We start from the raw sequence: 54,938 nt of genomic DNA, 5'->3' as shown, positions 1-54,938 counted from the left end.
CCGCCTGATCTTTAGCGGCGGCACCGGCTCGCTCACCCGCCAGGACATCAAGGAGGCCGACATCATCGCGCCGCTCTGGGAACAGATCGGCCTGGACGGCCGGCGCATCGTCTACGAGAACCAGTCGCGCAATACCTATGAAAACGCCGTCCTGTCGTTCCCCTTGGCCCGGCCCCGGCCAGGGGAAACCTGGATCATGGTGACGTCGGCGTTTCACATGCCGCGCGCCGTCGGCTGTTTCCGCAAGGCGGGCTGGACGATCCTGCCTTATCCGGTCGACTACAAGACCGGCAGATCCTTCCTGTCCGACTTTTCGCTCAACCCGGCGAGCCGGCTCATGTCCCTCAACGCGGCCGCCCACGAGTGGCTGGGCCTGGTCTTTTACCGACTGACGGGAAAAACGGATTCTCTTTTCCCAGGCCCCGCGAGTTCATAAATCATTAAGGCTTAACTCCTTATAGAAAAGCGTGACGGAATCTCTCTGGCTGGAAGGAATGGAGAGTATGGTGCGGGTCGCTCGCCGCGGCATGACCATGGGTCTTGCCGCGGCAATCAGTGTTGTCGTCATCGCCATCGGAGGAGGGGAAGTTCGCGCGGAGTCCCAGCCGTTTTCGCAATGGCTGGACGATTTCCGCCGCGACGCCTTGGGACAAGGCATCCGCCAGGTGACACTCGACGCCGCCTTCGAGGGCGTGCAGCCGATTCCCCGGGTCATCGAATTGGACCGCCGGCAACCCGAATTCACCCTGACCTTCCAGCAGTATATGGAGCGGGTGGTGCCGGTGACGCGCGTCGAAAAGGGCCGCCGCATGCTGGCCGAAAACCGCGCCCTGCTCGATGAGGTCGGCCGCAAGTACGGTATCGAGCCGCGCTTCCTGGTGGCCTTCTGGGGCGTCGAAACCGACTTCGGGCGGGTAAAGGGCGGCTTTCAGGTCGTTCCCGCGCTGGCCACCCTCGCTTATGACGGCCGGCGAAGCAGCTATTTCCGGACCGAATTGGTCAACGCCCTGAAGATTCTCGATCAGGGCCACGTCAAGCCCGTCGACATGATGGGGTCCTGGGCCGGCGCCATGGGCCAGTGCCAGTTCATGCCGTCGTCGTTCCTCAACTTCGCCGTCGATCACGACGGCGACGGCCGCAAGGACCTTTGGGACAACAAGGCCGACGTCTTCGCCTCGGCCGCCAACTATCTGACGCGGTCCGGCTGGAAAAACGATCAGACATGGGGCCGCCCCGTACAGCTTCCGGACGGCTTCGACCCAGCGCTGGCCAGCCTCAAGATCCGCAAGAGCCTTGGCGAATGGAGCAAGCTTGGGGTCCGCCGGGCGGACGGCGGCACCTTGCCGGCCCGTGACCTTACGGCGGCCGTCGTCTTCACCGAAGGCGCGGGAAGCGCAGCCTTCCTGGTCTATGACAATTTCGAAACCATCCTGAAATGGAACCGGTCGACTTTTTTCGCGGTCGCCGTCGGCTCGCTTGCCGACCGCATCAAAGGCGGGTAAGTTTTCAAGATCTTAGGGCCGCTATCGACGATAACCACAAGATATCGATGACGAGGGGATGAAAAAGGTTCGCAATTTACCGCTGGCGTGGCGGCTGATCATGGTCGTCGCCGGGGGGGCGTTTCTGCCCTCCTGCGCCGAAACCGAATTCATCGCCCATACCGCCAAACGGATCGGCGTCAGCCAGGAGGAGGCTGCGGCGGGCCCAGGTCTCTATAAGGTCGGCAATCCCTACCAGATCGCAGGGACCTGGTATTATCCCGCCGTCGACTACAACTACGAGGAAACCGGCATCGCCTCGTGGTACGGATCGGATTTTCACGGCAAGTCGACCGCCAACGGTGAAAAATACGACATGAATGCGCTGTCGGCCGCCCACCGCACGCTGCCGCTGCCCAGCTTCGTGCGCGTCACCAACCTGGAAAACGGCCGCAGCGTCATCCTCAGGGTCAACGACCGCGGACCGTTCGCCCGCGGGCGGATCATCGACGTGTCCCGGCGCAGCGCCCAGCTTCTGGGCTTCGACGGCAAGGGCACGGCCCGCGTCAACGTCAGCATCCTGGCCGACGAAAGCCGCGCCATCGCCACCCAGATGCAGCGTGGCACCGTCCAGGTCGCCTCCGCGGACAGCCCCTTGGCGGTCGACCGCATTCCGAAACCGTCGGTCAACAGCGAATCGCTGCCGCCGCCGCCCGGCGCCAAGGTGGCGGCGGGGCGGCCGGCACCAAAGCTGCCGTCGGCGCAGCCGGCGCCGCCCCGCGACGACACGCCGCTCGACACCGGGGCTCTGGCCAATCCCGTTGTCGACGCCGTCGCCACCGTCGCCGTCGCGCCGACCCAGATTTTCATTCAGGCCGGGGCCTATTCCGTTTACGATAATGCCAACCGGGCGGCGGCCCGGCTGACCAATGTCGGCAACGTCGGCATCGCCTCGGCCTTGGTCAACAACCGCGACGTCTACCGGGTGCGCGTCGGTCCGCTTGCCAGCGTGGAAGAGGCCGATACGGCACTGGAACAGGTCATGCGGGCGGGGTACAACGACGCACGAATCGTCGTCGTGCAGTAGTCAGCCGCAGCCGTCACGGGCAAGACCCCCGGCGTTAGGATGGCGGGTACCGCGCGGAGCACTTCCGACCCTCGAACGGGGATCATGATTTCACTAGAGACGGAATCGACTGTCATGCCTTGTGTTGTGAGGAAGCAGGACCTCTCCCGCCACGCCGCCGGCCCCCTGGGAATCGCGCTTGCCGCCCTTCTCATGGCAATGCAGTCGGCCCATGGCGCAACCCTCGAGACCATCGCCCGCGAAGCCTTCCTCATGGACGCGGCCACGGGGGCCGTCCTGTTCGAGAAGAACGGCGATCAACCGATGCCGCCGGCCTCGATGAGCAAGATGATGACCGTCCATATGCTCTTCGAGCGCCTCAAGGAGGGGTCGATCTCCCTTGACGACACCTTCAGCGTCAGCGAGCGCGCCTGGCGGGACGGCGGCGCCAAGAGCGGCGGGTCGACCATGTTCCTCTCGCCTGGCGAGCGCGTCCGCGTCGAGGACCTTATCCGCGGCATCGTCATCCAGTCCGGCAACGACGCCAGCATTGTCGTCGCCGAAGGGCTGGCCAGCAGCGAGGAAACCTTCGCCCAGGCGATGACGGACCGGGCCCACAAACTGGGGCTCATCCACAGCACCTTCCGCAACGCCACCGGCCTGCCGGACCCCGAGCACATGACGACGGCGCGCGATCTGGCGCTTCTCGCCATCGAGACCATCCAGGAGTTCCCCGAGTATTACCGCTACTACGCGGAAAAGCAGTTCACCTACAACGGCATCCGGCAGGGCAATCGCAACCCCTTGCTCTATCGTGACACCGGCGTCGACGGCCTCAAGACCGGGCACACCGAAGCCTCCGGCTACGGCCTGACCGCGTCGGCCAAGCGGGGCGACCGGCGGCTTGTCCTGGTGGTCAACGGACTGCCCAGCATGAAGGTGCGCTCGCACGAATCCGAACGGCTACTGGAATGGGGCTTCCGCGAGTTCGAGAACTACAAGCTGTATGCCGCCGGCGACACCGTGGCGGACGCCGACGTCTGGCTCGGTCAGGAGCGCAGCGTGCCGTTGCGCATCGGCAAAGACTTGGTCGTCACACTGCCGCGCAAGGCCCGCGGCGAGATGAAGGTGGCGGCGACCTTCGAAAGCCCGCTGCCGGCCCCCATCACCAAAGGAGACAGGCTGGCCAAGCTGGTCATCACCGCCCCCGGCGTCGATCCCATCGAGGTTCCGCTGGTGGCCGGCACCGACGTCCAGCGGCTGGGAATTTTCGGCCGCCTCGGCGCCGCCCTGAAGTATCTCCTGTGGGGCAACACCGGTTGAGCGGCAAGCCGTGCGGGAGAAATGCCTATGACGCGCGGCGTTTTCATTACCTTTGAAGGCGGCGAGGGCAGCGGCAAGTCGACCCAGGTCCAACTGCTGGTCCGCGCCCTGGCGGCGCGGGGCATCGAGGTCATGGTCACGCGGGAACCCGGAGGCGCCCCCGGCGCCGAGCAGATCCGCGCCCTGCTGGTCAACGGCGAGACCGGGCGCTGGGACCCCTTGAGCGAGGCCCTGCTTCATTACGCGGCCCGCCGCGAGCATTTGCGCCATACCATCCTGCCGGCGCTGGCCGGCGGCCGGTGGGTCGTCTGTGATCGTTTCGCCGACTCCACCATGGCCTATCAGGGATACGGCCACGGGGTGGGCCGCAAGGTGATCTCGGCCCTCCATGCGGCGGTGGTCGGCGACCTGGCGCCCGATCTCACCCTCATCCTCGACATCCCGGTCGCCGACGGCCTGAGCCGCGCCGCCTCGCGCGGCGGCGAGGACCGCTACGAGCGCATGGACAGGAAGTTTCACGATCGCCTTCGCAAGGGATTCCTCGACATCGCCCGGCTCGAACCCCGGCGCTGCGTCGTGATCGACGCCACCGGCACCATCGAACAGGTCCAGGCGACGATCCTCGGCGCCGTGCACGACCGCCTCGGCGTGGCCGTCCCGTGACCGGCGTCGATAAAGCCGACGCCCCCGATGGGCCGGCCGGCATTCTGCCGCCGCGGCAGAACCCCAATCTTGTCGGCCACGAGGCGGCGGAGCGGGCGCTTCTCGACGCCTTCCGCTCGGAACGCCTGTCGCACGCCTGGCTGATCTCGGGCCCGCGCGGCATCGGCAAGGCCACCCTGGCCTATCGCTTCGCCCGCTTTCTGCTGGGGCAGGGCGGTCCGGCCTCCGGCGGCCTGTTCGGAAGCTTGCCGGCGGCCGATCCCGATAGCCTCTACGTCGATCCCGACAGCCCGCTGTTCCGGCGCATCGCCGCAGGCGGCCACGCCGATCTGATGGTCGTCGAACGCGGCTTCACCGACGACAGCCGCCAGAAGCTCCGCACCGAGATCGTCGTCGCCGACGTCCGGCGCATCGGCGGCTTCCTGGCCATGACGCCGGCCGAAGGCGGCTGGCGGGTGGTCATCGTCGACGCCGCCGACGAAATGAACCCCAACGCCATGAACGCCGTCCTCAAGGTCCTGGAGGAGCCGCCGCCGCGCTCGGTGCTGCTGCTGGTCTGCCACAATCCCGGCCGCCTGCTGCCGACCGTCCGTTCGCGCTGCCGCCGGCTGGTCCTCAACCCGCTTTGCGAGGATGCCGTGGCCGGCCTGTTGACCCACTTCGATCCCGGCATGGCCCCCGTCGACGCGCTGGCGCTGGCCCGCCTCGCCGAGGGCAGCGTGGGACGCGCCCTGACACTCGCCGGGGAGGGGGGGCTGGCCCTTTATCGCGACCTCATCGCACTGCTTTCCACGCTTCCCACCCTCGACATCCCGGCGCTGCACGAGTTCGCCGACCGCCTGAGCCGGCCGACCGCCGACAGCGCGTTCCGCACCGTCACCGAACTGCTGCGGAACTGGCTGGGGCGCCTGATCCGCTCCGGCGCCACCGCGGGCGCGGGCGGCGGGACGCAAAACGACGCCGAATCGGCCCTGACGGCACGCCTGTTGGCCGCGGGCGGCCTTGAACGTTGGCTGGAGGTGTGGGAAAAGATCACCACCCTGCTGGCGCGGACGGACGGGGCCAACCTCGACCGCAAGAGTGTCATCCTCAACGCCGTCCTGACGATCGACAAGGCCACGCGCGGGTAAGGCGGCATCCGCCGCCAGCAATAACGTCTTCGTCGTGCGAAGGGAGAGACCAGGAATGGCCGGGGCCAAGCGCTACTACGTCACAACGCCCATCTATTACGTCAACGACGCGCCGCATATCGGCCATGCCTACACCACGCTGGCGTGCGATGTCCTGGCCCGCTTCAAGCGGCTCGACGGCTACGACGTCAAGTTCCTGACCGGCACCGACGAACACGGCCAGAAGGTGGAAAAGTCGGCCGCCGCCGCCGGCATCGACCCCAAGACCTTCACCGACCGCGTTTCCAAGAACTTCCGCGACTTGGCCGCCTTCATGAAGTTTTCCAACGACGACTTCATCCGCACCACGGAGGAACGCCACCGTCGTTCGTGCCAGGCCCTGTGGGCACGGCTCATCGAACGCGACCAGATCTATCTCGGCAACTACGCCGGCTGGTACGCGGTGCGCGACGAGGCCTTCTACGGCGAAGGCGAGCTGACGGTCGGCCCCAATGGCAAGAAGGTGGCGCCTTCGGGCGCCGAGGTGGAGTGGGTCGAGGAGCCCAGCTACTTCTTCCGCCTCTCGGCCTGGCAGGAGCCGCTGCTTAAGTTCTACGACGAGAACCCGGGCTTCATCCTGCCCAAGACGCGGCGCAACGAGGTGGTCAGCTTCGTCAAGGGTGGGCTGCAGGACCTCTCGGTGTCGCGCACCGGTTTCGGCTGGGGCATCCCGGTACCGAACGACGAGGCCCACGTCATGTACGTGTGGCTGGACGCGCTCACCAACTACGTCACGGCGGTCGGTTATCCCGACACCGAAGGGGCCGAGTACGGCCGCTACTGGCCGGCCGACCTGCACATGGTGGGCAAGGACATCCTGCGCTTCCATACCGTCTATTGGCCGGCCTTCCTGATGGCGGCCGGGCTGGAGCCGCCGAGGCGCGTCTTCGCCCACGGCTGGTGGACCAACGAGGGGCAGAAGATCTCGAAATCGGTCGGCAACGTCATCGACCCGATCAAGCTGGTCGAAACCTACGGCCTCGATCAGGTCCGCTATTTCCTGCTGCGCGAGGTGCCATTCGGCAACGACGGCGACTATTCGCACCGCGCCATGGTCAACCGCATGAACGGTGAACTGGCCAACGATCTGGGCAATCTCGCCCAGCGCGTCCTCTCGATGATCGGCAAGAACTGCGAGGCCGCCGTGCCCCAGCCGGGGGCGCTCGGCGCCGAAGATGAAGCCCTGCTCGGTGAAGCCCACGCCCTCTATGGGCGGGTCGGCGCCAGCATCGACGAGCAGATGTTCCACGAGGCCCTGGAAGCCATCTGGGCGACGGTCCGCTCGGCCAATGGCTATGTCGACCGCCAGGCGCCGTGGGCTCTGCGCAAGACCGATCCGGCCCGCATGAATACCGTTCTCTACTGCCTGGCCGAAACCGTCCGCCATCTGGCCCTGATCCTGCAGCCGTTCATGCCGGATTCGACGGCCCGCATGCTCGATCAGCTGGCCGTCCCCGCCGAGTGCCGCACCTTCGCCTTTCTCGGTGCCGCGCACGCCCTGACGCCGGGGATCGCGCTGCCGAAGCCGCAAGGCATCTTCCCCCGCTTCGTCGAACCGGAGGGGCAGGGGGACGCCGCCTGATGCTGGTGGACAGCCACTGCCACCTCGATTTTCCCGACTTCGCCGACGATCTCGACGGGGTGATCGAACGCGCGCGGACGGCCGGCATCGGCTGCATGCTGACCATCGGCACCCATGTCGACCGTTTCGACGGCGTGCTGGCGATCGCCGAGCGCTTCGGGGCGGTGTTCTGTTCGGTGGGCGTTCATCCGCACGAGGCGGCCAAGGCCGCCGATTTGACGGCCGAACACCTGGTCCGCATGGCGGCCCGGCATCCCAAGATCGTCGCCTTCGGAGAAAGCGGGCTCGATTTCCACTACGACTACAGTCCGCGCGACGTGCAGGAGCGCGTTTTCCGCGCCCACATCGCGGCCGCCCGCCAAAGCGGCCTGCCGCTCATCGTCCATACCCGGGAAGCCGACATCGAAACGCTGGCCATATTGCGCGAGGAGCAGGCGAAGGGACCCTTTCCCGGCCTCATCCATTGCTTCAGCACCGGCCGCGACCTGGCCGAGGGGGCCATCGCGCTTGGCATGTACGTGTCGATCTCGGGGATCGTCACCTTCAAGCGGGCCGACGCCTTGCGCGACATCGTGCGCGACCTTCCCCTCGATCGTCTACTAGTAGAAACGGACGCCCCCTATCTGGCGCCGATCCCGATGCGCGGCAAGCGTAACGAACCGGCCTTCACCGCCCACACGGCGGCCTGCGTCGCCGGCGTCAAGGGCGTGTCGGCCGACGAATTGGCCCAAAGCACCACCGAGAACTTCTTCCGCCTGTTTTCCAAGGCGGCGAAATCGTGGCCGCCGGCCGCCCATCCATGAACCACCACCAGGAGATGCCGGCATGCGCGTAACCATTCTCGGGTGCGGCGGGTCCAGCGGAACGCCATCCGTTGACCACGGATGGGGCTCCTGCGACCCGGCCAACCCGCGCAACCGCCGCAGCCGGCCGTCCATCCTGGTGGAGGAAGGCGACAGCCGCGTCCTGGTCGACACCTCGCCGGACCTGCGCGAGCAGCTTCTGCGGACCGGCGTCAACCAGCTCGACGCCGTGCTGTTCACCCATTCCCATGCCGACCACCTGCACGGCATCGACGACCTGAGGCCGGTCAACCGGGTTCTCGGCACACCGCTCGACGCCTTCGCCAACGCCGAAACGCTGGAGGCCATCGATCGGCGCTTCGGCTATGTCCTGGAACCGTGGCCGGCCGGCCAGACGGCCTTCTATCGACCGGCCCTGGTGGCACACACCATCGACCACGGCGGGCGTTTCTCCATCGGCTCCGTTCCCGTCGTCGTCTTCAGGCAGGATCACGGCTATTGCGACACCCTGGGCTTCCGCTTCGGCCCGATCGCCTATTCGAGCGACGCCGTGGCGCTGCCGGAAGACGCCTTCGGCCTGCTCGAGGGAATCCAGGTGTGGATCATCGGCACGCTGATGGACACGCCGCACCCGACCCACGCCGATGTGGACAAGGCCCTGGGCTGGCTCAAGCGGGTGGGGGCCAAGCGCGGCATCCTCACGCACCTGAGCAGCCGGCTCGACTACGCCGCGCTGGCGGCGCGCCTGCCGGCGGGCGTCGAGCCCGCCTATGACGGCCTGGTCATCGACGTTCCTTCCTGACGAAAACGCCGCCGGAGCGGGAAAGAAACCTTCCGCGAAGGGAGGGTGCCCCGCCATGCCCAACGCTCGCCCAGAGCCCGAAAATCGCGTCATCTCCACCTAGATCATTGTCATCGAGAACAGCGCTAACATTTTGTTTCAAAAACATATATCATTATTTTTCATAATATACATTATGCGAATTACGGTAGTGGCGCTTTTTACCCTGATGTCTCACATGAAGCGCTCTTGCCGCTTCCCTTGATCGTCGCCTCCTCCCCGACACACGACCGCCTCTGAATGCTTCCGAAATTTCTGAAGGCCCATAGTGAAGCCACTCGCCATCCAAAAGTCGTCATTCCCGCGCACGCGGGAATCCAGGGCAACCGCTCCGTCACTCGCCCTGGCCCCCCGCGTTCGCGGAGGTGACGATGAAGAATGATCCCGTCTGAGCTGAAAACTGCTTTAGCCTCGCCATCCCCGTCCGCCGTTCGCTCGGCGAAGCGCGAGCGAGCCTCCCTCGCGCGGCCGAGTCGAAACGAGGGCCTCATCGCTTCGCTTCGGGAAGTTTGGCCTGTTCGCGCGCCAAGTACGTCCGAGTGACCTCCGGCACATGATCGGCCAGCCACACCGCCATCGCCTCTTCTTCCCGGCAGATCTCCGTACGCACCTGAGCGGTGGTCGGGTCGCCCGCGACCTCGGCGGCGGCGGCCAGCGTTTCGATCGTCACCGCCTTCCCCTCCCGGTCCAAGGCCGCCATCAATACGGCCGCTCTGGATACGTCCGCGCCGCAAGCCCCACCGGTGACGCCGCCGGCCGAGAAAGCGCCCGGCAGCCTGGTCGTCGACTGGCGGGCCGTCCAAGCCGCGAGGAAGGCGAAATGATCGCCGCCTTTCCCGTGCGCCCCTCCCTCCATTGGACTCCCGGCGCCGTCGAGGGTCCCATTGACGTCCGAGTCAAGGGCCAACCCAGTCCCGAGCGTAGCGAGGCAGTGGTACGAGCGGCCCTTGACGCGGCGGCGGTCAAAGCTCCCCGTAGGGGATGCGGGGACACTTGTAAACCTGCACCCCTGCCCGCCGGCGAGGCGGGGAAGCGCGAGAGGGAACACCCTCGCCTATCCCATCAACGCGGTTTGATCCCCGAAAATTTCGAGCGGCAGCTTAAAACGTATCCTATTGGAGGAAGAACTGTTTCTTCGATCTTCAAGTCCACCTCCCGCATTCAACACAGAGACTTTAATTCCCCCCTCGCCTTTCTTGGTCCGTGTTTCCTCGACAGCCAATGCAACGTCGAACTCTATAACAGTCGCGTAGATAGCCTGCTTCCCATTGAAACGACAAAACAGGAGCCCGTTCTCCGACCAATTTTCGGTCTTAACCGTTTCGACTTGAGGGTTGGTCGTGCCTCCCACCGATCCTCTGTCCGACGAAAATTCCCCCGCAGCATCAACGATCTGCGTCAGGGTGTCCTTCACGAATTCCTTAAGCGTGATCATCGGTCCACTCCCCCTCGTCTGACTACCCTTCCGGAAGGTTCAGTATGAGCCGCCCAGCCCTTGATAGACACGCAAACAATGTTTCCGCCTCACCAAGCGGCGTCTACAGGAGTCCCGTGGCCGGTCTCAAGCCCCTTCTTCCCACGGGTTGACGACGGGCACGCCGGCGGCGATGAACGGCTGGACATCCCGCGTCGCCACGGTGAAGCCCCGCACGGCCGCGATGGCGGCGATCTGGCCGTCCGCCACCGAGATGATGCGGCCGTTGGCGCGAGCGCGTCCGACCAAGGGCGCATAAGCCTTCGCCGCCTGCTGATCGAAAGGCAGGATACGCGGTCCGAACAGTTTCACCAGCAGGTCGTGCAAGGCGCCATCAAGTCCGTCCTTGCGCCTGCCGTCCGGCAAGGCCGCGATACCAACCAACAGTTCCGCCAAGCTCGTCGCCGTCAAAAACAGCGTCTCGGCCGCCTGCCGATCAAGCCACGCCAGCACGCCGGGGGCGCCGTTGGGCCTCATCGGCTCCGAGACGACGTTGGTATCGAGGACGATCATTCAAATACCGCCGGCTCGGTCGGCGTTTGATCACGAGCGACGTCCAGATCAAGACCCCCGAAACGTTGTCCAAAGGTGGCGAGCGCCGATCCAATCTTGAGTCGCGTCTTCGGGCGGACCGCCTCTTCCAGAATCTCCCGGATCTCGGCTTCGGTACTGCGTCCATGCCGGGCGGCGCGCAGCTTGAGCGCGCGATGGGTTTCCTCGGGAAGATTGCGAACCGTGACAACGGACATTTGACTTCACTCCTGAAAAAGTGAAAGCAATGATAGCATATATTTTAGAATGACATCAATCCTTTCAGCGGCCTCGCCCGCCGCGGCCGGTCGTGGTATGCCTGCCGGCCTCCCGAACCCGCGAGTGATCCATGCGCCCGACCGATCATCCCGATCCCCTTCGCCGTCTGCTCGCCATCATGGCCCGCCTGCGCGATCCCCAAGCGGGATGCATCTGGGACATCGAGCAGAGCTTCGCCACCATCGCGCCCCACACCATCGAGGAGGCCTACGAGGTGGCCGACGCCATCGCGCAGTCCGACATGGCGGCCCTGCGCGAGGAACTGGGCGACCTGCTGCTGCAGGTCGTCTTCCACGCCCAGATGGCGTCCGAGGCCGGTCACTTCGCCTTCGACGACGTGGCGGCGACCATCTGCGACAAGATGATCGAACGCCATCCCCACGTCTTCGGCGATGCCGAGGTGGCCTCGTCCGCCGCCCAGACCCGCCAATGGGAGGCCCAGAAGGCCGAGGAGCGCCGTCGCAAGGCCTCGGCCAACGGCCAGGCGGCGCCGAGCGCGCTCGATGGCGTCATCCTCGCCCTGCCCGCCCTGACCCGCGCCATCAAGATTCAAAACCGGGCCGCGCGCGTCGGTTTCGACTGGAACGCCGCCGATCAGGTCTTGGGCAAGATCCGGGAGGAAGCCGCCGAGATCGCCCACGAGATGGCCACCGACGCGCCGTCCGAACGTCTCGACGACGAGGTCGGCGACCTGCTGTTCGCCTGCGTCAACCTGGCCCGCAAGCTTGGCATCGAGCCGGAAGGCGCGCTTCGGCGCGGCACCGCCAAGTTCGAGCGCCGCTTCCGGCGCGTCGAGGCCCTGCTGGCGGCCGCCGGCCGCACCCCCGAGATGTCCGATCTCGACGAGATGGAGGCCTTGTGGGGCCGGGCCAAGGCCGAGGAACGCGGCGGCGACTGAGGCCGGTTTTCGCGGCCCGCGCCGTCGTCTATGATGGTGGCCGTCCGCGCCCTTTTCAGCGGCCGCGGTCCCGGAAGAGAAGACACAGCATGACCATGATTTCCGCGCGCCGTCTTGCTGCCGCCGCCGGTTTTTTGGCGGCGGCCGCCCTGCTCGCCGCCTGCTACCTGCCGGTCCGCTTCGATGCCGAGATCGAGGTCGACCGCAGCGGCTTCTACTCGATGATCTTCGACGGCTACATCGTCTCGGTGCCGCTCCGCCAGGATCTGGCCCAAAAGAAGATCAGCCCGGCCGAAGAGAAGGAAAAAGTGGCGGTATTGACCCGCGACCTCGCACGGGACAAGGCGTTCACCGAAGTCGCCTACCAGAAACAGGGGATCTTCAAGGTCCACTGGGCCCGCAAGGACGACCTGATGCGCGTCGGCATGGTCACCTTTTTTCGGCGCAACGAGGCCATCCTCACCCTCAAGTATTTGAAAGACAACAAATATTTAAAGAACCAGGGGGTCATCATCATGGCTGCCGGGGACATGAGCAGGACCGTCCGCCAGCAGATTGCCGACGCCGGCCTCAACATGACCGGCGAGGTCCGCCTGATCACCGACGCCAAGGTCCTGGAACACAACGCCACCGAGGTCAAGGACGCCGCCGGCAGGCCGGGCAGGAAGCTCTATGTCTGGCGTCTGGCCGACCTCAATGCGCCGACGCCCCACCTCGTCCTGGTGCCGGGCTGAGCAGGCGCCGATCTAGCGGCCGGCCAGCAGCTTGATCAGGGCCGAGGAATCCCAGCGGCCGCCGCCCTGGGCCTGAAGACGCGCGTAGAACTGCTCGATCATGGCGGTCGCCGGCAGGCTGGCGCCGTTGCGCCTCGCCTCGTCGACGACGATGCCCAGGTCCTTGCGCATCCAATCGACCGCGAAGCCGAAATCGAATTCGTCCTTGGCCATGGTCAGGGCGCGGTTTTCCATCTGCCAGGACTGCGCCGCCCCCTTCGAGATGACGTCGATGACGCGCCCAACGTCGAGGCCAGCCGCCTTGGCGAAATGCACCGCCTCGGCCAATCCCTGGATGACCCCGACGACGGCGATCTGGTTGACCATCTTGGTGAGCTGGCCGGCCCCGGCCGGCCCCATCAGGGTGACGGCGCGGCCATAGGCCCGCATCGCCGGCTCGGCCTTGGCAAACGCCACCTCCTCGCCGCCCACCATGATGGTCAGCGCCCCCTTCTCGGCTCCCGCCTGGCCCCCCGAGATCGGGGCATCGAGGAAGGCGATGCCGCGCCGAGCCCGTGCCGCCGCGTCGAGCGTGCGCGCGACGTCGGCCGATACCGTGCTGTGATCGGCGTAAACGGCCCCCTCGCCCAGGCCCGCCAGCACCCCCGCCTCGCCCAGGGCGACGCCGCACAGATCGTCGTCGTTGCCGACGCAGGTGAAGACGAAATCGGCGCCGGTGGCAGCCGCCTTCGGCGTCGCGGCAATGTCTCCGCCGTACTCGGCGACCCAACGCTTGGCCTTGGTTGCCGTGCGATTGTAGACCGTCACTCGGTATCCCGCCTTCACCAGGTGCCCGGCCATTGGATAGCCCATATTGCCGAGGCCGATGAATGCCGCCCTGCCCTTGTCCGTCGTCACCGTCATTTCCGCTTGCCTTCCTTCCTCGTTCCGAATTCCCTGTCCCGACCGCGCCTAGGCCGATGGGATCAGCAGGCCGGCCAGGACCTCCCACATCGCCGCGTCGGCCGCCACCAGCAGCGATCCCTCGACGATGCCGTCCCGCGGGCTGTAGGGCCGCCCCGCCTCGTCGACGGCGCTAAAGCCGCCGGCCTCGCGGTGCAGCAATACGCCAGCAGCATGATCCCAGGGCTTGAGGCGTCGGCCGTAGCGGGCAAAATCCAGGCCGCCCTGTGCCATGTCCATGTATTCGCGCCCCGCGCAGCGATACTGCAACAGATGGCCGGGCACCTCGATGCCCTCGGCGGCGCCCCGCTCAGCCACCCGCTTGCGCACCCGGCTGGGCGCCGAGCCAATGGTTTCGGCCAGCGGCTTGGCCGGGGCCACCGCCAGGCGGACGCCGTCGCACCACGCCCCCTCGCCCACCGCGCCGTGGATGGTGACGTCGTGGACCGGGTCGTAAATCCAGCCGGCCACCGTTTCGCCGCCCTCGACGTAGGCGACGATCATGGCAAAGCACTCGCGCCCGGCCGCAAAATTGCCGGTGCCGTCGACGGGGTCGACCACCCACACCGGCGCCGGCCCGGCCAGCAAATCGAGGACGGACGGATCGGCGTCCACCCCCTCCTCGCCGACCACCACGCTCTCGGGCACCAGCGCCATGAGCGCGGCAGTGAGCCGGCGTTCGGAGGCGACATCGGCGACCGTCACCAAGTCGCCCGGCCCCTTCTCGCGCACGTCGCCGGCGGCGAGACGGCGGAACCGCGGCATGACCTCGATGGCGGCGGTTTCGCGCAGGATGGCGGTGACGGCGGCGAAATCGGGATGGCGGCTCGCCGGTCGGTTTCCGGACGATCCGGGAGAATAGGCACTGACTGATCGATTCAACTTATTGGATTCCTGTCCGTTCCAGCGGCGCGTCGGCCGACCCCGCCGCCGCCCAAATGTAGGACGTCGCGGCGGGCTTGCCAATGAAAGCCGCCCAAACGGAAGGGCGCGAAACGAAAAAGGGGCCGGGATCGAGTGATCCCGGCCCCTCTTCCCGCGTAAGCGGTCAAACGAAAATGACGCTGTAGAGGATCACGGCGATCAACCCGCCGCCGACCGGGATGACCGTGCGCCGGACGATCTCGAAGGGCGAGCACTGCCCGGCATCGCTGACGGCGATGATGACGCCGGCCACCGGCGACATCGAACGCGCCAAGCCGGCGACAAGCTGCATGGGCAGCAGCATGGCGACCGCCCCCACTCCGAACTTCGCCGCGATGGTCGGCGTCAGGCTGGCGAAGGAGAAAAACGCGGCGACACCCGAGCCGGTGATGATGGCGGTGGCCGACACCATGGCACACATCAGAAGGGTCATCACGGTAATACCCAACCCACCCTCGTGGACTGCCGAAATCATGAAGTCGACCGCACCGATGACCTTGAGGCCGGCCGCGAAAGTTTCGGCGCAGATGATCAGGGTCACGATCCGCCCGAACATCCGCCCCATCCCATCGAAGAAGGCCATCATGCCCTTAAGCACCTCGCGCATATCGCGGGTCCGAACGGCTTCGCACAACAAAGCCAACAGCATGCCGATGATCATTGCGGTCACCACGTCCATCTTGATGCTGTCCACCAGCAGCTTGCTGAAGACCAGGATCAGGGTGAGCGGTACCATCGGCAGGATCGAGTAGATGGCGGGCACCTTCTTGAGTTGACCGCTGGCCCCCGTTTTACCGGTGGCCTCCATGGTTACGATGTGGCCATCCTTGCGGTCGAAATAGCGGGCGGTCACATAGGTCAGGATGGAAATGACGATCACGGTCACGACCGCCACCGGGATCTGGTACTGGACGAAATAGATGGCGGGATCGAGGCCGGCTGTCTTGGCCGCCAGGTTGGCGGTGCCGGATGCCGGGCCAAGGTCGAGCACGGAGGTCGTGCCGATCATCGCCGCCGCCGCCGCCCGGCTGACACCAAGCCGAACGAGAGTCGGATAGAACGTGACCAGCAGCAGCATGGCGAGACCGGCCGCGCTGGGAATGAAGATGTTGAGAACTTGCCCCACCGCATAGCCCAGCGCCAGCACCACATACGGTGCCTTGAGAAGCTTGAGGGGGCCGATGCACACCTCGACCATGGCGTCGGTGGCCCCGATGTGGTCCATGTATTTGGCGAAGCCGCCGGCCGCCATGATGATCATGCCGAGGCCGGCCGCCTGCACGCCCATCGATTCCTTGACGTAATTGAAGACGTCGAAGCCCACCCAGCCGGTCGACTTGGTCTTGCCATAAAGGATGGATGTTTCGGGAAACAGAACGGCTGTTGCGGCCAATAGAAACAGCCCGGCGATCAGCAGGACCGCATGGGGCTGGTACTTCTTGACGATCAGCCATGCGACGATGGCCGTGACGGCCACGCCGATCAGGAACCCTGTCATGTCTACCTCCTGCTGGAATTGTTGTTCTTGTTTTTGTTGGCGTTTGCGAATCTTCGGAAATCGTTGGCCGGCCGTCGACCGTCCGATCAGCCTGGGCTCAGGAATTCGTCGAGGATGGCGTTGTAGGCGGCGGGATATTCCAGGTAAGGCGCATGTCCGGCGCCCGGCATCTCGATGTGCCGGGCCTGCGGCGTCAGAGCGCGAAGCTCGTCGCGCAGGTGGGGCTTGACGACCGGATCGCGCTCGCCGGTGATCACCAGAACCGGCATTTCCAGGCGGGGCAGAACGGAGCGGTTATCCGCCAACTGCAACATTCGTGTGGAGGAGCGGATGCCCTCGGGCCGGGCCTCGGCGGCAACGCCGGCGGCCACACCCATCGCCTCCTTGTCGGCGAAACCGGCCGGGAACAGCCCGCGGGCCCGGATGAGCCCGTATTCGGCGGCGCCGACGCTCGCCAGTTCCCGCACCCGCTGCTCGACGCGCGGCTGCATCGGGCTGTCGGCGGATTCCCCATACCCGGCGTGGGAACACGACAGGACAAGCCGCGCCACCTTGTCGGGATGCCCGGCCGCCAGTCGCGCCGCCACCACGCCGCCCATCGAATGACCGGCCACGGCCGCCGGGCCGCAACCCAGGTGGTCCAACAGTTCGCGCAGGACGTCGGCGAAAACCTCGACGTCCGGCTCCACAGCGTCGGAAAGACCGAAGCCGGGCGCGTCCCAGGCGACGATACGATAGCGCGCCGCGAGCGCCGGAAACTGGCGTGCCCAACTCAGCGAATTACCCGCCAGCCCGTGCAGAAACACCACGGCTGGCCCCTGCCCGGCGGTTCGGTAGGAAAGCGCCCCGCGCGAGAGCGCGGTAACCCGCTGCCGGGGACAAGCCTTCAGGATTTCTTCCACGGTCACCGGTATCGCTCCCAGCCAATAGGCCCACATGGCGTATTCCGATCTTTCTATCCCGCGACAAAGAATGCATAAATTGCATTGTCGTTATGAGTTGATAGAATTTTCATATCGATTGACGCGGGACACGGAGCGATGAACATCAAGGCCCTGCGCGCCTTCCGGGCGGTCGTCACCGAGGGATCGGTGGTCGGCGCCTCGCGTGCCATGAACCTCAGCCAGCCGGCGGTCAGCCGCCTGCTGGCCTTGCTTGAGGCGGAGCTTCGGCTGACGCTTTTTCACCGGCTGCGGCGGCGCATGATCCTGACCGAGGAAGGCCGCGCCTTCGTGCGCGAGGCTGGGCGCATTCTCGCCAATCTCGACGAGATTCCGCGCATCGCCGACGAGATCCGCTCCAGCCGAGTCAAGCGCCTGCGTGTGGTAACCATGCCGCGCGCCGCGCTGGGCGTTGTCTGCCCGGCGGTCGCCAATCTGGCCCGCGAGCATCCCGACGTGGAGATTTCCCTCGACCTGCGGACCCGGCGGGACCTCGAACTGTGGATCGGCGGCAAGGAATACGACGTCGGCTTCGGCAACGTGCCGGTGCTTCATTCCTCGGTGCGCTCGATCCCCCTGGTACGGGTCCGTCTGGAGCTGCTGCTGCCGGTCGGCCATCCCCTGTGCAACCGCGAGCGGCTGACGGTCGAGGACTTGGCCGGCGAGGCGGTGATCGCGCAGTTCCCCGGCCTGCTGCTGCGCAAACAGATGGACGAGTTGTTCCACGCCAGCGAAATGCACATTTCCTACCGCCTGCAGACGTCGTCGTCGCAGATGGCCAGCCACCTGGTCGCCAATGGCGCCGGAGTGACGCTCATCGATCGCCTGAGTGCCGCCACCCTCGATCCGCGGGAGGTGGTTCTAAGGCCGCTCGATCCGGAACGCTGGGTGTCGTTCGGCGTCATCCTGCCCAAGAACGATGAAACCGAGCCCCTGACCGATCTGATGATCGAGTACCTGCGTCGCGAAATCGACGATCAGCTGGTCCCCGGCGTCGTGGAAAGGCCACGCGATTCCCGCGCCGTGACCGCTGGCGACGATTAGGCCCGGAGGCTCGGGCACCGGGGCCAAAAAAAAGCCCCCCGGGGTGCCGGGAGGCCTTTCGTCGAATTCGGGATTGTCGTCTCCCTATTCGATCACTTTGAGATTGTCCGCCGCCGCGCGACCGTCGCGACCCGGAACCAACTCGTATTCGACCTTCTGTCCCTCGAACAGGCCGGTCAGACCGGCTTTCTCTACGGCCGAAATGTGAACGAACGCATCACGCCCGCCGTCGTCGGGCTCGATGAAGCCAAACCCCTTGGTGGGATTGAACCATTTGACTGTACCGGTAGTCATACTGTTCCTCTTGTAAAGTAGGCACACCCGCCATGCGGCATACATGAACGGGAAGCCGTCGAAAATGCCTTGGAGATCCACAAGCTTTTAGGCCGGCCCGCTTCTTTCATACGTCTAAAATTGGTAAATAACAAGCACTTGCGAGAGAACCTCCCCCATTCCCATACAACCGCCGGTCCCGACCACGCTGCCGCCCGCCCCGCCAACGGCCGGCGGCGGTTTGCCCGCCCTCCTCCCGGGCCGGAGAAAAACTCGATTTTCCGCCAGTTTCGGCACCCATGGAGCCGGTGCGAAGATTGTGGCCGGACCGGGCTGGCGGCGCGCCGCACGTCCCCGGCCGAGACCGCTCTCCGGCGAATCGGCGGCCCCGTCAGGCCGAATAGACGTCGCGGTCCGCCCGGTAGGTGTCGGCGAACAGGCCGAGCAGGTCGGCCGTCGCAGGATCGAACTCGGCCCGCTGCATGAGCGCGCGGGTCACGAAGACGGCGAAGGTAACCGCCTCGCCCTTGCCGCGCAGGCCATAGGCGACGGCGATCTCCGCCAGATAGCGATGGACCAGCTTGCGGGCCATCACGTTAAGCTGGGTTTTGACGTAACGATGCTTGTCGCGCCACTTGCGCTGGGAGGCCGTCGTCACCATTGTCGAATTCCCTTGGCCGTGTGGGGACAATCCGAATGCATACCCACGATATCAGTTCCTGGAGCCACGATCACGCCTTCGGGCAGGAGCGCGTCCGTGCGGGCGAGCGCCGATCCAAGGTGGTCATCGCGCTCACCGCCGTCATGATGGTGGCCGAGATCGCCGCCGGCGTCGCCTTCGGATCGATGGCGCTGCTGGCCGACGGGTTGCACATGGCCTCGCACGCGGTGGCCATCGGCATCACCGTGGTGGCCTATGTCTATGCCCGCCGCCACGCCTTCGATGCCCGCTACAGCTTCGGCACCGGCAAGGTCAACGCCCTGGCCGGCTTCGGCAGTGCCGTTCTGCTGGTGTGTTTCGCGGCCCTGATGGCCTGGGAAAGCAGCGTCCGCCTGGTTCATCCCGTCGCCATCGCCTTCGACCAGGCGATCGTGGTGGCCGTCCTCGGCCTTGCCGTCAACGCGGTCAGCGCTGTCGTCCTCGGCCACGGGCACGATCATGGCGAAGCCCACGACGATGACGATGATGACGACCACGACCACGGACACGATCACGAGCATGCTCATAGCCAGGACCACCATCACGACCACAACCTCAGGGCCGCCTACCTGCACGTCATCGCCGACGCCCTGACCTCGCTGCTGGCCATCTTCGCCCTTGTCGCCGGCAAGTTCCTCGGTCTCGACTGGCTGGATCCGCTGATGGGCATCGCCGGCGCCATCCTTGTCGCCCGCTGGTCATGGGGCCTGCTGCGCGACACCTCCCGCGTGCTGCTCGACCGACAGGCCCCCGGGGCGATGCGCGAACAGGTGCGCGCCGCCATCGAGGGAAACGGCGGCGACGCCCGCCTCGCCGATCTCCACCTGTGGTCGATCGGCCCCGGCATCTACGCCGCCGCGCTGGCCGTGGTCGCCAGCGCGCCCGAGACCCCCGACGCCTACCGCCGGCGGCTGCCGGCCGGCCTCGGGCTGGTCCATGTCACCATCGAAGTGCAGCATTGCCCGCACCATGGGCCGGCGGCTAGCGAACCCGTTTAGTCCACCGAGATCGGCCTCATCCTTCGCCGATGAAGCGGTATCCCACGCCGGCTTCGGTCCAGATGAAGCGGGGATCGTTGGGATCGTCGCCGAGTTTCTGGCGCAGATGCCCGATGTGCACGCGCAGATAATGGTTCTGCAACACATAGGTCTCTCCCCACACCTCGCGCAGCAAATGCGGGTACGTCAAGACCTTGCCGGCATTGCGGGCGAGCAGGCGCAGCAGGTCGAATTCCTTGCGGGTCAGGCGCACCCCGACGCCGTCGACGGAAACCTGGCGGCCGGCGAAATCGATGACAAGCCCGTTGGCTGAAAATTCGACGGCGTCTTCCGCCGTCCCCCCTTCGGGGCCGTTGCGCAGCAGAACCCGCACCCGCGCGATCAGCTCGGCGATGCCGAACGGCTTGGTGACGTAATCGTTGGCCCCGGCGTCGAGAGCCTCGACCTTGTCCATTTCGTCGGCCCGCACCGACAGCACGAGGATGGGAATCTGCGTCCATTCGCGGAGCCGCCGGATGACGTCCTGACCGTCCATGTCGGGCAGGCCGAGATCGAGCACGACAAGGTCCACCCCCTCGCTGGCGGCGCATTGGATGGCGTCCGCACCGCGCACCGCCTCGACCACGGCGTAACCGTGGGCGGTCAGGCTGATGCGCAGGAACTTCCGGATATGGGATTCGTCATCCACCACCAGGATGCGGCTTTTGGCTTCGTCGCTCATGGTTCCGCGTCCTCCGCGGTTTCGGCCGGCTGGGGGTACGCCGGCAGGACGATGGCCATGACGGCCCCCCGGCCGCCGGGCCCGGATTGCGCGCGGATCGAACCGCCATGGGCCTCGACCAGCCCCTTGCATATGGACAGGCCGAGGCCGGTGCCGGCGGTGCGGGCATCGCCGGCCTTGACGCGATAGAACATGTCGAAAACCAGCTCCCGCTCGGCTGGCGGGATTCCCGGCCCCTCGTCTTTCACCTGCAGATCCACCTGATCGCCCCGGCGGCCGACATCGACGCCGATGCGGCCGCCCTCCGGCGAGAACTTGGCGGCATTGTCGAGCAGATTGACCAGCACCTGCTCCATCAGCACGGGATCGACGTAGAGCAGAGGCACGTCCGGCCCGACCGTGACGTCGACGTCGAACGGCTTCAGGGTATCGCGCAGACGGTGAACCGCCCCGCCGACAATTTCGCGCGCATCCACCCAGTCCCGCCTCGGCTTCAGGGCACCATAACTGAGCCGGGACATGTCGAGGAGGTTCTGCACGAAGCGGTTAAGCCGCTGCGCCTCGTCCAGGATGGTGCCGACCAGGTCGTGCCGGTCGTCGGGGGAAATGGCGTCCTCCACCGACGACAGGGTTGTCGCCGAGCCGATGATGGAGACGAGCGGCGTGCGGAGATCGTGCGAAATCGACGACAGCAGCGCCGAGCGGAGGTTTTCCGTTTCGGCCAGCAGGCGGGCCTGCTCGACATCGCGGGCCAGCAGTGTGCGCTCGATGGCGACGGCCGACTGATCGGCCACGGCGTCGAGCAGGCGTCGTTGGTCCGATGACGGACTTTGCCCGTCGCCGCCGAAAGCGATGCCGATCACGGCGACCGGCCCGCGGCCGGTCTTGAGCGGAATGAACAGGTAGCTGGACTCCGATGGTATGCCCAATGGGGCGCCGACGATGCGGCCTTGCTGCCAGCTCCGTTCGGCCGCCGTCCAGTCGGCCCCGGACATCCGATCCTCGGGGGGATAACCGGCCGCGATGCACAAATGCCGGGCGTCGTCGGCGCCGGGCATCAGGACCAGCGAGCGCACCTCTCCCAGGGTGGCCGAGACATGGTGGCAAACCGCCCACAGGACGTCGTCGATTCCCGTCGCCGCCGCCACCCTGCTGCTGAACTCGTAAAGAACCGCATTGCGCCGGGCCGTCCGACGGGCCTCCACCAATTGTCGGCGCACATACCCCGCCACATTGCCTGTCACCGCCGCAACCAGAACGAAAAACAGCAGGGTGAGGACGTCCGCATCCTGAGAAACGGAAAACGTGAAATACGGATGGGTGAAGAAGAAATTGTAGACGATCACGCTGAGGACTGCGGTGATCAGCGCCGGCACCGTCCCCAGGCTTACCGCCACCATCAGCACCGCCAGAAGGAAAACGAGCGACAAATTCGGCAGCGGCAGGGTCCGCTCGACGAAAACGGCAACGGCGCCCGCCCCGCCAACGGCCATCATCGACCACAGGAAGGGCATTGCGCGGTGCAATGGCCAATTCTTGAGTTTCCCGGTCATCGCCCTTGTTCCGCTCGCCGCCATGGCCCGAATTCTCCGCCGATCACGTTACTCCGTTCGTTTTCCGCCGACCATCCCGCCCACCCGTCATCGACGCCAGTAGCAGCCGGCAAAGAGGACATACACCGTGGCCAGTTCCAGCCGGCCCAGCAACATTCCCACCGCGATCAGCCACTTGGCGACGGCCGGCAGTGCGGCGAAGGTGGTGGCCGGGCCGACCAGCGGCCCGAGGCCGGGCCCGGCATTGGCCATCGCCTGGGCGATCGCGGTGGTGCTCGACAGGAAATCGACGCCGGTCGTCATCACGCCGGCCGCCAGCGCCATGAACGTCAGCAGGTAAAGGAAAAAGAAGTTGCGCACCGACTCCATCATGTCGGGACCGACCGGCCGCCCGGCATAGCGCACCACCAGCACCCGGTGCGGCGAGGACATCAGGCGGATCTGCCGGCGCGCCGAGGCAAACAGGATCTGCCAGCGAAAGACCTTGATGGCCCCGGCGGTCGAGCCGGCGCAGCCGCCGATGAAATAAAGAACGAAGAACAGGCCGATCGCGAACGAACCCCAGGTGCCGAAGTCGGTCGTGGCGTAGCCGGTGTCGGTGAGGATGGAGGTGACGTTGAACGCCGCCTGGCGGATCGCCTGTCCGACCGGCATTCCCTGGGTGATGTTCCAAACCGCGGCAAGCCCGATCGTCACCGCCAGAATCTTCAGAAATCCGCCGACCTGCCATTCGTTCTGAAAGGCGCGGCGCCCCAACAGGATGATGCGGGCGTAAAAAATCAAAGGCAATGCGCCGGACACCATGAACACTTCGGTCACCACCTCGATGGGCACCGAGTCGAAAAAGCCGACCGAGGAGTCCTTCGTCGAATAGCCGCCGGTGGCAAGGGTGGTCATGGCGTGGTTAATGGCGTCGAATGGCCCCATGCCCGCCGCCATCATCGAAATCGCGCAGGCCACCGACAGCCCCAGATAGACGAGCGCCGTGACGCCGGCCAGCCGGTAGGCCTGCGGCACCGTCTTCTCCGAGATGTCCGACGATTCGGTACGGAACAGTTCCATGCCACCGACCCGCAGGGCCGGCAACAGGACGATCGCCATCACCACGATGCCGACGCCACCGATCCACTGGAGAAGCGAGCGCCAGAGCAGCAGACCGGGTGCCATGGAATCGAGGCCGCTCAGCACCGTCGAGCCGGTCGTCGTCAGGCCCGACATGGTTTCGAAGAAGGCGTCGGTGAACGACAGGTTCAGCGAACTGAACATGAGCGGCAGCGATCCGAAAAGAGCGGTCAGCACCCAGCTCACCGCCGTCAGCAGATAGCCAGAGCGGGAACCCGACGGCGGCGGATCGCCGCGGTAGGCCAGCACCAGCGACACGCCCGCCGCGAAGGTGGTGGCGCTGGAAAGGGTGAAAACGTGCCAGTCGGAATCACCCAGAAACCCGTCGACGGCGGCGGGAATCAGCATCACCGTCGCCAGGATGCACAGGAGGATGCCGTTGATGAAAAGGACAAACTGAAGGGATTTGGCCGTCATCGCCAGTCGATTCACGAGGGGGAATCCGAAGCGGCCGGATGATCGACATGCGGGGTGCGCAAGGCACCTAAAGTTTCCGTAACAACTATGCCGAATCTTTACAGGGTGCGCCGGGCGCCTAGATCTTCCCGCCGTTCCTGCGGCGGGCGAAGCGGGCGGCGTCGGCCGCGTCCAGGCGGACGCGCAGATAGGCCAGGCGCTCGTCGTCGCGCCGGGCGGTCACCTCGCCGTGGGCATAGAGCCAGGCCAGGGTGGCGCCGTCGGTGAGGTCCACTTCGGCCTCGATCTCGTGGCGGGATTGCGTGAGGCGCGCATCGAAGGCGGCGAGCAGGTCGGCAATCCCCTCGCCAGTTGACGCCGACAACGGTACCGCCGGCGGCGCCGGGGGCACCCGCCGGGCCGCCTGATTGACGACCAGGGCTCGGCCCTCCGGCGCCAGCAGGTCGATCTTGTTGAGGGCCTCGATCAGGCCGGCATCGACGGTGGCCTCCAGGCCCAGTTGGGCCAGCACGCCATGCACGTCCTCGCGCTGGGCCTCGCTGTCGGCGTGGGCCATGTCGCGCACGTGAACCACCACGTCGGCCTCGCACACCTCCTCGAGCGTCGCCTGGAAGGCGGCGACCAGTTCATGCGGCAGATCGGAGATGAAGCCGACGGTGTCGGAGAGGATGATGTGACGCCCCGACGGCAGACGCAACGCGCGCATGGTCGGATCGAGGGTGGCGAACAATTGGTCCTTGGCGACGACGGCGGATCGTGTGAGACGGTTGAACAGCGTCGACTTGCCCGCGTTGGTATAGCCGACCAGGGCGACCACCGGATAGGGCACGCGCTGACGGGCATGGCGCTGGATGGACCGGGTCCGCTTGACCTCCTTGATCTCCTTGGTCAGCCGGATGATGCGCTCGCTCAGAAGCCGGCGGTCCGTCTCGATCTGCGCCTCGCCCGGGCCGCCCATGAAGCCGAAGCCGCCGCGCTGGCGCTCCAGGTGGGTCCACGAGCGGACCAAGCGACTGCGCTGATAGGTCAGTGCCGCCAGTTCGACCTGCAGCCGCCCCTCGCGTGTGCGGGCCCGCGCCCCGAAAATCTCCAGGATCAGGCCGGTGCGATCGATGACCTTGCAGCCCAGCGCCTTCTCGAGGTTGCGCTGCTGGACCGGGCTCAAGGCGGCATCGACGATGGTGACGTCGATGGCGGCGGGACCGCTGCCATCGGGAGCCGCTTCCTCGACGGAGACATCCTCGTCGTCGGCGTCGTCCGCGGGGGAAGCGCCGGGCGCCGCCCCGGGTCCTTTGACCAGGGCGCGCAGACGATCCACCGTGCCGCGCCCGAACAGGGTCGCCGGCCGGATGCGCGGGATGCGGATGACTTCGGCGTGTACCACCGCAAGCTCGATGCCGCGAGCCAGGCCGACGGCTTCGGCCAGGCGCGCGGCAGGGGCGCGCGTTTGAAGGCGCTCCCCCTTGAGCTCAGGATGGACCACCAGACACCGATCAGAACTCCGACCGGCACTCGATGGCGTCGAAGAAAACCCGGAAGTGTCGTCCAAGTCAGCTATGCTTCAGCTGCCTCTTCCTTGTCGGGGTCGAACAGCTGGATCTGCACCGACGGCATGACCGTCGAGATCGCGTGTTTGTAGACCAGCTGCGTGTGCCCGTCCCGGCGCAACAGCACCGAGAAGTTGTCAAACCAGGTAATGATCCCCTGCAGTTTCACGCCGTTGACGAGAAAAACCGTGACGGGAGTCTTGTTCTTACGAATGTGGTTCAGGAAGACGTCCTGAACGTTCTGAGAGCGTTCGGAGGACATGTAGGCCACCTCCCATATTGTTGACCGACAGCTCCCGTTCTGGACCTGCCGGCGTAAAGAGTTTGATGAAGTCGCCCGACCCCCTGCGACCCGGCAATCCGTTGCCGAACCGTCCCCAAAAGACCGGACATTTTGGCACCCTACAACCTTAGCATCAGGTTGGAAAGCGCCAGACAGCCCTTAACATAGTGAGCCGGACCAAATTCGTCAAACTCGCCGTTGGCAGGCGGTTCGGGACGCACAAGCACCGGTATGCATCCGGCGGCGACGGCGCATTCGAGGTCGACGTCGGTATCGCCGGCGAACCACACCTCCGGTCCGCAGGCGATTCCGCTGCCGACCAGGGCCAGGTGCACCGGATCGGCGGCCGGCTTGTCGCGCGGCGCGTCAAAGGCGCCGACGATGCGGCCGAAATAATCCTGCCACCCCAGATGTACCGCCTCCTGGCGCAGGACGTCGCCGTTCTTGTTGCTGACTACCCCCAAATAGATCCCCCGCGCCTTGAGGGCCATCAGCATGTCCTCCGCCCCCGGCGCCGGCTTGAGGAAGTCCAGGTGAATGGCGGTGAAGGATTCCTTGAAGAAGGCGCCGGCCTCCTCCCACCGCTCGCCGAACAGCGGCGGAAAGCTTTCGCGCATCGATTTGCGAACCCGCCGCTTGGTTTCCTCGAACGTCCAGGGCGTCAGGCCATAGCGTTCGAAGGTGCGGGCCAGGGCGGCGTGGATGGCCGGCCAGGTCTCGACCAGGGTGTTGTCCCAGTCGAAGATCACCGCCTTCGGCAGCGGCGGCAGGCCCACGGTCATGCCGCGGCGAATCGGCGCACGCAGGCGCCGGCCAGGGCGAGCGTGGCGTCGATGACGTCGCCGCCATCCGCGATGACGATGGGGATTTCGGTGCAGCCGAGCACGATGGCGCCGGCGCCGCGGGCGCGCAGACCGTCGGCCGCCCGTTCCAGGAGGCCCCGCGCCGCCGCCAGATCGCCGCCCTTGATCTTGTAGATGCCGCCCATCACCAACTTCTCCTGGTGGTCCTCCTCGGGGACCAGGCATACATAGCCGCCGGCCTCGATCCGCCGCTGATAGATGCCCGACCTGACCATGCCGGTGGTCCCCAGGAAGCCGACCGTGCGCACGCCGGCCGCCCGCTCCTTCAGGACCGCGCAGGCGGCGTCGACGATGTGCAGGATGGGTGCCCTGGACTTGCGGGCCAACTCGTCGAACCAGTAGTGCGCCGTATTGCACGGAATGGCGATGGCGTCGACGGCGGCCTGGTTGAGCAGGCGGATGCCTTCCAGCATGGCCGGCAGCGGCGATTCGCCGCCGCCCAGGATGGCCGCCGTGCGGTCCGGCACCTGCGGAATCGAGGCCACCACCATGGGGATGTGGTCCTGGTCGCCGGCGGCCGGCGTCAGGTCGATCACCTTGCGCATGAAATCGACCGTCGCCAGGGGCCCCATGCCGCCCAGGATGCCAAGGGCTCGTTTCATCGCTCGAACGCTCCTCGCGTCGTCCTCAGGCGGCCCGCTCGGCGACCTGGGCCTCCAACCGCCGGGCGATCAGTTGGCCGAGCTTGCGGGTGATCGGCCCGGGCTTGCCGTCGCCCACCTTCCGCCCGTCGATCTCGACCACCGGCTTGACGAAGGAGGTGGTGCTGGTGATGAAGGCCTCGCTCGCCTTCAGCGCCTCCTTCACGGTGAAACCCCGTTCGACCAGGCGCACCTTCGCGTCGCGGGCGACGTCGACGACGGCCAGCCGGGTGATGCCGTTGAGGATGGCGTTCTCGTCGGCGTTGCGGGTCAAAAGCTCGCCCTTGGCGGTGACGATCCACGCGTTCGACGCGGTGCCCTCGGTGATAAGTCCGTCGCGATCGATCTGCCAAGCCTCGTAACACCCGGCCTCCTTGGCCTGCTGGCGGGCCAAGCAGTTGGGCAACAGGGCGACCGACTTGATGTCGGGCCGCGCCCAGCGCTGATCGGGCACCGTGATCACCCGCGTCGGGATGCCGCCCTTCAGCGCGTCGAGGTTTTTGGCCTTGGTGGTCATCACCAGGGCCGGGGCCACGCCATTCTCGGGAAACGGATGGTCGCGCGGGGCGACGCCACGCGTCACCTGCATATAGATGATGCCGTCCGTCAGACGGTTGCGGCGGACGACCTCGCGCATCAGGACGCCGAGCACGCGCGGCGCCACCGGCCAGCCGATCCTGAGCTCGCGAAGCGAACGGTCCAGGCGCTGGATGTGTCCGGGCTCGTCGATCAGCTTGCCCCTGTAGACAGCCAGCACCTCGTAAACGCCATCGGCGAATTGATAGCCCCGATCCTCGATGTGAACGGCCGCTTCGGCATGGGGAACATAACGGCCGTTGACATAGGCAATGCGTCCCAATCGTTTTCTCCCTCAGAAGAATTCCAGTCTAACGGAAAACAGCTTCTCGACCTTGCGTACCGCCTCGGTGGTGGCGAACAGCACCACGCGGTCATGGGCCTGGATGACGGTATCGCCGCGCGGGCTGATCACCTGGCCGTCGCGGACGATGGCGCCGACCATGGCGCCGGCCGGGATGTTGGCGTCGCGCAGCTTCTGGCCGACCAGACCCGAGGTTTCCATCGCCTCGGCCTCGATCAATTCGCCGAACCCCTCGCGCAAGGTGTGGACCGCGTGGATGCGGCCGCGCCGGACGTGCTGGAGAATGGTCGACACCGTGATGTTGCGCGGGCTGACCACGACGTCGATGCCGAGCGTCGTGATCAGCGGCTCGTAGCTCGGCTTGTTGATCAGCGCGATGGTGCGCTTGCAGCCGTACCGCTTGGCCAGCAGCGACGACAGGATGTTGGTCTCGTCGTCGTTGGTGACGGCCACTGCGGTGTCGGTGGCCGCGACGTTGGCCTCCTCGAGGATTTCCGGCTCCAGCACGTCGCCATAGATCACCACCGTCTTCTTGAGGTCGGCGGCGATGGTTTCGGCGCGATCCGCGGTCGCCTCGATCATCTTGGTATGAACCCAGGGGAAATCGGCCTCGACCTGCTTGGCCAGGAACAGGCCGATGTTGCCGCCGCCGAAAATCAGCAGCCGGCGCGCCTCCGCCTCCTCGTGGCCGAAGGCGGCCATGGCGCGGGGCAACTGGTCGCTGTCGACCACAAAGTAGGCCTCGTCGCCGACCAGCATCTGGTCGTCGGCCGTCGGCACGATGGCGCGCCCCTGGCGGGTCAGGCCGATGATGACGATGTTGAGGTCGGGGAACAGCTGGGTCAGCTGGCGAAGCGGCGTGTTGACCAGGGGGCACCCCTCGTCGCAGCGCACGCCAACCAGCTTCACGCGGCCCTGCGCCAGCGGGATCATCTCGAAGGCGCCCGGCACCTCGAAGCGCCGGGTCACCGCGCGCGCCACCTCGATCTCGGGCGAGATGATGACGTCGATCGGCATGTGCTCGCGCGAGAACAGCGTGCTCCAGATGGGGTTGAGGTAGCTCTGGTGGCGCACGCGGGCGATCTTGGTCGGCACCTCGAACAGCGAATGCGCCACCTGGCAGGCCATCATGTTGACCTCGTCGGCCTGGGTGACGGCGATGATGATGTCGGTGTCGCCGGCGCCGGCCCGCTCCAGGACGTCCGGATGGGAGGCGTGGCCGATGACGCCCTTGACGTCGAGGCTGTCGCTGATCCGGCGCACCAGTTCGGGCGACTGGTCGATGACCGTCACGTCGTTGTTTTCCATGGCGAGGTAGCGGGCGATGTTGAAGCCCACCTGTCCCGCGCCGCAAACCAGAACCTTCATCGGATCCTTACCCCCGTCTCGTCCCGCATTCCGCCGCTCCGTGACGATCACTCACGGTTCCGCCCGGCGTACTCCTTCTTCGCTCTGCACGCCAAGCGATTTCAGCTTCCGATGAAGGGCGGAGCGCTCCATACCCACGAACGCGGCGGTCTTGGAGATGTTGCCACCGAACCGATTGACCTGGGCAATCAGGTATTCACGCTCGAATATCTCGCGGGCATCGCGCAAAGGCAAGCTCATGATTTCGCTGCCGCCGGCGGCCGAGGGAACGGCCGTCTTGGCGGTCACGGCGGCCGGCAGCATGTCGGCGTGGATCGCCCCCTCGCTTGGCCCCGGCGCCATGATCAGCAGCCATTCGACGACGTTGCGCAGCTCGCGGACGTTGCCCGGCCAGTCGTAGGCCTGGAGCGCGGCAATAGCGTCCTCGCCGAAGGTGCGCGACGGCTGCCCGGCGTTGGCGGCGGCCCGGGCCATGAAGTGCTCGGCCAGCAGCGGAATGTCGTCGCGCCGCTCGCGCAGCGACGGCACCGGGATCGGCACCACGTTCAGCCGGAAGAACAGGTCCTCGCGGAACTGCCCGGCAGTCATCTTCGCCGCCAGGTCCGAACTGGTGGCGGCGACCACCCGCACATCGACCTCCACCCGCGTGGTGCCGCCGACGCGCTCGAACGTCTGTTCCTGAAGCATGCGCACGATCTTTCCCTGGGTCTCCAGCGGCATGTCGTCCACCGCGTCGAGCAGCAGGGTGCCGTTGTGCGCCGCTTCCAGCATGCCCATCTTGCGCGGACTCTCGCCCGACGTCTCGGTGCCGAACAGCGTGCTTTCGACCCGGCCGGGTTCCATGTTGGCGCAGTTGACGACGACCAGCGGCCCGCCGGCGCGGCGCGAGCGGGCATGCAGCATGCGCGCCACCACTTCCTTGCCGGAGCCGGCCGGGCCGGTGATCAGCACGCGGCTGTTGGCCGGCGCCACCCGCTCGATGATCTGGCGCACCTGGTGGATGGCCGCCGAACGGCCGACCAGCTGGGTTTCGGTGCCCGCACGCAGGCGCAGCTCCTCGTTCTCGCGCTTGAGGCGCATGGCGTCGATCGCCCGGTTGACGGCCAGCACCAGGCGGTCGGCGGCGAACGGCTTCTCGATGAAGTCATAGGCGCCGTCCTTGATGGCGGCGACCGCCGATTCGATGGTGCCGTGGCCGCTCATGATCACCACCGGCACATAGGGGTGGTCCTGCTTGATGATCTTCAGGATCTCCAGGCCGTCCAGCTCGCTGCCCTTGAGCCAGATGTCGAGCAGCACCAGACTGGGCTGCCGGGATTCGATGCTGGCCAGCGCCGTCGTGCTGTCGCCGGCCTCGCGCGCCTGATAGCCCTCGTCCTCGAGGATGCCCGAGGTCAGGAGCCGGATGTCCCGTTCGTCGTCGACGATCAGAATATCATGAGCCATGGGCCGGAATGTCCGTTGCAGCGTTCAAGGAGCCGGTGGCGTCGACGTCGTTCGCGGCGCCGGCCCCTTCGTCGGGCGCCGCCGGAGCGACGCCGTGGGGACCGAATATCAGTGAAATCCTGGCGCCGGCCACCGGCCGGTCCTCGATGAGCAGGTCGCCGTCGTGGTCTTCCATGATTTTCTTGACGATGGCAAGGCCTAGTCCGGTCCCCTTGTCGCGGGTCGTCACATAGGGTTCGGTCAGGCGGTCGCGGTATTCCTCGGGCAGCCCGACGCCGTTGTCCTCCACCTCGATGACGATGCGTGGACCGTCCGTCTCTTCCGCACGGCGCAGGGCGATGACGATCTCGCCCGCCGGCGGAGCAGCCTCGCCCTCGCGCCGCTCGATCGATTCGGCGGCGTTCTTCAGCACGTTGGCGAGCGCGCGTCCGACCTGCCGGCTGTCGCACCTGAGGCTGACCGGCTCTCCGGGCTCGCGCAGATCGAAATCGATCTCCGGATGCCGGGTGCGCTCGAGGAAGACCGCCTGGCGGCAGATCTCGACCAGGTTCTCGGGTTTCATCGAGGGCTGCGGCATGCGGGCGAAGGACGAAAAATCGTCGACCATGCGCCCGATGTCCTCGACCTGGCGGATGATCGTTTCGGTGCACATGGAAAAGGTGTCGCGATCCGAGGTGATCTGGTCCAGATACTTGCGCTTGAGCCGCTCGGCCGACAACTGGATCGGCGTCAGCGGGTTCTTGATCTCATGGGCGATGCGCCGGGCGATGTCGGCCCACGCCGCCTTGCGTTGCGCCGCCTGCAAGGCGGTGATGTCGTCGAAGGTAACGACATAGCCGACGATCTCGTCATTCAGGCACTCGGCCGCCACCCGCACCAGCAGGGTGCGCACGCTGCGCTCGCGGGTGACGCGGATTTCCGCCTGATGCAGGCGGTCGGGCCGATGGCGGGCCTCCCCCATCATCGCCTCGATTTCCGGGAAGATTCCGGCGATGCCGGTCCCGATCGCGCCGTCGAGGTCGGTGGCCAGCAATTGCGAGGCCGAGCGATTGGGAAGCGTGATACGCTGGGCGCCATCGAGGCCAATGACGCCGGCGCTGACCCCGGTCAACACCGCCTCGGAGAACCGCCGGCGCTCGTCGAGTTCGCGGTTGGCCTCCATCAACCCCCGTTGCTGCGTCTCAAGCTGCTCGGTCATGCGGTTGAAGGCACGGCTCAGGGTTCCAAGCTCGTCGGATGTGCTGTCCGCCTTGACCCTCACCTTCAGGTCGCCCTTGCCGATGCGCTGCGCCGCGGCGATCAGGCTGCTGATCGGCTGAGAGAGTTGGGCCGCCAGATTGACGCCCACCCACACCGCCGCCAGCAACAATAGAAGGGCGACGACCACAAAGATCATGACGAAGCTGATCTGGATCGATTCCTGCTGCTGTTCGAGGGCCTCGTACTGCGAGATGGCCCCCCTGGCCTGCTGCGTCTGCTCGATGACAACCGGGTCGACCGGCCGGCCGACCAGCAGGAAGGCGTCGACGAAGCGGTGCAGCCTGACCATCGCCCGCACGCGGTCGTCCCTGTCGCCGGTCATCACCACGATCTCGCCGGTTTCGGCCCTTTGGAGGGCGGACAGGGGCACCGGGTCGGAAGTCAGCGAGACGGTGAAGCGTGACTGCGCCGTAACCCTTCCCGTGCTGTCGAGCACGGCGGCCTCGGGAAGCGAGCGCAACGCCGCCTGGGTGGTCAGCACGTTCTCGAAGTGCTGCGGATTGCGAATGAGCGCCGCGGCGTTGCCGTCCAGGTCGTTGGCCATTGCCGAAATCTCGGAGACGATGCTGAGCTTGTGCTCCTTGAGATAGGCTTCGGCCACCACTTCGGCGGCATTGAGCGCCGTGCGGACCCGACCGCTGAACCACGCCTCCAGCCCAAAATTGAGAAACAGCCCGGCGAAAATAGCGACCAGAATGGCCGGCGTCACCGCCACCAACCCGAACAGCACCACCAGGCGCGCCTGCAGGCGCGATCCCGCCAGGCCGCGGCGGCGCTCGCCCCACAGGCGGGCCAGCCGCCAAGCCACCACGGCGCCCAGCGGCAGAACGAACAGCATGTCCAGATAAAGCAGTGTCAGGACGATCCTGGGATTGGTGTCGGGGGACGTCATCGTCGCCAGCGTGGCCAGACCCGAGGCCACCGCCGCAGCCGACAGCACATAGGCCAGCCGCCGTGCAAACGACGTCGCGCGGATCCACCTCCGGAGCCGCGCCGTAAACCGGCGCGGCGTACGGACGATTCTCCTCATTTTCCGCCCCGAACCACCGAGATATTGAGTTCGCGGATCTTCTTGCGCAGGGTGTTGCGGTTGAGCCCAAGGACCTGCGCCGCCTTGATCTGATTGCCGCGGGTCGCCTGCAGGGTGAGCGTGATGAGGGGGCGTTCCATTTCGTGAAGCACCCGGTCGTAGAGGCCGGGGGTCGGCAGCGCGTTGCCCAGCGCGGCGAAATAGGTCTTGAGGTGCCCCTCGATCGATTGCGACAGGCCGTTGCCCTCCGGCTCGACCACGGCCGAAGCCTCGGCCAGTTCGGCCTCGATCACTTCAACGCCGATCACTTCCTGCGAATAGAGGGCAGCCAGCCGGCGGATCAGGTTCTCCAGTTCGCGGACATTGCCCGGCCAGCGATAGGCCATCAGCCGGTCCATGGCCGCCCGGTCGATGACCTTGAGCGGCAGGCCCTCGGATACCGCCTTGGAGAGGAAGTGGCGGACCAGTTCGGGCAGATCCTCGGTGCGCTCGCGCAGCGGCGGCAGGCGCATGGGCGCAACATTGAGGCGGAAATAGAGATCCTCGCGGAACATCCCCTGACGGATCTGCTGGCGCAGGTCGCGATGGGTGGCGGCGATGATCCGCACGTTGGCGCGCAGCGTCTTGCGTCCGCCGACAGTGGTGTATTCGCCCTCCTGCAACACCCTGAGCAGACGGGTCTGGGCCTCGGGCGGCATGTCGCCGATCTCGTCCAGGAAAAGCGTTCCCCCTTCGGCCTGCTCGAAGCGCCCGACGCTGCGCTGGATGGCCCCGGTGAACGCCCCCTTCTCGTAACCGAACAGTTCGCTCTCGATCAGTTCGCGCGGAATCGCCGCCATGTTGATGGCGACGAAGGGCCCGTGGCGCCATTTGCCGTAGTCGTGCAGCGCGCGCGCCACCAGTTCCTTGCCGGTGCCCGATTCGCCGACCACCATCACCGTCAGGTCGGTGTTCATCAGGCGGGCCAGGGTGCGGTAGACCTCCTGCATGGCCGACGAGCGGCCGATCATCGGCAGCGCCTCCTCCGGCATGCCGGACTGATCGTCGGGCCGCGCCCGCGGCGTTTCCAGGCCGCGGCGCACGACGTTGACCATCTCGTTCAGATCGAACGGCTTCGGCAGGTATTCAAAGGCGCCGCGCTCGGCCGCCTTGACCGCCGTCAGCATGGTGCTGTGGGCGCTCATGACGACGATGCGCAACTCGGGCCGGATCTTCTTGATGCGCGGGATGAGGTCGAGGCCGTTCTCGTCGGGCATGATGACGTCGGTAATCACGAGATCGCCCTCGCCGTCGCTGACCCACTGCCACAGGGTCGAGGCGTTGCCGGTGGTGCGCACGTCGAAGCCGGCCCGCCCGAGGGCGTGGCTCAGCACGGTACGGATCGCCTGGTCGTCGTCGGCGACAAGAACGGTCGGCGTCGTCGGGCTCATTCGGCCCCTCCTTCCGGATATTCAACGACCGGGCGCACCATCGGCAGCATCACCCGGATGACCGTGCGCTTGTAAGCGCTGTCGACCTCGATGGCGCCGCCGTGATCGTCGATGATCTTGGCGACCAGGGCCAGGCCAAGGCCGCTTCCCTTCGGCTTGGAGGTGACGAAGGGGTCGAAGATGTGGGCCCGCATGTCCTCGGGGATACCCTCGCCATTGTCCTCGACGCTGACCATCAGCGGCAGGTGTTCGCGGGAATCCCGGCCGGCCAGGGCGAACCGCACGCCGGGACGGTAGGCGGTCCTGAGAACCACCTCGCCGCCCACCGTCGGCACCGCCTCGACGGCATTCTTGGCGAGATTGAGAAAGACCTGCACCAGCTGGTCGCGGTTGCCGAGCACGGCCGGCAGCGACGGGTCGTAGTTCTCGACGATGCGCACGTGCCGGCCAAAACCGTTTTCGGCAAGCTGGCGCACGCGGGTCAGCACCTCGTGGATATTGACCGCCTCGCGCCGCAGCGGCCCGGTGTCGGAGAAGACCTCCATGCGGTCGACCAGGGCGACGATGCGGTCGACCTCGCCGCGGATAAGCTGGGTGAGCGAGCGGTCCTGGGCATCCAGGGTGTCTTCGAGAAGCTGGGCCGCCCCGCGGATGCCGGAAAGCGGATTCTTCACCTCGTGGGCCAGCATGTGGGCCATGGCGCTGACCGATCGCGCGGCGCCGCGGTGCGACATCTGGTGATCGATCTTGTCGGCGATCGAACGCTCCTGCAGGCCGAGAACGACCGCGCGGCTATCGTCCATCATAGGCCGCGCCTGGACGTTGACGAAATAGCGCCCGATGCGGGGGGAATTGAGGTTGAGCCCATACTCGAATACGGCATTGCCGTCGTTCCGGGCCTGCTCGATCACCGAAAACAGCGGACTGTCCTCGGGGATCATGTCTTGCAGGCGCTGGCCGCGCAGATGGGTCGCGCTGCCGTGGAAAAACTGCTCGCCGGTATCGTTGACGTGAAGGATGGTGCCGTCCTCGGCGACCACCACGACGGCCATCGGCAGCGCGTTGAGCACCGCTCCGGCATCGAGTTTCACCGCCAACACCTTGCGCTTCTTGCGCTGAGCGAACTCCCTGATTCCCATCATGCCGCCATCCGCTCGATCGCCGGCCCATAGAGGTCGGCGATAAGGCCACGAACCGTCGCCGCGTCGACGGTCTGGTTGACCCGGGCTCGAAATTCGGCGGAACCGGGCAGTCCCTTGCTGTACCAGGCGATGTGCTTGCGGGCGATGCGCGCGCCGGTGTCAGGCCCGTAGTAATCCAACATGTCGGCATAGTGTTCGAGCAGCGTCGCCAACTGCTCGGCCAGCGGCGGCTCGGGCAGCCGCTCCCCGGTCGCCAGGAAATGCCGGACCTGGTTGGGGAACCACGGACGGCCATAGGCGCCGCGCCCGATCATCACGCCGTCGGCCCCCGACTCGGCCAGCAGACGGGCGGCGGCGTCGATGGTCTCGACGTCGCCGTTGCCGATCACCGGAATCGTCACCGCCGCCTTGACCTCGCCGATGAACCGCCAGTCGGCATGGCCCTTGTAGAACTGGCAGCGGGTGCGGCCGTGCACGGTGACGTAACGGATGCCGGCGTCCTCGGCGATGCGGGCCAACCGCGGCGCGTTGCGGGTCTCGTCGTTCCAGCCGGTGCGCATCTTGAGCGTCACCGGAATGCCGACCGCCTCGACCACCGCCGAGAGGATGCGCCCGGCCAACACCTCGTCGCGCATCAGCGCCGAGCCGGCGTCTCCGTTCACCACCTTCTTCACCGGGCATCCCATGTTGATGTCGATGAGGGCCGCGCCCCGGTCCTCGTTGAGTTTGGCCGCCTCGGCCATCACGTCGGGCTCGCAGCCGGCCAACTGCACCGCGCTTGGCTGCCGCTCGCGACCGGCGTCGGCCATGCGCAACGAGCGCCCGGCGGCACGCACCATGGCCCGGCTGGCGATCATCTCGGACACCGTGAGGTCGACGCCCCATCTTTGCACCAGGCGCCGGAACGGCATATCGCTGACCCCCGACATGGGCGCCAGGATCACCGGAGTCTCACAGTTCAGGGGTCCGACACGGACGGTCATTGGGACTTTCACCTTCGCAGAATGCACATTTAATGTGCAACATGGGGGCAATGCAACAAAATAGCTGACATGTGAGGCAGTTTTTCGAGGAGCGGGATGAAATCGACCGCTGAGTCGTCACGCCATGAGGACGTCGGTGACGAATTTGACTCCGGGATACCCCAAGGTCAACAGCAGGTAGGCGACGAGGACGAATCGCGCCGCCACCCGGCCGCGCACGCCGCTGCGGAAGTGCGCCACCAGCAGGATGCCGATGACGAGGAAGGCGGCGACGGTAAGCACCGTCTTGTGGTCGAAGGTCAGCAGCGCTCCCGACTCGGCATACTGCATGGCCATGCCGGTCATCAGGCCAAGGGCCAGAATGATCTCGCCGATGACCAGCAGCCGCACCGCCAGCGCCTCGCAATCGGCCACCGCCGGCAGCCGCCGGGTCAGCGCCGTCGGACGCTTGCGCTTCAGCGCGCGTTCCTGGAAAAAGGCGGCGAGTTCGGCGACCGCGGCCACGGTGAGCAGGCCATAGGTGACCACCGACACCAGAATATGGGCGTGGACCCAGGCGGTCGGCGCCACCGTCGTCAGGGCGGCCTTGGGCGCGTGGTACCAGATGGTCGCCAGTCCGCCGACGATCAGCAGATAGGGTGCCAGCAGCGGCAATAGCCGCCATGCCTGGGGAAGCCGGGCGGCGGCGGCGGCGAAAACGGCGAGGCTGGCGGCGATGATAACCCACAGCGTGGTCGAGAAACCCGGCCGCCACGCGCCGGCGTCCTGAACCACCACCCAGGCCAGGGGCCCGGCCACGCCGACGGCGAGGACCAGCCAATAGAGGACGTCGAGGGCCGGTTGGCGCCGCCAGCCGACGACGCAGGCCGGAACCAGCGCGAGCAAGGCGGACAGGTTGAACAGGGTGTCATGCATGACGGTCTTCCTCGGCCCCGGCGGGCGGATCGGCATCTGGCCCTCAAAATCGCCCCCGGCGCGCCGCTTGGCAAGACCCCTTGGCAATCCGGTGGACGGCCACTAAGGTCGCGGCGTCGAGACGCGGCAGGAAAAGTGCGGGAATGGACGAATGAGCGGATGCATTGCCCTGGTGGTGGCGGCCGGACGGGGTTCGCGCTTCGGCGGCGAGTGCCCCAAGCAGTACCAGCGGCTGAACGGTCGACCGGTCCTGCGCCATTCGCTGGAAACGCTCAACGCCCATCCCCGGGTCGACGCGGTGCGCGTCGTCATCCATCCGGCCGACCGGGCGCTCTATGACGAAGCGGTGGCCGGCCTCGACCTGCTGGCACCGGTGGACGGCGGCGCCGAGCGCCAGGATTCGGTCCGCCTGGGCCTGGAAAGCCTCAAGGATGCAGCTCCCGACGTCGTTCTCATCCACGACGCCGCCCGCCCGTTCGCCGACGCCCCGTTGATCTCGCGGGTCATCGCGGCGCTGGAGCGGCACGCCGGCGCCATTCCCGCCGTGCCGGTCATCGACACCCTCAAGCGCGGTGGCGACGGCCTCATCGCCGCCACCGTGGAACGGGCCGGCCTGTGGCGGGCCCAGACGCCGCAGGGTTTCCGCTTTCCCGACATCCTGGCGGCGCACCGGCGTTTCGCCGGTATCGGGCTCACCGACGATGCCGCGGTGGCCGAGCAGGCGGGCCTGGCGGTGGCCCTGGTCGATGGCAGCGAGGACAATGTGAAAGTCACCACGCCTTCCGATTTTCGCCGCGCCGAAACCCACGGCGGCGGCGAGTTCCGCGGCGGCACGGGCTTCGACGTGCACCGCTTCACCGAGGGCAACCACGTCATGCTGTGCGGCATCGCGGTCCCTCACGAAGCCGGGCTGGCCGGCCATTCGGATGCCGACGTCGGGCTGCACGCCCTGACCGATGCCCTGTTGGGCGCCATCGGCGACGGCGATATCGGCAGCCATTTCCCGCCGACCGACCCCCAGTGGCGGGGCGCCGCCTCCGAGATCTTCCTGGCCCACGCCGGCCGTTTGGTCGCCGGCCGCGGCGGGCGCATCGTCAACGTCGACGTCACCCTGATTTGCGAAGCGCCCCGGGTCGGGCCGCACCGCCAGGCCATGCGCGAACGCGTCGCCGCCATCCTGGGCATCGAGGTCGGGCGCGTCGGCGTCAAAGGCACGACCACGGAAAAGCTGGGCTTCACCGGCCGGCGCGAGGGCATCGCCGCCCAAGCCGCCGCCACGGTCTGGCTGCCCACCATCCCCTAAAAGAATCTCTTATCAGTCCACTGCCGCGTTTCGCTGACAATCCGGGCGAGGAAATCCGGATCGCCATCGTCCCCCCGTATCCCGGCCCTTCGCATCCCAAAAGAATCCCGTTTCAGGCTATTGCCGTGTTTCGTTGACAATCCACTCGAGGAAATCCGGGTTGCCGCCGGCCACCGGCAGCGCCACCACGCAAGGGCAGGCGTAGCTGTGCACCGCGCGGATGCGCGCCGTCGCCGCGTCCACCAGGTCGCTTCGCGTCTTGAGGACCAGAACCGCCTCCTCGCCTTCCTGCACCTTGCCTTCCCACCAGTAGATGGCCGTGGTGCCGGGAACGACGTTGGCGCAGGCGGCCAGCCGTTCCCCGACCAGCAGGCGGCCGATCGACAGCGCCTCGTCCTTCGAACCGGCGGTCACGTAAAGCCATGTCGCGGTCATGCCTTCCGTCCCCTTTCTCTGCCATCGCTTGACGTTGGTGGCCCTTAGAACCTACCCTGGAAGCAATAAAAATCATATCCAGGGAAGGATTCGCGACCGTGGCCAGGGCCAGATCCGCCAAGGATGCCGCCAAAGCGGCCCCGCCGCCGCCCAGGGGACCGAAGCCGACGTCGCCGCAGCGGCTGTGGCTGATGCGCGGTCTCGATCAGCCCGGCGGCAAGCTGCCGCTCTTCGACACCACCGGCCAGCGGGTCAGTGAACGCACGGTGCGCAGCTGCATCGAAAAGGGATGGGCGGAACCGTGGTTCGCCAATCCGCTCAAGCCCGACTGGCTGGTCTGCAAGTTGACCGCCGAAGGCCGCGCCATTCTTACCGATTCCGACTGAAAGCGGCCTTACTTCCCGCCCCCATCAGCTGCCGGATTGCAGGCCCTCGATGTCGACGTAGCCCCTCTCGATGGCGTCCCGCAACGCCTCGAAGGCATGGCGGGCCTCCTCGAACATCTCGCGTCGGGTCTTCAGTTCCTGAATCTCGGCGCGGTTGGGCGGGTCCCCGTCGTCGGCGACCCCCAATTGGAAGGCCGCCTCGAGATAGCGGGCCCGCAGACGCCCGATGGCCAGCGCGAAAGCCAGCACGGTCTCCTTGTTGAGGGACGGGATGCGCTGGTGGATGATCTGGCGGTTGGCTTGGCGAATTCCCTGTTCGATCTCGCCCAGGAACCGCTTCTGGTCCATCAGGTGTCGATAGTCGTCGTGGGGTTCGCTCATCACGGCATTTCCGTCCAGCTCTGGCCGCCACGCGGCGTGGCCCGTCCAGAATTGCCTATCCGGCGCGCCATGGCAACAGCTTCCCGTCCGCCGTTCGGCGCCGGCGCGCGGCGATGGAAAACGCTGGCCTTTTGCCGCCGACCTTTCCATGAATAGAGGTCCGGGCCGGACAGGCCAGGGTTTTCGAAGCGGGAGAACGCCCAGTGGCAGAGGCGGAAGGAAGGCGAGTTCTGGTCGTCGGCGGGGGAATCTCCGGTCTGGCGGCGGCGTGGTTCCTGCACCGGCGCGGCCTTGAGGTCAGCGTTGCCGAAGCGGCCGATCGGGTCGGCGGCACCATCGCCAGCGAGCGGCGGGACGGCTTCCTTTTCGAGCGGGGCCCCAACTCCACGCTCCAGAAACCCGGACGCCCGGAGGACGCCCTCGGGCGCCTGATCGACGGGGCCGCGCTGTCGCCCCTGCTCCGCGAGGCGGCGCCGCCCGCCAAGAAACGCTACATCCTGCGCGACGGCCGCCTGTGGGCCCTGCCCACCTCGCCGCCCGCCTTCGTCGCCACCCCGGCGTTCAGTCTGGCCGCCAAGCTGCGCCTGTTGTGCGAGCCCTTCATTCGCCCGGCCGACCAGGAAGAAACCATCGCCGAGTTCGTCAAACGGCGGCTCGGCCGCGAGTTCCTCACCTATGCGGTCGACCCGTTCATTTCCGGTGTCTATGCCGGCGATCCGCGCGAGCTGTCGGCGGAAGCCGCGGTACCCCGCATCCACGAACTGGAACAGAAATACGGTTCGCTGATCCGCGGCGCCATCGCGCTCGGCAAGGCCACCAGGAACGCCGGCATGCCGGCCGGCCGCCAGATTTCCTTCGACAGCGGTATGGCGACGCTGCCGACCGCGCTGGCCGCCGCCCTGCCTGCCGGCTCGGTGCGCACCGGCCGGCGGGCTGCCGCGCTGGAGCGCCAAGACGGCGGCTGGACGGTGCGCTTCGCCGAAGACGGGCAGGACCCGCGCAGCGAGACCGCCGACGTCGTGGTCCTGGCGCTGCCGGCACCGGAAACGGCCGCCCTCGTCGAGCCGTTGGCCGGCGAGGCGGCCCGGTTGCTGCGTACCATTCCCTACGCCGCCATTTTCTCGGTCGCCCTCGGCTATCGCCGCGAGGACGTGAAACACGCCCTCGACGGATTCGGCTTTCTCATTCCGCGCGTCGAGGGCGTGCGTACCCTGGGCGCCCTCTTTTCCAGCACGTTGTTCGCCGACCGCGCACCGGACGGGCACGTGCTGCTGACCGCCTTCCTGGGCGGCAGGCAGGACCCGCAGGCGCTGGAGATGGCGGACAAGGACGTCCTGACCGAGATCGAAGTCGATCTGGCAACGAGCCTGGGCATTCGGGGCAAGGCGGTAATGCGGCATGTTACCCGCTGGCCGCAGGCCATCCCGCAGTATCCCCTGGGACATCTCGATCGGATCGCCACCGTGGACGAGTTCCTCGCCCCCTTCCCCGACCTTTATCTACGCGGCAATTGGCGGGGCGGCATTTCGGTGACCGATTGCGTGCGCAACGGCGAGGCCCTGGCCGAACGTATCGCCGGCCCCGGAACCGCGCCGTGAAAGCCGTCCTTCAGCGCGTCAAGCGGGCGGGCGTCCGGGTCGACGGCGCCACCGTCGGCAGCATTGGCCGGGGACTGCTCGTCCTCCTGTGCGCGGAGCGCGGCGACGGGCCGGAAACGGCGGCCTTCCTGGCCGGCAAGACGGCCCGCCTGCGCATCTTTTCCGACCCTGCCGGCAAGTTCAACCTGTCCCTCCTCGACATCGGCGGACAGGCGCTGGTGGTCAGCCAGTTCACGCTGGCCGGCAACTGGCGCAAGGGCAACCGGCCGAGTTTTTCCGATGCCGCGCCGCCCGAGCTGGCGGAGCCCCTTTATGAAGCGTTCTGCCGCGACCTCAGGGACCTCGGCATCGCCGTCGAGACCGGACGCTTCGCCGCGCACATGGAGGTCGACCTTCTCAACGACGGGCCGGTCACCCTGTGGCTGGACAGCCGGGCCGGCTGAGCGGCGCACGAAGGCGGAAGCGACGGAGTCGCGGCGCAACGAGGCACGTTTAGGAAGATATTAATCATTGTGCTTCAATCATGACCAAGTGGCCATGAAAGCATTTCTTTCGATCCTGGGGCTGATCTGTGTGCTCGGCGGCGGTGCGCCCGCCCGCGCCGACGTCACCGGCCCGGTGTGCGTCACCAACGGCAACGTCATCATGGTCAACGGCACGCGGTGGTACGGCAAGTGCACCGGGGGAACCGAGGTTCGCCTGTTCGGCATCGTGGCGCCGGAGTTGTCGCAAATCTGCGAAGGCCCCGGCGGACAGCGCTGGCAATGCGGCAGGGCCTCGGCGGCCATGCTTCTCGAGGCCGTCAAAAACGAAAAGGTGACCTGCGAGGGAAAGTCGGCGGACCCCGAGGGGCGGCTGCTCGCCGTTTGCCGTGTCCGCGGGGAAGATCTCAACCGGAGAATGGTCCGCGAGGGGTGGGCCCTGGCCTATCCCCACCATTCAGCCAAATACGAGGAAGAAGAAAAACGCGCCGCCCAGGCCCGCAAGGGACTGTGGCAAATGCCGGGCACGCCGGCCTTCGAATGGCGAAACCAATAATATGTAACGCGCTTGGGGGATATCCGTCATGCAGAACGTGGGCGTGGTTGTCGGCGTCCTTGCCATGTTCGTGGCGCTGGCCGCCGTCTTTTTTTCCAGCCTGGCGATGAAGAAAACCGACGAAGCCTATGACACCTTCCTGCACTCCCACATCGATCCCCTGGCGGCCGAGCTGGTCGAAATCAAGGGAACGCTGAACAAGACAAAAAAGCTGGCCGAGTCCCAGCAAGACGAATTCGCCAGTCTCAAGGAGATCAAGCAGGATCTGACCGTGGCCCTGCGCGATATCGAGATACGCATCAACGCCCTGAAGGAGGCCGAGCCCGCCAAACCCGCCAAGCCGGCCAAGACGCCCATTTGGCCCGGCTGAAATCCCGGCCCGACGCCATGGCCTTTTCCCCGCCGCGGGTCTAGACTTCGAGCGGCCTGAGGGTAGCTGGGGTTTTGTCTGTCATGCCGCCTCGCGTCGTCGCCGCCGAGATCGCCAACACCGTCATCCAGGGAACCGGGGCGCTGCTCAGCGTCCTGGGCCTCGTCGTGCTCATCCAGATGGCCGTCCCCGAGGGCGGCGCCAGGGCCATCGCCAGCGTCGCGGTGTATGGCGCGACGATGATCCTCGCCTTCCTGAGTTCGACCCTCTATCACGGCATCGGCTCGTGGCACGCCCGGGCGGCCCGCGCGCTCCGAACCGCCGATCATTGCACCATCTATCTGCTGATCGCCGGCACCTACACGCCGATCGCCCTGCTGGTGCTGAAGGACGCCCTGGGCTGGAGCCTGCTGATCACCGTCTGGACCCTGGCGCTGGCCGGCATCGTGCTGCGCATCGTCTGGCCGCGCCACCTCGTCAAACTGCGGGTCGGGCTCTACCTCATCCTCGGCTGGCTGGTGGTCGCCTGGGGATGGCCGGTGGTCCAGGGCTTGGGCCCCACCGGCACCGCCCTGATGGCCGGCGGCGGCCTGGCCTATTCGCTGGGCGTGATCTTCTATCGCTGGCACCGGCTGCCGTTCAACCAGCCCATTTGGCACCTGTTCGTGGTGCTGGCCAGCGCCTGCCACTACGCAGCCATCGCGTTCTATGTGGTGCCCGCCTACGTCTCGTGAGCCCAACGAAAAGGGCTTGGCCGTTTCCAGCCAAGCCCTTCGCCGTATTGGTCGGAGCGGCGGGATTTGAACCCACGACCCCTTGACCCCCAGTCAAGTGCGCTACCAGGCTGCGCTACGCTCCGAAAAAGCCCCTTCCGCGGCGGCCGTTGCGGCCGCCCCGTCCGCGAACGGGCGCACTATACGCGGGGCGTCGGCGATCCGCAACGCTCTCCGACCGATATTTTTCGCCGCCGGCAAGGTTGCCCGCGCGCCCCTATTTGAGGACGGTCCGCAAGTGTTCGCGCAGGGATTCGAGTTCGCGAAGCAGGGCCTGGAGTTCGGCGCGCCGCCGGGGCCCGATGTCGTCGCCGCCGGCGGCCGGAACCGCCGCCGGAACGACCGGGACGTCGGCGGGTTCGTCCGCCACCGGCGCCAGCGCAACGGCGGGGAACGGGGCCGGCAGCTCGTCTCCGTCGAGGGACTTGCCGCCGTTGTGCTTCAACAGTTTCTGGACGCCGCGGATGGTATAGCCGTCCACATAGAGCAGTTGCCGGATGCGGCGCAGCAGGGCCACGTCCTCGGGCCGGTAATAGCGGCGCCCACCGCCCCGCTTGAGGGGGCGGATCTGGATGAACTTGCTTTCCCAGAATCGCAGGACGTGCTGCGGAAGGTCGAGATCGACGGCGACCTCGCTGATGGTCCGAAACGCCCCTTCGGACTTGCCCCGCCGCCGTAGTTCCGTGTTCTGGCCGGCCGCTTGCGCCATTTACCCGGCCGTCCTGGGACGCCTCTTCTCGTTGACGCGGGCCTTGAGCACCTGGGAGGGGCGGAATACGAGAACCCGCCGCGGCAGGATCGGCACCTCGTCCCCGGTCTTGGGGTTGCGCCCGACACGTTTGCCCTTCTGGCGCAGGGAAAAACTGCCGAACGAGGAGATCTTCACGGTCTCCCCTTTGGCCAATGCGTCGGCCGTGTAATTCAGAACCGCTTCCAGCAAGTCAGCGGATTCGCTGCGCGACAAGCCCACTTCCTGATAAACGGCCTCGGCCAGTTGAGCGCGCGTGATCGTCCGTCCAGCCATTCGACCCAGCCCCCTTTTTCCACGAGGAGCAAAGGGTAACGCCAGGGACGAAATCCGTCAATATCAAAGGGATGGCTGGAATGCTTAAGCTCCAATCGAAAAGGAGCGGCGCAATCGCCTACCAGCGCACGAGACTGGCGCCCCAGGTCACGCCGCCGCCCATCGCTTCCATGAGAACGATGTGGCCGGGCTTGATGCGGCCGTCGCGGACCGCCACGTCGAGGGCCAGCGGAATCGAGGCCGCCGAGGTGTTGGCATGGCGGTCGATGGTCGTCACCACCCGGCTTTTCGGCAGGCCCAGCTTCTTGGCGGTGCCGTCGATGATCCGCAGATTGGCCTGATGGGGGACCAGCCAGTCGATGTCCTTTTGCGCCAGGCCGCTGGCCGCCAGCGTTTCCTCCACTACCGAGGCCAGATTGACCACGGCGTGGCGGAAGAGCTCTTTGCCCTGCATGCGCATGTGGCCAACCGTTTGCGTCCACGACGGGCCGCCCGAGGCCCGCAGGATGTCGTAAAGGTGGCCGTTCGAATGCAGGTGGGTCGACAGGATGCCGCGGCCGGGAATGCCCTGGGCGTCGGGAAGCGCCGCCACTGCGCCGCGCAGAACCACCGCCCCGGCGCCGTCGCCGAACAACACGCAGGTGGTGCGGTCCCCCCAGTCGAGAACCCGCGACATGGTCTCGGCGCCGATGACCAAGGCCGTTCCCACCTGGCCCATGCGGACGAAATTGTCGGCCACCGCCAGGGCATAGATGAAGCCCGAGCACACGGCCTGCACATCGAAGGCGAAGCCGTTGCGGGTGTCCAGCATGGCCTGCACGCGCGTCGCCGTCGCCGGGAAGGTGTGGTCGGGCGTGGTCGTCGCCAGGATGATGAGGTCGACCTCGGCCGGCAGTACGCCGGCGGCGTCCAGGGCCCGCCTGGCGGCGTGGCAGGCCAGATCGGAGGTCAGTTCGCCCTCCGCCGCGATATGGCGCTGACGGATACCGGTGCGCTCGACGATCCACTCGTCCGAGGTGTCGACGCGCGTCGCCAACTCTTGGTTGCTCACCACCCGCTCGGGCAGATAGGAACCGCACCCGATGATCTGCGAAACCAGTGCCGTCGCCATCAGGGTATCGTCGCCGCGGTCTGGGCGGAGCCTCCGGAAATCAAGTGTTCCAAGTCCTCTTTGATGCGTTCGTTGACCCGCCCGGTAATCAGGTTGGCGGCGACGCTGATGGCGTTGGCAAACCCCAGTTCGTCGGTGCTGCCGTGGCTCTTCACGCAGATCCCGTTGAGGCCGACCAGCATGGCGCCGTTGTAGTGGCGCGGGTCCATGTGGGCGCGGAATTCGCTGAGCGCGCCCTTGGCCAGCACGGCGCCCACCTTGCTCATCGCCGAGCTGTTCAGGGCCTCCCTCAGGAAATGGCCAATCATGCGGGCGGTTCCCTCGGCCGTCTTCAGCGCCACGTTGCCGGTGAAGCCGTCGGTGACGACGACGTCCACCGTCCCCTCGCCGATGTCGTCGCCTTCGACGAAACCGTGGAATTTGATCGGCAGCGCGCTCTCGCGCAGGATGGTGCTGGCTTGGCGCAGGCTGTCGTGGCCCTTGAAGCCCTCGACGCCGACGTTGAGCAGGCCGATCGACGGCTGCATCACCCCCAGCACATTGCGGGCGAACACCTCGCCCATCACCGCGAACTGGACCAGGTTGTCGGCATCGCACTCGACGTTGGCGCCGAGGTCGAGCATGACCGAGGCACCGCGCTGGGTCGGGAAATAGGTGACGATGGCCGGCCGGTCGATGCCCGGCAGCATCTTGAAGACGAATTTCGCCATCGCCATCAGGGCGCCGGTGTTGCCGGCCGAGATGACGGCGTCGGCGCGCCCGTCGGCCACCGCGTTGATGGCCAGACGCATGCTGGTGCCGCGGCCGTTACGCAAGGCGGAAGCCGCCTTGTCCTCGTCGGCGACGGCGGCGTCCGTATGAATGATCTGGGCGCGCGACTTGGCCTTCGGAAAGCGGTCAAGCAACGGCATCAGGCGGCGCTCGTCGCCGACCAACAGGTAGTCCACGTCGGGAAGCCGACCGGCGGCGATCTCGATACCCTCGACCACCATGCGCGGCGCTTGGTCGCCGCCCATGGCGTCCAACGACAGGGTCAATCGCTTGGTCAAAAAGGGCGTCCTTGCCGGCTAAACCCGATGGTCAGACGGCCTCGGCCGTCTTCGTCACCTCACGGCCGTCATAATGACCACAGGCCTCGCAGACATGATGCGGACGCTTCACTTCGCCGCAATTCGGGCATTCCGCGTAGGCCGACGGCTTCAACGCATCGTGGGAGCGGCGCATGTCGCGACGCGATTTCGACACTTTCTTCTTTGGAACAGCCATATCTTGATTCTCTCGATGAACATGTGCCCTCGGGCGGGCGGCCAGTTATCTAAACCGAAAAGTCGTGGGGAGCAAGCCGGTTGCGCCCCCTATTTCTGTTTCTTCAAAAGATCTTCCAAGGCGGCAAAGGGGCTCTTCGCCTTTTCGACCGGCTCCGGCCCGCTGGAATAGCCCGGAAACTCCGCCCCTTCGGCCCGGGGAAACGGATCGATCTCCAGTGCCAGCTGCTCGGACACCGCTTCCCCCAAATCGATGACGCCGCCGACCAGAACCTCGGGCGGGTCCTCGTCTTCCAACGAGATGTCCTCGGCGTCCGTCTCGGTCAGCGCCTCCGCCGGACCATAGCGGCGATCGACGGCCGCCGCAATGCGGCTGTGCACCGGGGCCAGCGTCACCACGCAAGCCTGCGTCACCTCGGCGGCGAATTCTCCCTCCAGGCGCACCATGGCACCCATCTGCCGTCTGAGCCTGAGATCGGCCGACAGACGATCGACGGATACGATGCCCAACCGGCGGGCCAGATTTTCGCGTTCGGCCGGCGTAGCCTCAATGGCGAAGGCCCCCTCCTCCTTCACCGTCTCGACCGCCACCGGGCGGGAAAATTCGGGGCTGTCCTGTTTTTCCATCACGTCCCTTCCTTGCGCTCGGCGGCCACCGGCGGGAACGCCAGGTCGCCGGCCAGCAGCGTCTCTATGGCGAGACCGGTCAGGCCGGCCTCCTGGCCGCGCACGTAGCCGGCCATGGCGGCGATGTGGCGGCCGTCTTCGGCAACGACCCCGCGGAACAGGTTGCGCCGTAGGGCAGCCGCCAGGGCCTCCCCGTCACCCCGCTCCAGTGCATCCTCGTAGGCCGCGACGCGGCCGAGAAAGGCCTTGGCCATGTCCTTGACGCGGCGGCCGACCGACAGGTCTCCGACCCCCATCTCGCGCAGGTTCTCGTCCATGTCAATGAACATCAGGTCGAAAAGCTCCTGCGACAAGCGGGCAGTGGCCGGGCGGTCCCGCTTGAGGCGGCGCAGAAGCAGAAAGGCGTGCAGCGCCACCATGTCGAAACGCCCATCGACGGTGTCGGGGACGCCGAAGTCCTCGTAGAACGTCGCTTCGCGGGCGCGGGCCAATATGGCCGAATAGAGGCGGCGCGCGGGTTCCTTTTCAGGCGATTTGCGGAAAAAACCGAACACGGCGGCCATGCCCTCCCCGAGGACGGCGTGTCAGCGGCGCCGCGATCCGCGACCGGCTAGGAACACGCCTCAAAGTGGTTTATCATCCGTTCCACTGTCACCCGGCGGCTTGGCGGCCGCCGAAGGGAAAGGTTTACGGACATCAGATTGATGCAAAACTCCCGTTCAGCCCATCGGCTTCTTCGTCATCTCGTGATCGGGACCGCGCTCGTTGCGGCCGCGTGCGCGCCGCGCATCGCCACCCACGGCAACCTCCCGGACCCCGAAAAGCTCGCGGAGATCGTCCCCGGCCAAGTCGGCAAGGGCGAAGTCGCGGAAATTCTCGGGTCGCCCTCCAGCATCGCGGCTTTCAACGAGGAAACTTGGTACTACATCAGCGAACGCAAGGAAACCACCGCTTTCCTCGCGCCCGACGTGACCGATCGCAAAGTGGTCATCGTGCGCTTCGACGACAAGGGCGTCGTGTCCTCTATCGAGGCGCTGGGCCTGGAAGACGGGCGGAACGTCGAGCTGGTCGAGCGCGCTACGCCGACCGCCGGCAACGAGATGACCATTCTCGAACAGGTTCTCGGCAACATGGGCAAATTCAACAAGGCCGACACCAACAAGGGAACCAACACCGAATAGCGGCCCCCTCGCCGCGCCCACAAAGAAAAGGCCCCGGGAAGCGCTCCCCGGGGCCTTTTTTCGCCGCAGCAGGCGTTCCAGGCGTTACGCCAGGATGGCCAGCATCAGGATGGCGACGATGTTGATGATCTTGATCATCGGGTTGATGGCCGGTCCGGCGGTGTCCTTGTAGGGATCGCCGACGGTATCGCCGGTAACGGCCGCGTGGTGAGCGTCGGAACCCTTGCCCCCCAGGTTGCCGTCCTCGATGTACTTCTTGGCGTTGTCCCAGGCGCCGCCGCCCGACGTCATCGAGATGGCGACGAAGATGCCGGTGACGATGGTGCCAAGCAGCATGGCGCCGACCGCCGAGAAGGCCGCCGACTGACCCGCAACCACCACGACGACACCGTAGAGAATCGCCGGCGAGAGGATCGGCAGCAGCGACGGCACGATCATCTCCTTGATGGCGGTCTTGGTCAGCATGTCGACGCAGGTGGCGTAGTCGGGCTTCGCCGTGCCTTCCATGATGCCGGGGATTTCCTTGAACTGACGCCGGATCTCGACCACCAGCTGACCGCCGGCACGACCGACCGCCATCATGCCCATGGAACCGAACAGGAAGGGCAGCATGCCGCCGATGAACAGGCCGATCACCACGAACGGGTCCTGAAGGGTGAACGTCACCGTCAGGCTCGGGAAGTAGTGCTGAAGGTCCTGCGTATAGGCCGCGAAGAGAACCAGGGCGGCGAGGCCGGCCGAGCCGATGGCATAGCCCTTGGTGACCGCCTTGGTGGTGTTGCCCACGGCGTCGAGTGCGTCGGTAACGGTGCGCACGTCCGCAGGCAGGTCGGCCATCTCGGCGATGCCGCCGGCGTTGTCGGTGACCGGGCCGAAGGCGTCGAGCGCCACGACCATGCCAGCCAGGGCCAGCATCGTGGTCGCCGCGATCGACAGGCCATAGAGGCCGGCCGTCATGTAGGAGGCGATGATGCCGATGCAGATGACGATGACCGGCAGCGCCGTCGCTTCCATCGACACCGCCAACCCCTGGATGATGTTGGTGGCGTGACCGGTGACCGAGGCATTGGCGACGCTCTGCACCGGACGGTGGTGGGTGCCGGTGTAGTACTCGGTGATCCACACGATCAGGCCGGTGACGGCGAGACCGATGAGGGCGCAGAAGAAAAGCGTGGTCCCGGTGACGGTGGCGCCGCCCGTCAGCGTGTAGACGGTGTTGAAGCCGAGGATCCAGGCGGTGACGGCGGCAATCAGCACGGCCGAAATCAGCGCGGTCGCGATGAAGCCCTTGTAGAGCGCCCCCATGATGTTGTTGGTGGGGCCGAGACGGACGAAGCCGGTGGCGGCCACCGAGCCGATGATGCAGACGCCGCCGATGACCAGCGGATAGACCATCATCGATTCCTGGACGGCGCCGGTGAAGAAGATGGCCCCCAGCAGCATGGTGGCGACGACCGTCACCGCGTAGGTCTCGAACAGGTCGGCGGCCATGCCGGCGCAATCGCCGACGTTGTCGCCCACGTTGTCGGCGATGACGCCCGGGTTGCGGGGATCGTCCTCGGGGATGCCGGCCTCGAGCTTGCCGACCAGGTCGGCGCCGACGTCGGCTCCCTTGGTGAAGATCCCGCCGCCGAGACGGGCGAAGATGGAGATCAGCGAGGCGCCGAAGCCCAGCGCAACCAGGGCTTCCAGGATATGGCGCATCTGCGCGGCATCGGTCGGATCAAAGACGTCGCGCAGGATGACGTAATAGATCGCCACCCCGAGCAAGGCCAGGCCGACCACCAGAAGGCCGGTGATGGCGCCGGACTTGAAGGCAATTCGCATCGCCGCGTCCAGGCCCTTGGAGCGGGCGGCCTCGGCGGTGCGCACGTTGGCCCTGACCGAGACGTTCATGCCGATATAGCCGGCCAGGCCCGAACAGATGGCGCCGATAAAATAACCAATGGCGACGGTGACCCCCAACCGCCACCCCAGGAGGACGCCGATCACGGCGCCGACCATGGCAATGGTTCGATACTGACGATTCAAATAGGCCCGTGCACCTTCCTGCACGGCGGCCGCGATCTCCTGCATGCGTTCGTTGCCGGCCGGCGCGGCCAGGACTGACCGAATCGAATAAGCGCCGAAAAGCAACGCCAACGCGCCACAGGCAATCGTAAGCACGTACGCTGTTGACATATCCTATTTCCCTATTTTGTTTGCCGTTCCGCCCAAAACACGAGAAGGAAACTCGTCGTCGAAAAGCGCTAACTTTTTCTCATTGTGGAAAACAGCCCCCGCTGGCGAGCCCGCCGGGAAAATGCCAGAACGTGCCCGACTTTGCAACAGAAGGTTGCCGTTGCGTCGGCGATTCTGCTCCTATCCCACATGGCGGAAACCTTGGCAACAGGCCGGTCACAGCCGGCTTCACCGTTGCACGGTGTCGGAAACGGATTGCACGAGGACGCCGTTGATCCTGCCCGCCCCCGCCACATTGTCGGCAATCATCTGCAATCGCCGCTTAATCGCAAGGACGTCGAGTTGGCCCCCTTTTTGCACAAGGCGCGGAATGAATGCGTAAAGCTCACGCAGGAAGGCGTCGCTGAGCCGAGGCTTGATGCTGTTGAGGTAGGTCTCGTTCGCCGCCCCCAGGGTTTCGAGCTTCAACTGAATCTGGATGGCGGCGACTACCCGGTCTTCGGCGAAGACGGGAATGACCAGGGGATCCATGTCGATGAAACGCGGCGCTTCGACCGGCGCCACGAGCGCCGCCTCCTGTCCGGCACGCGGCGCAAACGGCCCCCACTCGAGCTGTTTCATGATGCCGACGGCGCCCCCGGCGATCATCAGGATGATCGCCGCCGCGATGGCAATCGTGCGAACCATGGCCCCCCGCCGCGTCCGTTCCCGTTATTGCCGTTCCCCCATTATCGGGGGGCGGCCGCCCGCTGGAAAGCAAACAATTTAAGGCGGCTAGAAATGGCGGTAGCCGGTGCTTTCCAGGACCATCGGCCGGCCCGCCGCGTCGATCACGCCGACCAATCGATCGGGATCGGCGGCCGATGTCCGCTCGACGACGCGCCCGATGCGGGTGATCGGCACGTCGAGGGCCTGGGCGATGCCGGCCAGCGCCGGTTCGGCGTCGAGCGGCGCGGCGAACAGCAGTTCGTAGTCGTCGCCGCCGCCCAGGATATCGCGCCAGCCGCCGGCGCCGGCGGCAAGGGCGGCCCGCGCCGCCGCCGACAGGGGAACGCGGGCGGACTCGATGACGGCCGCCGTTCCCGACGTCTCGCAGATGTGGCCGAGGTCGGCCAGAAGACCGTCCGACACGTCGATGGCGGCATGGGCCAGGCCGACCAGGCGGGGGCCGCAGGCGGTCCTGGGGGTCGGCCGCCGGTAGCGTTGGGCCAGGGCCTGATGGTCGGCAGCGTCGACGCCGGCCAGCCCCTTCTGCAGGGCAATGAGGCCCAGCGCGGCGTCGCCGATGGTGCCGGTGACGAACACCGCGTCGCCCGGCCGGGCGCCGGAGCGCCGAAGCTCGGTCCCGCTGGCCACGCAGCCGAAGGCGCAGATGCAAAGCGTCAGCGGCCCCGGCGTCGCCACGGTGTCGCCGCCGATCAGCGTGATGCCGAATCGCCTCTGATCGGCCGCGAGCGAGGCCGCGAAGGCTTCGAGCCACTCGACGCCGGTTTCCCGGGTGAGAGCCAGGGCCAGGGTATAGGCCATTGGCCGAGCCCCCATGGAGGCGAGGTCGGACAGGTTGACGCGCAGCGCCTTGGCCGCCACGTCGGCCGCCGTGTCGGTGGCCAGAAAATGGATGCCGGCGACCAGGGCGTCGCTGGTCACCACCAGGCTATGGCCCGGCGGCACCTCCAGCCGGGCGGCGTCGTCGGTCAGGCCGAAAGCGCCCGGCGCGTCGGCCGCCAGGGGGGCGAAGAAGCGCCGGATGATCTCGAATTCACCGGTTCCCGGTTGTCGGGTCGTCACCGCCGCCCCCCGCCTCGTCCGGCCGCAGCACCCGCCCGACGCGATCCAGCACGGCGTTCACCAGGCCCGCCTCTTTGACATCGAAGAAGGCGTGGGCGATATCGACGTATTCGGAAATGATGACGCGAAGCGGCACGTCGGCGCGGGCGAACAGCTCGTACGCCCCCACCCGCAGGATGGCCCGCAAGACCGCCTCCAGCCGATCGAGCGGCCAGTCGGCCGACAGCGCCGGCGCCACCATGCCGTCGATGTCGGCCAGTCGCGCGGTGGTGCCGCGGACCAGGTCGCCGAGGAAGGCGGCATCGGGATCGACCTGCCGTGCCGCGCCGGCGCCCTCGGCATCGGCATCGGTCCCGTCCGCCGCCCAGCGGTCGGCCGCGAAATCGCGGAGCACGGCGTCGGCCGAACGCTCCGCCATCTCCATCTCGTAGATGGCCTGCACCGCGGCCAGACGGGCCGCCGTGCGCCGGCTCATTTCCGGTTTGGCGCGACGCTCGCGGCCAGACTTGGTCATCGCATCACCAAACGGAAATGCCGCTGCAGTTCCATCATCCGCAGGCAGGCGTTCGCCGCATCGGCGCCCTTGTTCTTGCCGTCCACCCGGGCGCGCTCCCAGGCCTGGTCCCAGGTTTCGCAGGTCAGGATGCCGAAGCCGCAGGCGATGCCGCGCTGCACCGTCAGATCCATCAGCGCGCGGGAGGACTCGCGGCAGATGTGATCGTAGTGATCGGTCTCGCCGCGAATGACGCAGCCCAGCGCCACGAAACCGGCGTAGTCGTGAGAAGAGGCGTGGATCTCCATCGAGCGCAGGGCGAAATGGATGGCGGCGGGAACTTCGAAGGTGCCGGGAACCGCAATGCGTTCGTAGGCGACGCCGGCTTTCTCGAGCGCGGCGATGGCCCCCTTCGCCATTTCGTCGGCGATATCCTCGTAAAAGCGGGCTTCGACCATCAGCACGCAGGGTTGGCTCGTCATGTCATCCCCTTCCCGCCGCGATGGGGCGGCGCTCGGTCACGTTCAGGCCATAGCCCTTGAGGCCGACGATGGTGCGTTCGGTGTTGGACAAGAGAATCATGTCGCGCACGCCGAGATCGAGCAGAATTTGGGCGCCGATGCCATAGTCCCGCAAAGTCCCTCCCCGATGCTCGCCCTGCACCAGCTTGGCGTTGATGCGCTCGAGCAGGCTGGTCGGCTTGGGCTCGCGGATGAGCACGACCACCCCCCGCCCCGCCTCGCCGATCATCTCCATGGCCCGGGCCATTTCGCCGGCCTTGCCGGTGGAATTGTCGCCCAGCACGTCTTCCAGCACGTTCAGCGCATGCACCCTGACCAGCACCGGGCCGTCGCTCTCGATGTCGCCCTTGATCAGCGCGACATGCTCGGCATAGGCGGCGCGGTTGACGTAGATGATCATGCGGAACGCGCCGCCATGGGCGCTTTCCAGGGTGGTTTCGAGGGCCCTTGCGACCGTGCGGTCGTGGCGCAGGCGATAGGCGATGAGATCGGAAATGGTCCCGATCTTGAGGCCATGGTGCTGGGCGAAGGCGACGAGGTCGGCGAGGCGGGCCATGGTGCCGTCCTCGTTCATCACCTCGCAGATGACGCCGGCCGGGCTTAACCCCGCCAGCCGGCACACGTCGACCGCCGCCTCGGTGTGCCCAGTGCGCACCAGCACGCCGCCGTCGCGGGCCTCCAGCGGAAAGATGTGTCCG

General features: G+C 66.5%; 61 protein-coding genes and 1 tRNA gene (2 of these 62 only partly in view). 21 read left to right on the top strand and 41 right to left on the bottom strand.

The window, feature by feature from the left end:
• From ODR01_RS05005 to ODR01_RS04965, 9 genes are all read left to right on the top strand, one after another.
• On the top strand, positions 1-436 hold the 3' portion of the coding sequence (locus ODR01_RS05005) for a YdcF family protein (RefSeq protein WP_316976510.1). Its footprint begins 365 nt before the window's first position; 436 of the gene's 801 nt are visible here — the last part of the coding sequence; the start codon falls outside the window, past its left edge; it ends in the stop codon at positions 434-436.
• 67 nt (positions 437-503) lie between these two features.
• Positions 504-1,502, top strand: a complete 999-nt coding sequence (locus tag ODR01_RS05000; protein ID WP_316976509.1) for a lytic murein transglycosylase — start codon at positions 504-506, stop codon at positions 1,500-1,502.
• Between the two features lie 58 nt (positions 1,503-1,560).
• Positions 1,561-2,568 (top strand): septal ring lytic transglycosylase RlpA family protein, encoded by a 1,008-nt coding sequence (locus ODR01_RS04995; protein ID WP_316976508.1) that lies wholly within the window; start codon positions 1,561-1,563, stop codon positions 2,566-2,568.
• Between the two features lie 114 nt (positions 2,569-2,682).
• Positions 2,683-3,870 carry a D-alanyl-D-alanine carboxypeptidase family protein gene (locus ODR01_RS04990; protein WP_316976507.1) on the top strand — a complete coding sequence of 396 codons (1,188 nt, stop codon included), beginning with the start codon at positions 2,683-2,685 and terminating at the stop codon, positions 3,868-3,870.
• A gap of 27 nt (positions 3,871-3,897) precedes the next feature.
• Positions 3,898-4,533, top strand: coding sequence for a dTMP kinase (gene tmk, locus ODR01_RS04985; protein ID WP_316976506.1), 636 nt, complete (start codon positions 3,898-3,900; stop codon positions 4,531-4,533).
• Positions 4,530-5,663 (top strand): DNA polymerase III subunit delta', encoded by a 1,134-nt coding sequence (locus ODR01_RS04980; protein WP_316976505.1) that lies wholly within the window; start codon positions 4,530-4,532, stop codon positions 5,661-5,663. Before tmk ends, ODR01_RS04980 begins: the two co-directional genes overlap by 4 nt.
• 55 nt (positions 5,664-5,718) lie before the next feature.
• Positions 5,719-7,284, top strand: coding sequence for a methionine--tRNA ligase (gene metG / locus ODR01_RS04975; RefSeq protein ID WP_316976504.1), 1,566 nt, complete (start codon positions 5,719-5,721; stop codon positions 7,282-7,284).
• On the top strand, positions 7,284-8,087 hold the full coding sequence (locus tag ODR01_RS04970; protein ID WP_316976503.1) for a TatD family hydrolase: 804 nt from the start codon (positions 7,284-7,286) through the stop codon (positions 8,085-8,087). Before metG ends, ODR01_RS04970 begins: the two co-directional genes overlap by 1 nt.
• A gap of 22 nt (positions 8,088-8,109) precedes the next feature.
• Complete coding sequence (locus tag ODR01_RS04965; RefSeq protein ID WP_316976502.1) at positions 8,110-8,889, top strand: MBL fold metallo-hydrolase; 780 nt, start codon at positions 8,110-8,112, stop codon at positions 8,887-8,889.
• A gap of 526 nt (positions 8,890-9,415) precedes the next feature.
• Here the strand turns inward: ODR01_RS04965 and ODR01_RS04960 are convergent.
• The 4 genes from ODR01_RS04960 to ODR01_RS04945 all read right to left on the bottom strand — a co-directional run bounded on the left by ODR01_RS04960 (position 9,416) and on the right by ODR01_RS04945 (position 11,151).
• On the bottom strand, positions 9,416-9,598 hold the full coding sequence (locus ODR01_RS04960) for a DUF892 family protein (protein WP_316976501.1): 183 nt from the start codon (positions 9,596-9,598) through the stop codon (positions 9,416-9,418).
• A gap of 384 nt (positions 9,599-9,982) precedes the next feature.
• A complete protein-coding gene (locus ODR01_RS04955) occupies positions 9,983-10,363 on the bottom strand; it encodes a trypco2 family protein (protein WP_316976500.1) in 381 nt (126 codons plus the stop codon).
• A gap of 126 nt (positions 10,364-10,489) precedes the next feature.
• Positions 10,490-10,915, bottom strand: coding sequence for a type II toxin-antitoxin system VapC family toxin (locus tag ODR01_RS04950; protein WP_316976499.1), 426 nt, complete (start codon positions 10,913-10,915; stop codon positions 10,490-10,492).
• Positions 10,912-11,151 (bottom strand): FitA-like ribbon-helix-helix domain-containing protein, encoded by a 240-nt coding sequence (locus tag ODR01_RS04945; RefSeq protein ID WP_316976498.1) that lies wholly within the window; start codon positions 11,149-11,151, stop codon positions 10,912-10,914. The genes ODR01_RS04950 and ODR01_RS04945 overlap by 4 nt, the downstream gene beginning before the upstream one ends.
• A 131-nt stretch (positions 11,152-11,282) precedes the next feature.
• On the opposite strand from ODR01_RS04945, the gene mazG reads away from it, so the two are divergent.
• On the top strand, positions 11,283-12,110 hold the full coding sequence (gene mazG, locus ODR01_RS04940) for a nucleoside triphosphate pyrophosphohydrolase (RefSeq protein ID WP_316976497.1): 828 nt from the start codon (positions 11,283-11,285) through the stop codon (positions 12,108-12,110).
• Positions 12,111-12,199: 89 nt separating this feature from the next.
• Positions 12,200-12,844, top strand: a complete 645-nt coding sequence (locus tag ODR01_RS04935) for a hypothetical protein (protein WP_316976496.1) — start codon at positions 12,200-12,202, stop codon at positions 12,842-12,844.
• A gap of 12 nt (positions 12,845-12,856) precedes the next feature.
• On the opposite strand, the gene ODR01_RS04930 is transcribed toward ODR01_RS04935, so the two are convergent.
• The 4 genes from ODR01_RS04930 to ODR01_RS04915 form a co-directional block, all read right to left on the bottom strand.
• On the bottom strand, positions 12,857-13,747 hold the full coding sequence (locus tag ODR01_RS04930) for an NAD(P)-dependent oxidoreductase (RefSeq protein ID WP_316976495.1): 891 nt from the start codon (positions 13,745-13,747) through the stop codon (positions 12,857-12,859).
• Between the two features lie 48 nt (positions 13,748-13,795).
• The gene (locus ODR01_RS04925) at positions 13,796-14,668 is read right to left on the bottom strand and encodes an inositol monophosphatase family protein (RefSeq protein ID WP_316976494.1); all 873 of its coding nucleotides are present in this window, start codon (positions 14,666-14,668) and stop codon (positions 13,796-13,798) included.
• 166 nt (positions 14,669-14,834) lie between these two features.
• Positions 14,835-16,208, bottom strand: a complete 1,374-nt coding sequence (gene dcuC / locus ODR01_RS04920; RefSeq protein ID WP_316976493.1) for a C4-dicarboxylate transporter DcuC — start codon at positions 16,206-16,208, stop codon at positions 14,835-14,837.
• An 86-nt stretch (positions 16,209-16,294) separates the two neighbouring features.
• On the bottom strand, positions 16,295-17,146 hold the full coding sequence (locus tag ODR01_RS04915) for an alpha/beta fold hydrolase (RefSeq protein WP_316976492.1): 852 nt from the start codon (positions 17,144-17,146) through the stop codon (positions 16,295-16,297).
• Between the two features lie 102 nt (positions 17,147-17,248).
• Between ODR01_RS04915 and ODR01_RS04910 the strand changes: the two genes are divergently transcribed.
• Positions 17,249-18,193, top strand: a complete 945-nt coding sequence (locus ODR01_RS04910; RefSeq protein WP_316976491.1) for a LysR family transcriptional regulator — start codon at positions 17,249-17,251, stop codon at positions 18,191-18,193.
• 84 nt (positions 18,194-18,277) lie between these two features.
• Here the strand turns inward: ODR01_RS04910 and ODR01_RS04905 are convergent, their stop codons facing one another.
• A complete protein-coding gene (locus ODR01_RS04905; protein WP_316976490.1) occupies positions 18,278-18,487 on the bottom strand; it encodes a cold-shock protein in 210 nt (69 codons plus the stop codon).
• Between the two features lie 370 nt (positions 18,488-18,857).
• Positions 18,858-19,127, bottom strand: a complete 270-nt coding sequence (locus ODR01_RS04900) for a hypothetical protein (RefSeq protein ID WP_316976489.1) — start codon at positions 19,125-19,127, stop codon at positions 18,858-18,860.
• Between the two features lie 35 nt (positions 19,128-19,162).
• On the opposite strand from ODR01_RS04900, the gene dmeF reads away from it, so the two are divergent.
• Positions 19,163-20,164, top strand: a complete 1,002-nt coding sequence (gene dmeF / locus ODR01_RS04895; protein WP_316976488.1) for a CDF family Co(II)/Ni(II) efflux transporter DmeF — start codon at positions 19,163-19,165, stop codon at positions 20,162-20,164.
• Between the two features lie 16 nt (positions 20,165-20,180).
• On the opposite strand, the gene ODR01_RS04890 is transcribed toward dmeF, so the two are convergent.
• The 15 genes from ODR01_RS04890 to ODR01_RS04820 all read right to left on the bottom strand — a co-directional run bounded on the left by ODR01_RS04890 (position 20,181) and on the right by ODR01_RS04820 (position 37,765).
• Positions 20,181-20,885, bottom strand: a complete 705-nt coding sequence (locus ODR01_RS04890) for a response regulator transcription factor (protein ID WP_316976487.1) — start codon at positions 20,883-20,885, stop codon at positions 20,181-20,183.
• Positions 20,882-22,438: a sensor histidine kinase gene (locus ODR01_RS04885; RefSeq protein ID WP_316976486.1), complete on the bottom strand. Its 1,557-nt coding sequence runs from the start codon at positions 22,436-22,438 to the stop codon at positions 20,882-20,884. Before ODR01_RS04885 ends, ODR01_RS04890 begins: the two co-directional genes overlap by 4 nt.
• Before the next feature lie 87 nt (positions 22,439-22,525).
• Entirely contained in the window at positions 22,526-23,977 is a 1,452-nt protein-coding gene (locus ODR01_RS04880; protein WP_316976485.1) for a TrkH family potassium uptake protein, read from the bottom strand.
• Between the two features lie 118 nt (positions 23,978-24,095).
• Positions 24,096-25,460, bottom strand: a complete 1,365-nt coding sequence (gene hflX / locus ODR01_RS04875) for a GTPase HflX (RefSeq protein WP_316976484.1) — start codon at positions 25,458-25,460, stop codon at positions 24,096-24,098.
• Between the two features lie 71 nt (positions 25,461-25,531).
• Positions 25,532-25,786: an RNA chaperone Hfq gene (gene hfq, locus ODR01_RS04870; RefSeq protein ID WP_316976483.1), complete on the bottom strand. Its 255-nt coding sequence runs from the start codon at positions 25,784-25,786 to the stop codon at positions 25,532-25,534.
• 140 nt (positions 25,787-25,926) lie between these two features.
• Positions 25,927-26,589: an HAD family hydrolase gene (locus ODR01_RS04865; RefSeq protein WP_316976482.1), complete on the bottom strand. Its 663-nt coding sequence runs from the start codon at positions 26,587-26,589 to the stop codon at positions 25,927-25,929.
• Positions 26,586-27,272 (bottom strand): cysteate racemase, encoded by a 687-nt coding sequence (locus tag ODR01_RS04860; protein ID WP_316976481.1) that lies wholly within the window; start codon positions 27,270-27,272, stop codon positions 26,586-26,588. Before ODR01_RS04860 ends, ODR01_RS04865 begins: the two co-directional genes overlap by 4 nt.
• A 25-nt stretch (positions 27,273-27,297) precedes the next feature.
• A complete protein-coding gene (locus tag ODR01_RS04855; RefSeq protein WP_316976480.1) occupies positions 27,298-28,170 on the bottom strand; it encodes a D-amino-acid transaminase in 873 nt (290 codons plus the stop codon).
• Positions 28,171-28,182: 12 nt separating this feature from the next.
• Positions 28,183-29,559, bottom strand: coding sequence for a Trk system potassium transporter TrkA (gene trkA, locus ODR01_RS04850; protein ID WP_316976479.1), 1,377 nt, complete (start codon positions 29,557-29,559; stop codon positions 28,183-28,185).
• Between the two features lie 51 nt (positions 29,560-29,610).
• Positions 29,611-31,005, bottom strand: coding sequence for a nitrogen assimilation response regulator NtrX (gene ntrX / locus ODR01_RS04845; protein ID WP_316976478.1), 1,395 nt, complete (start codon positions 31,003-31,005; stop codon positions 29,611-29,613).
• Positions 30,995-33,295, bottom strand: coding sequence for a sensor histidine kinase NtrY-like (locus ODR01_RS04840; protein ID WP_316976477.1), 2,301 nt, complete (start codon positions 33,293-33,295; stop codon positions 30,995-30,997). The genes ntrX and ODR01_RS04840 overlap by 11 nt, the downstream gene beginning before the upstream one ends.
• Positions 33,292-34,725, bottom strand: coding sequence for a nitrogen regulation protein NR(I) (gene ntrC / locus ODR01_RS04835; RefSeq protein WP_316976476.1), 1,434 nt, complete (start codon positions 34,723-34,725; stop codon positions 33,292-33,294). Before ntrC ends, ODR01_RS04840 begins: the two co-directional genes overlap by 4 nt.
• Positions 34,722-35,867 (bottom strand): two-component system sensor histidine kinase NtrB, encoded by a 1,146-nt coding sequence (locus ODR01_RS04830; protein WP_316976475.1) that lies wholly within the window; start codon positions 35,865-35,867, stop codon positions 34,722-34,724. The genes ntrC and ODR01_RS04830 overlap by 4 nt, the downstream gene beginning before the upstream one ends.
• Complete coding sequence (dusB, locus tag ODR01_RS04825; RefSeq protein ID WP_316976474.1) at positions 35,864-36,850, bottom strand: tRNA dihydrouridine synthase DusB; 987 nt, start codon at positions 36,848-36,850, stop codon at positions 35,864-35,866. The genes ODR01_RS04830 and dusB overlap by 4 nt, the downstream gene beginning before the upstream one ends.
• 117 nt (positions 36,851-36,967) lie before the next feature.
• Entirely contained in the window at positions 36,968-37,765 is a 798-nt protein-coding gene (locus ODR01_RS04820; RefSeq protein ID WP_316976473.1) for a cytochrome C assembly family protein, read from the bottom strand.
• Positions 37,766-37,916: 151 nt separating this feature from the next.
• Between ODR01_RS04820 and ODR01_RS04815 the strand changes: the two genes are divergently transcribed.
• The gene (locus ODR01_RS04815) at positions 37,917-39,068 is read left to right on the top strand and encodes a bifunctional 2-C-methyl-D-erythritol 4-phosphate cytidylyltransferase/2-C-methyl-D-erythritol 2,4-cyclodiphosphate synthase (protein ID WP_316976472.1); all 1,152 of its coding nucleotides are present in this window, start codon (positions 37,917-37,919) and stop codon (positions 39,066-39,068) included.
• Between the two features lie 117 nt (positions 39,069-39,185).
• Here ODR01_RS04815 and cutA read toward each other — a convergent pair whose 3' ends face one another.
• Entirely contained in the window at positions 39,186-39,503 is a 318-nt protein-coding gene (gene cutA, locus ODR01_RS04810; RefSeq protein WP_316976471.1) for a divalent-cation tolerance protein CutA, read from the bottom strand.
• A 191-nt stretch (positions 39,504-39,694) separates the two neighbouring features.
• Here cutA and ODR01_RS04805 point away from each other — a divergent pair, with 191 nt between their 5' ends.
• Entirely contained in the window at positions 39,695-39,889 is a 195-nt protein-coding gene (locus tag ODR01_RS04805; RefSeq protein ID WP_316976842.1) for a hypothetical protein, read from the top strand.
• Between the two features lie 24 nt (positions 39,890-39,913).
• Here the strand turns inward: ODR01_RS04805 and ODR01_RS04800 are convergent, their stop codons facing one another.
• Positions 39,914-40,270 (bottom strand): hypothetical protein, encoded by a 357-nt coding sequence (locus tag ODR01_RS04800; protein ID WP_316976470.1) that lies wholly within the window; start codon positions 40,268-40,270, stop codon positions 39,914-39,916.
• 203 nt (positions 40,271-40,473) lie between these two features.
• On the opposite strand from ODR01_RS04800, the gene hemG reads away from it, so the two are divergent.
• The 5 genes from hemG to trhA all read left to right on the top strand — a co-directional run bounded on the left by hemG (position 40,474) and on the right by trhA (position 44,010).
• Complete coding sequence (gene hemG, locus ODR01_RS04795; RefSeq protein WP_316976469.1) at positions 40,474-41,868, top strand: protoporphyrinogen oxidase; 1,395 nt, start codon at positions 40,474-40,476, stop codon at positions 41,866-41,868.
• A complete protein-coding gene (gene dtd, locus ODR01_RS04790) occupies positions 41,865-42,311 on the top strand; it encodes a D-aminoacyl-tRNA deacylase (protein WP_316976468.1) in 447 nt (148 codons plus the stop codon). Before hemG ends, dtd begins: the two co-directional genes overlap by 4 nt.
• 94 nt (positions 42,312-42,405) lie before the next feature.
• A complete protein-coding gene (locus tag ODR01_RS04785; RefSeq protein WP_316976467.1) occupies positions 42,406-42,906 on the top strand; it encodes a thermonuclease family protein in 501 nt (166 codons plus the stop codon).
• 28 nt (positions 42,907-42,934) lie between these two features.
• On the top strand, positions 42,935-43,276 hold the full coding sequence (locus ODR01_RS04780) for a hypothetical protein (protein ID WP_316976466.1): 342 nt from the start codon (positions 42,935-42,937) through the stop codon (positions 43,274-43,276).
• An 83-nt stretch (positions 43,277-43,359) separates the two neighbouring features.
• Positions 43,360-44,010 (top strand): PAQR family membrane homeostasis protein TrhA, encoded by a 651-nt coding sequence (trhA, locus tag ODR01_RS04775; RefSeq protein WP_316976465.1) that lies wholly within the window; start codon positions 43,360-43,362, stop codon positions 44,008-44,010.
• Between the two features lie 48 nt (positions 44,011-44,058).
• Here the strand turns inward: trhA and ODR01_RS04770 are convergent.
• The 8 genes from ODR01_RS04770 to ODR01_RS04735 form a co-directional block, all read right to left on the bottom strand.
• A tRNA-Pro gene (locus ODR01_RS04770) sits at positions 44,059-44,135 on the bottom strand.
• Positions 44,136-44,266: 131 nt separating this feature from the next.
• Positions 44,267-44,758, bottom strand: a complete 492-nt coding sequence (locus ODR01_RS04765) for a MerR family transcriptional regulator (protein ID WP_316976464.1) — start codon at positions 44,756-44,758, stop codon at positions 44,267-44,269.
• Positions 44,759-45,073, bottom strand: a complete 315-nt coding sequence (locus ODR01_RS04760) for an integration host factor subunit alpha (RefSeq protein WP_316976463.1) — start codon at positions 45,071-45,073, stop codon at positions 44,759-44,761.
• Positions 45,074-45,191: 118 nt separating this feature from the next.
• Positions 45,192-46,184 (bottom strand): beta-ketoacyl-ACP synthase III, encoded by a 993-nt coding sequence (locus ODR01_RS04755; RefSeq protein WP_316976462.1) that lies wholly within the window; start codon positions 46,182-46,184, stop codon positions 45,192-45,194.
• On the bottom strand, positions 46,184-47,233 hold the full coding sequence (gene plsX, locus ODR01_RS04750) for a phosphate acyltransferase PlsX (protein WP_316976461.1): 1,050 nt from the start codon (positions 47,231-47,233) through the stop codon (positions 46,184-46,186). The genes ODR01_RS04755 and plsX overlap by 1 nt, the downstream gene beginning before the upstream one ends.
• 31 nt (positions 47,234-47,264) lie before the next feature.
• Entirely contained in the window at positions 47,265-47,450 is a 186-nt protein-coding gene (gene rpmF / locus ODR01_RS04745) for a 50S ribosomal protein L32 (RefSeq protein ID WP_316976460.1), read from the bottom strand.
• Positions 47,451-47,539: 89 nt separating this feature from the next.
• Positions 47,540-48,076, bottom strand: coding sequence for a YceD family protein (locus ODR01_RS04740; protein ID WP_316976459.1), 537 nt, complete (start codon positions 48,074-48,076; stop codon positions 47,540-47,542).
• Complete coding sequence (locus tag ODR01_RS04735; RefSeq protein WP_316976458.1) at positions 48,076-48,639, bottom strand: ubiquinol-cytochrome C chaperone family protein; 564 nt, start codon at positions 48,637-48,639, stop codon at positions 48,076-48,078. Before ODR01_RS04735 ends, ODR01_RS04740 begins: the two co-directional genes overlap by 1 nt.
• A 141-nt stretch (positions 48,640-48,780) precedes the next feature.
• Between ODR01_RS04735 and ODR01_RS04730 the strand changes: the two genes are divergently transcribed.
• Entirely contained in the window at positions 48,781-49,257 is a 477-nt protein-coding gene (locus ODR01_RS04730; protein WP_316976457.1) for an outer membrane protein assembly factor BamE, read from the top strand.
• An 84-nt stretch (positions 49,258-49,341) separates the two neighbouring features.
• Here the strand turns inward: ODR01_RS04730 and ODR01_RS04725 are convergent, their stop codons facing one another.
• The 6 genes from ODR01_RS04725 to ribB form a co-directional block, all read right to left on the bottom strand.
• Entirely contained in the window at positions 49,342-51,438 is a 2,097-nt protein-coding gene (locus tag ODR01_RS04725; protein WP_316976456.1) for a sodium-translocating pyrophosphatase, read from the bottom strand.
• 228 nt (positions 51,439-51,666) lie between these two features.
• On the bottom strand, positions 51,667-52,125 hold the full coding sequence (locus ODR01_RS04720; protein WP_316976455.1) for a hypothetical protein: 459 nt from the start codon (positions 52,123-52,125) through the stop codon (positions 51,667-51,669).
• A gap of 87 nt (positions 52,126-52,212) precedes the next feature.
• The gene (gene thiL, locus ODR01_RS04715; RefSeq protein ID WP_316976454.1) at positions 52,213-53,226 is read right to left on the bottom strand and encodes a thiamine-phosphate kinase; all 1,014 of its coding nucleotides are present in this window, start codon (positions 53,224-53,226) and stop codon (positions 52,213-52,215) included.
• On the bottom strand, positions 53,198-53,740 hold the full coding sequence (gene nusB / locus ODR01_RS04710; protein ID WP_316976453.1) for a transcription antitermination factor NusB: 543 nt from the start codon (positions 53,738-53,740) through the stop codon (positions 53,198-53,200). The genes thiL and nusB overlap by 29 nt, the downstream gene beginning before the upstream one ends.
• Positions 53,737-54,201 (bottom strand): 6,7-dimethyl-8-ribityllumazine synthase, encoded by a 465-nt coding sequence (gene ribH, locus ODR01_RS04705; protein ID WP_316976452.1) that lies wholly within the window; start codon positions 54,199-54,201, stop codon positions 53,737-53,739. Before ribH ends, nusB begins: the two co-directional genes overlap by 4 nt.
• A gap of 1 nt (position 54,202) precedes the next feature.
• Positions 54,203-54,938 carry the 3' portion of a 3,4-dihydroxy-2-butanone-4-phosphate synthase gene (ribB, locus tag ODR01_RS04700; protein WP_316976451.1) on the bottom strand. The gene runs 383 nt beyond the window's last position, so 736 of the gene's 1,119 nt are visible here — the last part of the coding sequence; its start codon lies off the right edge, out of view; its stop codon occupies positions 54,203-54,205.

The organism is Shumkonia mesophila (assembly GCF_026163695.1).
Taxonomy (GTDB): Bacteria; Pseudomonadota; Alphaproteobacteria; order Rhodospirillales; family Shumkoniaceae; genus Shumkonia; species Shumkonia mesophila.
Note: the sequence above shows the minus strand (reverse complement) of the source record. Positions and strands in the feature narration are given on the sequence as shown.

Excerpts from the sequence above, each read along its gene's own strand:
- ODR01_RS05000 (WP_316976509.1), top strand. The coding sequence starts at position 504 with ATGGTGCGGGTCGCTCGCCGCGGCATGACCATGGGTCTTGCCGCGGCA.
- ODR01_RS04995 (WP_316976508.1), top strand. The coding sequence starts at position 1,561 with ATGAAAAAGGTTCGCAATTTACCGCTGGCGTGGCGGCTGATCATGGTC.
- ODR01_RS04990 (WP_316976507.1), top strand. The coding sequence starts at position 2,683 with ATGCCTTGTGTTGTGAGGAAGCAGGACCTCTCCCGCCACGCCGCCGGC.
- tmk (WP_316976506.1), top strand. The coding sequence starts at position 3,898 with ATGACGCGCGGCGTTTTCATTACCTTTGAAGGCGGCGAGGGCAGCGGC.
- metG (WP_316976504.1), top strand. The coding sequence starts at position 5,719 with ATGGCCGGGGCCAAGCGCTACTACGTCACAACGCCCATCTATTACGTC.
- ODR01_RS04970 (WP_316976503.1), top strand. The coding sequence starts at position 7,284 with ATGCTGGTGGACAGCCACTGCCACCTCGATTTTCCCGACTTCGCCGAC.
- ODR01_RS04965 (WP_316976502.1), top strand. The coding sequence starts at position 8,110 with ATGCGCGTAACCATTCTCGGGTGCGGCGGGTCCAGCGGAACGCCATCC.
- ODR01_RS04955 (WP_316976500.1), bottom strand. The coding sequence starts at position 10,363 with ATGATCACGCTTAAGGAATTCGTGAAGGACACCCTGACGCAGATCGTT.
- ODR01_RS04950 (WP_316976499.1), bottom strand. The coding sequence starts at position 10,915 with ATGATCGTCCTCGATACCAACGTCGTCTCGGAGCCGATGAGGCCCAAC.
- ODR01_RS04945 (WP_316976498.1), bottom strand. The coding sequence starts at position 11,151 with ATGTCCGTTGTCACGGTTCGCAATCTTCCCGAGGAAACCCATCGCGCG.
- mazG (WP_316976497.1), top strand. The coding sequence starts at position 11,283 with ATGCGCCCGACCGATCATCCCGATCCCCTTCGCCGTCTGCTCGCCATC.
- ODR01_RS04935 (WP_316976496.1), top strand. The coding sequence starts at position 12,200 with ATGACCATGATTTCCGCGCGCCGTCTTGCTGCCGCCGCCGGTTTTTTG.
- ODR01_RS04930 (WP_316976495.1), bottom strand. The coding sequence starts at position 13,747 with ATGACGGTGACGACGGACAAGGGCAGGGCGGCATTCATCGGCCTCGGC.
- dcuC (WP_316976493.1), bottom strand. The coding sequence starts at position 16,208 with ATGACAGGGTTCCTGATCGGCGTGGCCGTCACGGCCATCGTCGCATGG.
- ODR01_RS04915 (WP_316976492.1), bottom strand. The coding sequence starts at position 17,146 with ATGTGGGCCTATTGGCTGGGAGCGATACCGGTGACCGTGGAAGAAATC.
- ODR01_RS04910 (WP_316976491.1), top strand. The coding sequence starts at position 17,249 with ATGAACATCAAGGCCCTGCGCGCCTTCCGGGCGGTCGTCACCGAGGGA.
- ODR01_RS04905 (WP_316976490.1), bottom strand. The coding sequence starts at position 18,487 with ATGACTACCGGTACAGTCAAATGGTTCAATCCCACCAAGGGGTTTGGC.
- ODR01_RS04900 (WP_316976489.1), bottom strand. The coding sequence starts at position 19,127 with ATGGTGACGACGGCCTCCCAGCGCAAGTGGCGCGACAAGCATCGTTAC.
- dmeF (WP_316976488.1), top strand. The coding sequence starts at position 19,163 with ATGCATACCCACGATATCAGTTCCTGGAGCCACGATCACGCCTTCGGG.
- ODR01_RS04890 (WP_316976487.1), bottom strand. The coding sequence starts at position 20,885 with ATGAGCGACGAAGCCAAAAGCCGCATCCTGGTGGTGGATGACGAATCC.
- ODR01_RS04885 (WP_316976486.1), bottom strand. The coding sequence starts at position 22,438 with ATGACCGGGAAACTCAAGAATTGGCCATTGCACCGCGCAATGCCCTTC.
- ODR01_RS04880 (WP_316976485.1), bottom strand. The coding sequence starts at position 23,977 with ATGACGGCCAAATCCCTTCAGTTTGTCCTTTTCATCAACGGCATCCTC.
- hfq (WP_316976483.1), bottom strand. The coding sequence starts at position 25,786 with ATGTCCTCCGAACGCTCTCAGAACGTTCAGGACGTCTTCCTGAACCAC.
- ODR01_RS04865 (WP_316976482.1), bottom strand. The coding sequence starts at position 26,589 with ATGACCGTGGGCCTGCCGCCGCTGCCGAAGGCGGTGATCTTCGACTGG.
- ODR01_RS04860 (WP_316976481.1), bottom strand. The coding sequence starts at position 27,272 with ATGAAACGAGCCCTTGGCATCCTGGGCGGCATGGGGCCCCTGGCGACG.
- trkA (WP_316976479.1), bottom strand. The coding sequence starts at position 29,559 with ATGAAGGTTCTGGTTTGCGGCGCGGGACAGGTGGGCTTCAACATCGCC.
- ntrX (WP_316976478.1), bottom strand. The coding sequence starts at position 31,005 with ATGGCTCATGATATTCTGATCGTCGACGACGAACGGGACATCCGGCTC.
- ODR01_RS04840 (WP_316976477.1), bottom strand. The coding sequence starts at position 33,295 with ATGAGGAGAATCGTCCGTACGCCGCGCCGGTTTACGGCGCGGCTCCGG.
- ntrC (WP_316976476.1), bottom strand. The coding sequence starts at position 34,725 with ATGAGCCCGACGACGCCGACCGTTCTTGTCGCCGACGACGACCAGGCG.
- ODR01_RS04830 (WP_316976475.1), bottom strand. The coding sequence starts at position 35,867 with ATGATGGGAATCAGGGAGTTCGCTCAGCGCAAGAAGCGCAAGGTGTTG.
- dusB (WP_316976474.1), bottom strand. The coding sequence starts at position 36,850 with ATGACCGTCCGTGTCGGACCCCTGAACTGTGAGACTCCGGTGATCCTG.
- ODR01_RS04820 (WP_316976473.1), bottom strand. The coding sequence starts at position 37,765 with ATGCATGACACCCTGTTCAACCTGTCCGCCTTGCTCGCGCTGGTTCCG.
- ODR01_RS04815 (WP_316976472.1), top strand. The coding sequence starts at position 37,917 with ATGAGCGGATGCATTGCCCTGGTGGTGGCGGCCGGACGGGGTTCGCGC.
- cutA (WP_316976471.1), bottom strand. The coding sequence starts at position 39,503 with ATGACCGCGACATGGCTTTACGTGACCGCCGGTTCGAAGGACGAGGCG.
- ODR01_RS04805 (WP_316976842.1), top strand. The coding sequence starts at position 39,695 with ATGCGCGGTCTCGATCAGCCCGGCGGCAAGCTGCCGCTCTTCGACACC.
- ODR01_RS04800 (WP_316976470.1), bottom strand. The coding sequence starts at position 40,270 with ATGAGCGAACCCCACGACGACTATCGACACCTGATGGACCAGAAGCGG.
- ODR01_RS04785 (WP_316976467.1), top strand. The coding sequence starts at position 42,406 with ATGAAAGCATTTCTTTCGATCCTGGGGCTGATCTGTGTGCTCGGCGGC.
- ODR01_RS04780 (WP_316976466.1), top strand. The coding sequence starts at position 42,935 with ATGCAGAACGTGGGCGTGGTTGTCGGCGTCCTTGCCATGTTCGTGGCG.
- trhA (WP_316976465.1), top strand. The coding sequence starts at position 43,360 with ATGCCGCCTCGCGTCGTCGCCGCCGAGATCGCCAACACCGTCATCCAG.
- ODR01_RS04765 (WP_316976464.1), bottom strand. The coding sequence starts at position 44,758 with ATGGCGCAAGCGGCCGGCCAGAACACGGAACTACGGCGGCGGGGCAAG.
- ODR01_RS04760 (WP_316976463.1), bottom strand. The coding sequence starts at position 45,073 with ATGGCTGGACGGACGATCACGCGCGCTCAACTGGCCGAGGCCGTTTAT.
- ODR01_RS04755 (WP_316976462.1), bottom strand. The coding sequence starts at position 46,184 with ATGGCGACGGCACTGGTTTCGCAGATCATCGGGTGCGGTTCCTATCTG.
- rpmF (WP_316976460.1), bottom strand. The coding sequence starts at position 47,450 with ATGGCTGTTCCAAAGAAGAAAGTGTCGAAATCGCGTCGCGACATGCGC.
- ODR01_RS04740 (WP_316976459.1), bottom strand. The coding sequence starts at position 48,076 with ATGGAAAAACAGGACAGCCCCGAATTTTCCCGCCCGGTGGCGGTCGAG.
- ODR01_RS04735 (WP_316976458.1), bottom strand. The coding sequence starts at position 48,639 with ATGGCCGCCGTGTTCGGTTTTTTCCGCAAATCGCCTGAAAAGGAACCC.
- ODR01_RS04730 (WP_316976457.1), top strand. The coding sequence starts at position 48,781 with ATGCAAAACTCCCGTTCAGCCCATCGGCTTCTTCGTCATCTCGTGATC.
- ODR01_RS04725 (WP_316976456.1), bottom strand. The coding sequence starts at position 51,438 with ATGTCAACAGCGTACGTGCTTACGATTGCCTGTGGCGCGTTGGCGTTG.
- ODR01_RS04720 (WP_316976455.1), bottom strand. The coding sequence starts at position 52,125 with ATGGTTCGCACGATTGCCATCGCGGCGGCGATCATCCTGATGATCGCC.
- nusB (WP_316976453.1), bottom strand. The coding sequence starts at position 53,740 with ATGACCAAGTCTGGCCGCGAGCGTCGCGCCAAACCGGAAATGAGCCGG.
- ribH (WP_316976452.1), bottom strand. The coding sequence starts at position 54,201 with ATGACGAGCCAACCCTGCGTGCTGATGGTCGAAGCCCGCTTTTACGAG.